The 57,419-nt window shown below is 54.2% G+C and carries 52 protein-coding genes (1 of these 52 running past the window's edge); 14 read left to right on the top strand and 38 right to left on the bottom strand.

Translation table 11 applies throughout. From position 1 onward, the window contains the following. Nucleotides 1-1,576, bottom strand: the 5' portion of a protein-coding gene (locus RTU96_RS09870) for a methyl-accepting chemotaxis protein (RefSeq protein WP_312636423.1). The gene continues 542 nt to the left of window position 1, outside the view; the window shows 1,576 of its 2,118 coding nt (coding positions 1-1,576); its start codon is at nt 1,574-1,576; its stop codon lies off the left edge, out of view. A 158-nt stretch (nt 1,577-1,734) separates the two neighbouring features. Beyond that, the gene (locus RTU96_RS09865) at nt 1,735-2,016 is read right to left on the bottom strand and encodes a YlmC/YmxH family sporulation protein (RefSeq protein WP_293008592.1); all 282 of its coding nucleotides are present in this window, start codon (nt 2,014-2,016) and stop codon (nt 1,735-1,737) included. 158 nt (nt 2,017-2,174) lie between these two features. Between RTU96_RS09865 and sigG the strand changes: the two genes are divergently transcribed. Then, the gene (gene sigG / locus RTU96_RS09860; protein ID WP_312636422.1) at nt 2,175-2,945 is read left to right on the top strand and encodes an RNA polymerase sporulation sigma factor SigG; all 771 of its coding nucleotides are present in this window, start codon (nt 2,175-2,177) and stop codon (nt 2,943-2,945) included. Nucleotides 2,946-3,004: 59 nt separating this feature from the next. Here the strand turns inward: sigG and RTU96_RS09855 are convergent, their stop codons facing one another. Genes RTU96_RS09855 through RTU96_RS09845 form a run of 3 tightly spaced genes read right to left on the bottom strand, consistent with a single transcriptional unit; the run spans nt 3,005 to nt 6,584 of the window. Beyond that, entirely contained in the window at nt 3,005-3,862 is an 858-nt protein-coding gene (locus RTU96_RS09855) for an FAD binding domain-containing protein (RefSeq protein ID WP_312636421.1), read from the bottom strand. Beyond that, the gene (locus tag RTU96_RS09850) at nt 3,850-4,332 is read right to left on the bottom strand and encodes a 2Fe-2S iron-sulfur cluster-binding protein (RefSeq protein WP_312636420.1); all 483 of its coding nucleotides are present in this window, start codon (nt 4,330-4,332) and stop codon (nt 3,850-3,852) included. Before RTU96_RS09850 ends, RTU96_RS09855 begins: the two co-directional genes overlap by 13 nt. Continuing rightward, complete coding sequence (locus tag RTU96_RS09845) at nt 4,329-6,584, bottom strand: xanthine dehydrogenase family protein molybdopterin-binding subunit (RefSeq protein ID WP_312636418.1); 2,256 nt, start codon at nt 6,582-6,584, stop codon at nt 4,329-4,331. The genes RTU96_RS09850 and RTU96_RS09845 overlap by 4 nt, the downstream gene beginning before the upstream one ends. 383 nt (nt 6,585-6,967) lie before the next feature. On the opposite strand from RTU96_RS09845, the gene RTU96_RS09840 reads away from it, so the two are divergent. Continuing rightward, nucleotides 6,968-10,012, top strand: a complete 3,045-nt coding sequence (locus tag RTU96_RS09840) for an AAA family ATPase (protein WP_312636417.1) — start codon at nt 6,968-6,970, stop codon at nt 10,010-10,012. A 123-nt stretch (nt 10,013-10,135) separates the two neighbouring features. Here the strand turns inward: RTU96_RS09840 and hutH are convergent, their stop codons facing one another. The 9 genes from hutH to RTU96_RS09795 form a co-directional block, all read right to left on the bottom strand. Continuing rightward, the gene (gene hutH, locus RTU96_RS09835) at nt 10,136-11,644 is read right to left on the bottom strand and encodes an aromatic amino acid lyase (protein ID WP_312636416.1); all 1,509 of its coding nucleotides are present in this window, start codon (nt 11,642-11,644) and stop codon (nt 10,136-10,138) included. A gap of 29 nt (nt 11,645-11,673) precedes the next feature. Beyond that, entirely contained in the window at nt 11,674-13,182 is a 1,509-nt protein-coding gene (locus RTU96_RS09830) for an aromatic amino acid ammonia-lyase (RefSeq protein WP_312636415.1), read from the bottom strand. Between the two features lie 35 nt (nt 13,183-13,217). Then, nucleotides 13,218-13,673, bottom strand: a complete 456-nt coding sequence (locus RTU96_RS09825) for an aconitase X swivel domain-containing protein (protein WP_312636414.1) — start codon at nt 13,671-13,673, stop codon at nt 13,218-13,220. Further along, nucleotides 13,673-14,875, bottom strand: a complete 1,203-nt coding sequence (locus tag RTU96_RS09820) for an aconitase X catalytic domain-containing protein (protein ID WP_312636413.1) — start codon at nt 14,873-14,875, stop codon at nt 13,673-13,675. Before RTU96_RS09820 ends, RTU96_RS09825 begins: the two co-directional genes overlap by 1 nt. Next, nucleotides 14,866-15,780 (bottom strand): 3-hydroxyacyl-CoA dehydrogenase NAD-binding domain-containing protein, encoded by a 915-nt coding sequence (locus RTU96_RS09815; RefSeq protein ID WP_312636412.1) that lies wholly within the window; start codon nt 15,778-15,780, stop codon nt 14,866-14,868. Before RTU96_RS09815 ends, RTU96_RS09820 begins: the two co-directional genes overlap by 10 nt. 162 nt (nt 15,781-15,942) lie before the next feature. Continuing rightward, nucleotides 15,943-16,950: a 4Fe-4S dicluster-binding protein gene (locus RTU96_RS09810; RefSeq protein WP_312636411.1), complete on the bottom strand. Its 1,008-nt coding sequence runs from the start codon at nt 16,948-16,950 to the stop codon at nt 15,943-15,945. A gap of 37 nt (nt 16,951-16,987) precedes the next feature. Then, nucleotides 16,988-18,508 carry an aromatic amino acid ammonia-lyase gene (locus RTU96_RS09805; RefSeq protein ID WP_312636409.1) on the bottom strand — a complete coding sequence of 507 codons (1,521 nt, stop codon included), beginning with the start codon at nt 18,506-18,508 and terminating at the stop codon, nt 16,988-16,990. A 17-nt stretch (nt 18,509-18,525) separates the two neighbouring features. Beyond that, nucleotides 18,526-19,071, bottom strand: a complete 546-nt coding sequence (locus RTU96_RS09800; protein ID WP_312636408.1) for a hypothetical protein — start codon at nt 19,069-19,071, stop codon at nt 18,526-18,528. A gap of 164 nt (nt 19,072-19,235) precedes the next feature. Continuing rightward, complete coding sequence (locus RTU96_RS09795) at nt 19,236-20,942, bottom strand: sodium:solute symporter family protein (RefSeq protein WP_312636407.1); 1,707 nt, start codon at nt 20,940-20,942, stop codon at nt 19,236-19,238. A gap of 388 nt (nt 20,943-21,330) precedes the next feature. On the opposite strand from RTU96_RS09795, the gene RTU96_RS09790 reads away from it, so the two are divergent. From RTU96_RS09790 to RTU96_RS09775, 4 genes are read left to right on the top strand one after another with little or no spacing between them, the layout of a single operon-like run. After that, nucleotides 21,331-22,848, top strand: a complete 1,518-nt coding sequence (locus RTU96_RS09790; protein WP_312636406.1) for an aromatic amino acid ammonia-lyase — start codon at nt 21,331-21,333, stop codon at nt 22,846-22,848. Between the two features lie 30 nt (nt 22,849-22,878). Beyond that, nucleotides 22,879-23,352, top strand: a complete 474-nt coding sequence (locus RTU96_RS09785; RefSeq protein WP_312636405.1) for a 2Fe-2S iron-sulfur cluster-binding protein — start codon at nt 22,879-22,881, stop codon at nt 23,350-23,352. Between the two features lies 1 nt (nt 23,353). Then, complete coding sequence (locus RTU96_RS09780; protein WP_312636404.1) at nt 23,354-25,615, top strand: xanthine dehydrogenase family protein molybdopterin-binding subunit; 2,262 nt, start codon at nt 23,354-23,356, stop codon at nt 25,613-25,615. Continuing rightward, the gene (locus RTU96_RS09775; protein ID WP_312636403.1) at nt 25,612-26,571 is read left to right on the top strand and encodes an FAD binding domain-containing protein; all 960 of its coding nucleotides are present in this window, start codon (nt 25,612-25,614) and stop codon (nt 26,569-26,571) included. Before RTU96_RS09780 ends, RTU96_RS09775 begins: the two co-directional genes overlap by 4 nt. Nucleotides 26,572-26,794: 223 nt before the next feature. Here the strand turns inward: RTU96_RS09775 and RTU96_RS09770 are convergent, their stop codons facing one another. The 8 genes from RTU96_RS09770 to RTU96_RS09735 all read right to left on the bottom strand — a co-directional run bounded on the left by RTU96_RS09770 (nt 26,795) and on the right by RTU96_RS09735 (nt 34,297). Next, nucleotides 26,795-28,489, bottom strand: coding sequence for a glutamine--tRNA ligase/YqeY domain fusion protein (locus tag RTU96_RS09770; RefSeq protein WP_312636402.1), 1,695 nt, complete (start codon nt 28,487-28,489; stop codon nt 26,795-26,797). Between the two features lie 159 nt (nt 28,490-28,648). Beyond that, nucleotides 28,649-28,885, bottom strand: a complete 237-nt coding sequence (locus tag RTU96_RS09765; RefSeq protein WP_293009749.1) for a DUF6514 family protein — start codon at nt 28,883-28,885, stop codon at nt 28,649-28,651. A gap of 242 nt (nt 28,886-29,127) precedes the next feature. Then, nucleotides 29,128-29,727 carry a DUF4093 domain-containing protein gene (locus tag RTU96_RS09760; protein WP_312636400.1) on the bottom strand — a complete coding sequence of 200 codons (600 nt, stop codon included), beginning with the start codon at nt 29,725-29,727 and terminating at the stop codon, nt 29,128-29,130. Beyond that, a complete protein-coding gene (holA, locus tag RTU96_RS09755) occupies nt 29,724-30,779 on the bottom strand; it encodes a DNA polymerase III subunit delta (protein WP_312636399.1) in 1,056 nt (351 codons plus the stop codon). Before holA ends, RTU96_RS09760 begins: the two co-directional genes overlap by 4 nt. 11 nt (nt 30,780-30,790) lie before the next feature. Then, complete coding sequence (locus RTU96_RS09750) at nt 30,791-31,132, bottom strand: hypothetical protein (protein ID WP_312636397.1); 342 nt, start codon at nt 31,130-31,132, stop codon at nt 30,791-30,793. Next, a complete protein-coding gene (locus RTU96_RS09745) occupies nt 31,071-32,957 on the bottom strand; it encodes a ComEC/Rec2 family competence protein (RefSeq protein WP_312636396.1) in 1,887 nt (628 codons plus the stop codon). The genes RTU96_RS09750 and RTU96_RS09745 overlap by 62 nt, the downstream gene beginning before the upstream one ends. Next, a complete protein-coding gene (locus tag RTU96_RS09740; RefSeq protein ID WP_312636394.1) occupies nt 32,954-33,175 on the bottom strand; it encodes a helix-turn-helix transcriptional regulator in 222 nt (73 codons plus the stop codon). The genes RTU96_RS09745 and RTU96_RS09740 overlap by 4 nt, the downstream gene beginning before the upstream one ends. Before the next feature lie 33 nt (nt 33,176-33,208). Next, nucleotides 33,209-34,297, bottom strand: a complete 1,089-nt coding sequence (locus tag RTU96_RS09735; RefSeq protein ID WP_312636393.1) for a DUF3048 domain-containing protein — start codon at nt 34,295-34,297, stop codon at nt 33,209-33,211. 154 nt (nt 34,298-34,451) lie between these two features. Between RTU96_RS09735 and RTU96_RS09730 the strand changes: the two genes are divergently transcribed. Next, the gene (locus RTU96_RS09730; RefSeq protein WP_312636392.1) at nt 34,452-35,000 is read left to right on the top strand and encodes a DUF4364 family protein; all 549 of its coding nucleotides are present in this window, start codon (nt 34,452-34,454) and stop codon (nt 34,998-35,000) included. 144 nt (nt 35,001-35,144) lie between these two features. On the opposite strand, the gene RTU96_RS09725 is transcribed toward RTU96_RS09730, so the two are convergent. The 3 genes from RTU96_RS09725 to RTU96_RS09715 form a co-directional block, all read right to left on the bottom strand. Continuing rightward, nucleotides 35,145-36,260 (bottom strand): DHHW family protein, encoded by a 1,116-nt coding sequence (locus tag RTU96_RS09725; RefSeq protein ID WP_312636391.1) that lies wholly within the window; start codon nt 36,258-36,260, stop codon nt 35,145-35,147. Between the two features lie 11 nt (nt 36,261-36,271). Continuing rightward, nucleotides 36,272-37,666, bottom strand: a complete 1,395-nt coding sequence (locus tag RTU96_RS09720) for an MBOAT family O-acyltransferase (RefSeq protein ID WP_312636389.1) — start codon at nt 37,664-37,666, stop codon at nt 36,272-36,274. A gap of 69 nt (nt 37,667-37,735) precedes the next feature. After that, nucleotides 37,736-38,215, bottom strand: a complete 480-nt coding sequence (locus tag RTU96_RS09715) for a DUF4358 domain-containing protein (RefSeq protein ID WP_312636387.1) — start codon at nt 38,213-38,215, stop codon at nt 37,736-37,738. A gap of 290 nt (nt 38,216-38,505) precedes the next feature. Between RTU96_RS09715 and RTU96_RS09710 the strand changes: the two genes are divergently transcribed. Further along, nucleotides 38,506-39,531, top strand: a complete 1,026-nt coding sequence (locus RTU96_RS09710) for an aminotransferase class I/II-fold pyridoxal phosphate-dependent enzyme (RefSeq protein WP_312636487.1) — start codon at nt 38,506-38,508, stop codon at nt 39,529-39,531. 48 nt (nt 39,532-39,579) lie between these two features. On the opposite strand, the gene RTU96_RS09705 is transcribed toward RTU96_RS09710, so the two are convergent. Next, nucleotides 39,580-40,152, bottom strand: coding sequence for an N-acetylmuramoyl-L-alanine amidase (locus RTU96_RS09705; protein WP_312636385.1), 573 nt, complete (start codon nt 40,150-40,152; stop codon nt 39,580-39,582). Between the two features lie 207 nt (nt 40,153-40,359). Further along, the gene (locus RTU96_RS09700) at nt 40,360-42,192 is read right to left on the bottom strand and encodes a methyl-accepting chemotaxis protein (RefSeq protein ID WP_312636384.1); all 1,833 of its coding nucleotides are present in this window, start codon (nt 42,190-42,192) and stop codon (nt 40,360-40,362) included. A 210-nt stretch (nt 42,193-42,402) separates the two neighbouring features. Here RTU96_RS09700 and RTU96_RS09695 point away from each other — a divergent pair, with 210 nt between their 5' ends. Then, nucleotides 42,403-42,651, top strand: coding sequence for a helix-turn-helix transcriptional regulator (locus RTU96_RS09695; protein ID WP_312280936.1), 249 nt, complete (start codon nt 42,403-42,405; stop codon nt 42,649-42,651). Nucleotides 42,652-42,901: 250 nt separating this feature from the next. Here the strand turns inward: RTU96_RS09695 and RTU96_RS09690 are convergent, their stop codons facing one another. The 6 genes from RTU96_RS09690 to RTU96_RS09665 form a co-directional block, all read right to left on the bottom strand. Beyond that, nucleotides 42,902-44,659: an ABC transporter ATP-binding protein gene (locus RTU96_RS09690; protein ID WP_312636383.1), complete on the bottom strand. Its 1,758-nt coding sequence runs from the start codon at nt 44,657-44,659 to the stop codon at nt 42,902-42,904. Next, nucleotides 44,659-46,416, bottom strand: a complete 1,758-nt coding sequence (locus RTU96_RS09685; protein ID WP_312636382.1) for an ABC transporter ATP-binding protein — start codon at nt 46,414-46,416, stop codon at nt 44,659-44,661. Before RTU96_RS09685 ends, RTU96_RS09690 begins: the two co-directional genes overlap by 1 nt. Then, on the bottom strand, nt 46,409-47,890 hold the full coding sequence (locus RTU96_RS09680) for an ABC transporter ATP-binding protein (protein WP_312636381.1): 1,482 nt from the start codon (nt 47,888-47,890) through the stop codon (nt 46,409-46,411). Before RTU96_RS09680 ends, RTU96_RS09685 begins: the two co-directional genes overlap by 8 nt. A gap of 10 nt (nt 47,891-47,900) precedes the next feature. Continuing rightward, nucleotides 47,901-48,638 (bottom strand): energy-coupling factor transporter transmembrane component T, encoded by a 738-nt coding sequence (locus RTU96_RS09675; protein ID WP_312636380.1) that lies wholly within the window; start codon nt 48,636-48,638, stop codon nt 47,901-47,903. Continuing rightward, nucleotides 48,638-49,240: an MptD family putative ECF transporter S component gene (locus RTU96_RS09670; RefSeq protein WP_312636379.1), complete on the bottom strand. Its 603-nt coding sequence runs from the start codon at nt 49,238-49,240 to the stop codon at nt 48,638-48,640. Before RTU96_RS09670 ends, RTU96_RS09675 begins: the two co-directional genes overlap by 1 nt. A gap of 72 nt (nt 49,241-49,312) precedes the next feature. Next, nucleotides 49,313-49,918, bottom strand: a complete 606-nt coding sequence (locus RTU96_RS09665) for a TetR/AcrR family transcriptional regulator (protein ID WP_312636378.1) — start codon at nt 49,916-49,918, stop codon at nt 49,313-49,315. Nucleotides 49,919-50,136: 218 nt separating this feature from the next. Between RTU96_RS09665 and RTU96_RS09660 the strand changes: the two genes are divergently transcribed. The 3 genes from RTU96_RS09660 (at nt 50,137) to RTU96_RS09650 (ending at nt 51,552) form a co-directional block, all read left to right on the top strand. Then, entirely contained in the window at nt 50,137-50,721 is a 585-nt protein-coding gene (locus tag RTU96_RS09660) for a TetR/AcrR family transcriptional regulator (protein ID WP_312636377.1), read from the top strand. Nucleotides 50,722-50,806: 85 nt separating this feature from the next. Beyond that, nucleotides 50,807-50,932 carry a hypothetical protein gene (locus tag RTU96_RS09655; protein ID WP_312636375.1) on the top strand — a complete coding sequence of 42 codons (126 nt, stop codon included), beginning with the start codon at nt 50,807-50,809 and terminating at the stop codon, nt 50,930-50,932. After that, the gene (locus RTU96_RS09650; protein ID WP_312636374.1) at nt 50,929-51,552 is read left to right on the top strand and encodes a methyltransferase domain-containing protein; all 624 of its coding nucleotides are present in this window, start codon (nt 50,929-50,931) and stop codon (nt 51,550-51,552) included. Before RTU96_RS09655 ends, RTU96_RS09650 begins: the two co-directional genes overlap by 4 nt. Before the next feature lie 340 nt (nt 51,553-51,892). Here RTU96_RS09650 and RTU96_RS09645 read toward each other — a convergent pair whose 3' ends face one another. From RTU96_RS09645 to RTU96_RS09625, 5 genes are all read right to left on the bottom strand, one after another. After that, nucleotides 51,893-52,177, bottom strand: a complete 285-nt coding sequence (locus tag RTU96_RS09645) for an SDR family NAD(P)-dependent oxidoreductase (protein WP_312636372.1) — start codon at nt 52,175-52,177, stop codon at nt 51,893-51,895. A 111-nt stretch (nt 52,178-52,288) separates the two neighbouring features. Next, nucleotides 52,289-52,591: a DUF6514 family protein gene (locus RTU96_RS09640; RefSeq protein ID WP_312636371.1), complete on the bottom strand. Its 303-nt coding sequence runs from the start codon at nt 52,589-52,591 to the stop codon at nt 52,289-52,291. Between the two features lie 1,009 nt (nt 52,592-53,600). After that, nucleotides 53,601-54,035, bottom strand: a complete 435-nt coding sequence (locus RTU96_RS09635; protein ID WP_312636370.1) for a hypothetical protein — start codon at nt 54,033-54,035, stop codon at nt 53,601-53,603. Between the two features lie 5 nt (nt 54,036-54,040). Next, nucleotides 54,041-54,937 (bottom strand): DUF4367 domain-containing protein, encoded by an 897-nt coding sequence (locus RTU96_RS09630; RefSeq protein WP_312636369.1) that lies wholly within the window; start codon nt 54,935-54,937, stop codon nt 54,041-54,043. A gap of 69 nt (nt 54,938-55,006) precedes the next feature. After that, nucleotides 55,007-55,519 (bottom strand): sigma-70 family RNA polymerase sigma factor, encoded by a 513-nt coding sequence (locus tag RTU96_RS09625; RefSeq protein ID WP_312636368.1) that lies wholly within the window; start codon nt 55,517-55,519, stop codon nt 55,007-55,009. A 1,118-nt stretch (nt 55,520-56,637) separates the two neighbouring features. Here RTU96_RS09625 and RTU96_RS09620 point away from each other — a divergent pair. Together RTU96_RS09620 and RTU96_RS09615 are read left to right on the top strand one after the other, a co-directional pair. After that, nucleotides 56,638-56,802, top strand: coding sequence for a YezD family protein (locus RTU96_RS09620; RefSeq protein ID WP_312636367.1), 165 nt, complete (start codon nt 56,638-56,640; stop codon nt 56,800-56,802). Nucleotides 56,803-56,995: 193 nt separating this feature from the next. Beyond that, the gene (locus RTU96_RS09615; RefSeq protein ID WP_312636366.1) at nt 56,996-57,277 is read left to right on the top strand and encodes a DUF1847 domain-containing protein; all 282 of its coding nucleotides are present in this window, start codon (nt 56,996-56,998) and stop codon (nt 57,275-57,277) included. Nucleotides 57,278-57,419: the final 142 nt, after the last annotated feature.

Below are 57,419 nucleotides of genomic sequence, written 5' to 3'. Positions count from 1 at the left end.
TCTGGAACGCGATATCCTCAATGGTCTTGATGATTTTGCCGATCTCTCTGGAATTTTGGTTGATTTCGCCCATGGAATCCTCCATGCCCCGCATCTGCGCGTCGCACTCCTTCATCAGGCTATAGGCCTGCTGCACCCGCTCACTGGCGGTGACAGTGTGGTTCGCAGTGTCCCGCACGTTGGCGGAGATCTCCTGAAGGGATGCGGCCAACTCCTCCACGGAGGAAGCCTGCTCCGTCGTCCCCTGAGAGAGGATTTGCGCTCCGGAGGAAATCTGGTCCGCGCCGTCGGAAACCTGATCCGCAGCCAGCACAATTCTTCCAAGGGTCTGTCCCTGCAAGCGGCGCAGGTCCTCCACCGCCGTCAGCAGCGGCGCATAATCCCCGGCGTACAGTTCGGATGCTTTGCTTTGGCCCGTGAAATCGCCGGAAGCAATCTTCTCCAGCACCGCCTCCAGATCGCGGATGATGCCGGAAACCGAGGCGGTGATGGTGGCGGTGGCCGCAGCGAGACGGCCTGTCTCATCCTGCCGGGCAACCTTTGGCACATCGCTGCTCAAATCGCCCTGCGCAAGCTGCTCCAGCCGCTGGGTGCAAATGGTAACGGCGCTGCCGATTCTTCTGGACGTCCGGTTGGATACCAGAACCACCGCCACGGCGGCCAGCGCCAGCAGTCCCACACACAGCAGCATATTGGCGTAGGTCGTGCTCATAAAGTCCTTTACCACGGCGCACACGCCAAGGCTCCAGCTGTCGGTCCCGCTCACCGGGGCATAGGCCAAATATTTGGTCACACCGCCATAAGTATACTGTCCAAAGCCGGTTTTGCCCTCGGTCATCTCCGTTTCCATGGCGGCCAAGGCACTCAGGCTGGAGTCCGTCTGCGCGTCCCGGATGGTACTCTCGGCATTTAAAACGGTCTCCATGTCCGGGTCGGCAATCGTAAATCCATCCTTGTTCAGCATATAGGTGGTGGCGCCTTCACTGATCTTGATTTCTGCCATAAGATCGTTAAGGAATGTCTGCTGCGTCTTAAGAAACCCCACGCCGGAAATTCCGCCGCCACTCCCACGAACGGGTGCGGCTGCATAAATCGTCACGCTGCCCGCAGCCTGATCCAGTTCCGGCTCGGAAATGTATGTCTCCCCGGCCATCGCCCGCTTGAAGAACTCCCGGTCGGCATAGCTGCCGCTTCCGGTGCGGCTCCGTCCGCTGGCGTCCAGCAGGTCGCCGCCCTCAAGGTCGTATGCGTCCACACACTGAGCGATAACGGCGGTGTAAACCGCGGGGTCCGCTGCCTCGTCGCTCAGCTCCGTCCGATATCCAAGGTCGGTGGCGACATTTTTCACAGCCGTCAGCTTCTGTCCCACCAGCTCCGCGCTGGTTTCCGACAGCTCCTTCATCATGCGCTCCACCGTCTGATTCACGCCAAAATAGCTCACATAACCCGGCACGGCTGCCATCAGCAGCAGAGGAATCAACGCCAGCAGCAGCATCTTTGAAAACAGATCCCTGCGAATCGAAGCGCTTCCTCTTTTCTCCTTTTTGCGAAGCTTGCGGTCTTTCTTTCCTATCATCCGTTTTCTGTCCTTTCTCTTTCGTAACCCGCAGTATGGCTTTCCAAGGTTTTCTTTTTGAACTTTTTGAAAACTTTTCTATTTTATTATCGGATAATCCGTCGAAAAATGCAAGAGGTGAATAGACTAAATATTTTCATGCCGAGCATTCCAATTTTTCAGCATCGCCGCCGTTTGCGCTCCAAAGCCGGATCCCGCCGCTGAAAGGGTTTGTCAATGAGAATGATGTCGTCCCCGATTCGCTGGATACACTCCCACGGAATGTAGTATTCCTCCCCCCTGCCGAACAGGCCAAAGAAGCGATACGGTCCGAATACAATAATGGCGCACACCTGTCCCTCCGGCAGTTTAATTTCCACATCCCCCACATAGCCCAGCCGACAGCCGTCGCAGATGTTAATGACTTCCTTTCGCCGTATATCCCTGATTCTGCATCCCATAGCGCACGCCTCCTCCCTGAAAAAAAGCATATGCACGACCGGGAATGTCCTATGCCGCGCGGCCTTCTCCCCCGTCTCGACAAAACCTTCCAGTATAGGAAAATCCGCTGCCGGAAATACTGATTCACGAAGAAAAATCAGGTAGCGAGGTGGCTTTCATGCAGGGAAAGGTCGAGATTTGCGGCGTAAACACATCCAAGCTGAAGGTCCTTAAGAATGAGGAAACCATGCAACTTCTGCGTCGGACGAAGGAGGGCGACCGGGAGGCGCGGCAGACTCTCATCGAGGGAAATCTCCGGTTGGTACTCTCCGTTATCCAAAAGTTCTCCAACCGGGGCGAAAACCCGGACGATCTGTTTCAGGTGGGCTGCGTGGGGCTGATCAAGGCCATTGATAACTTTGATATCTCCCAGCCGGTGCGCTTCTCCACATACGGGGTCCCCATGATCGTAGGTGAAATTCGCCGGTATTTGCGGGACAACAGCGCCATCCGCGTGTCCCGCAGTATGCGGGACACGGCCTACCGGGTCCTCCAGATGCGGGACAAGCTGGTGGGGGAAAACCAGCGGGAGCCCACAGTGGAGCAGCTTGCAAAGGCATTGGACATTCCCCGCGAAGAGGTGGTCTTTGCCATGGACGCCATCACGGACCCCGTCTCCCTTTACGACCCGGTATACTCTGACGGCGGCGACGCCCTGTGCGTGATGGATCAGGTACGGGACAAAAAAAACACTGATGAAAGCTGGGTGGACCACATTGCCTTAAAGGAGGCGCTCCACAGGTTGAACGACCGGGAACGGCGGATTCTGGCCCTGCGGTTTTACGAGGGCAAAACCCAAATGGAGGTTTCCGCCGAGGTTGGTATCTCACAGGCGCAGGTTTCCCGGCTCGAAAAAGGGGCCATTGATACCATTCGCAAAAATTTGTAACACTATTCAAAGCAGCCCGCAGTCTAATAGACTGCGGGCTGCTTTGAATGATCGACTTTTTACATACGTTCTTTTAGCAGCGTGAAAAGATCCGCGGTAAGGCCGCGGGCGGCTTCGGTCTTATACTGGCGGTTGGCTGGACGGCAGTTGTCGTGAATCGTCCTTTGAACCACTCCTGTAACGTGGGCCAGCAGCGCTTCATCTTCCAGACGCCGCCCCTCCATCATAGCCTCTGCCTCCGGAATCCGCAACGGCGTGGATGCCACGGCGCCCAACGCAAGGCAGGCCTGCGCAATTGCTCCGTCCTTTCCAACGCACACAGAGGCGGCAATCCCCTCCCGGGAAATGGAAACTCTTTCGCGGGAGCCGATTTTTTTAAAAGCGCTGATGCAGCGTTCTACCGGACTGCGGTCCATCACCACGGATATCACAGCTTGTCCCGGCTCCAAAGTGTTTTTCTGCGGCCCCAATATAAATTTGCTGATCGGGACAAGGAGGGTGCTCCCATCCGCGCAAAGCAACTCCATTCTGGCGTCATACAGCCAGCTCACCGGAAGCATATCTCCCGCGGGCGAGGCATTGCAGAGATTTCCCACCATAGTGGCCTTGTTCCTGATCTGCGGTGACCCCACGTCACAGGCCGCGTCTGCAAGGGCGCGGAATTCCGGAACCGCGTCCAGTTTCTCCGCAAGCTCTCGCATGGTAACCATAGCGCCCACTCGCAGCTCCCGCTCTCCCAGACATAGCTCATGAAGCAAAGGGAGCCTGCCCAGATATAGTAAAGCGTCCGGTTCAAGCCCATCGCGCCGGGTACGAATCACATAATCCGTACCTCCCGCAATAATTTCACTTTTTTCCGTCAACTGGGACAGTGCGTCCGCCAGCTCCGCAAGCGTACCGGGTATTAAACATCGCATCTGCGCTTCGCCTCCAGTTCCTCTGCCGCCCTTTCCACCGCTTTGACAATCTGCACGTAACCGGAGCAGCGGCAGATATTTCCGGATAGAGCCAGACGAATTTCCTCCTCCGAAGGATGCGGATTTCTCATCAGAAGGGCTTTTGCAGACATAATCATCCCGGTGGTGCAAAACCCGCACTGTATTGCAATTTCCTCCACAAAACAGGTCTGTAAAATATCCAGTTCCCCTAACTCAGCCAGTCCCTCAATGGTGGTGACGCGGCAACCCTCCAACTGGGCGGCAACGGTCAGGCACGCATGAACCGCACGATTGTCCAGCAGGACCGTGCACGCACCGCACTCCCCCTCGGCGCAGCCTTCCTTCACGCCGGTCAGGCACAGATCATTCCTTAAAATATCCAGCAGACGACGGTGGGGAGAGGTTTCAAGTGTGACCGCCTTTTCATTGATAAAAAAGTGAAGCGTCATTCTCTTCTCTCCTCGGCCATGTATTTTAAAATGGAATCCGGGTCAAACGGCAGCATGCCCAAGGAGCTTTCAAGCGCATTGTTTACCGCACCGCACACGGCGGGAGCCACGGGAACATAGCATACCTCCCCGATAGACTTGGCCCCAAAGGGGCCTTCACCCGAGCGCCCATTGGTCAAAAGAATGACCTGAATATCAGGCAGATCTGTGGCAAGAAACAAATGATATTTAGAAAGGCTTTCCGTGCAGCGGCCGTCTTTTGCAACGGTCATTTTTTCGCGCAGAGCGGCGCCGCAGCCCATCTGAACCGCGCCTTGAATCTGCGCCTCGCACATGGCGGGATTGATGGGCTGGCCAATATCCTGAACAGCCAGATAACCCAATAGCTTCGTGAAGCCAGTCCACGTATCTACCTCCACATGGGCAAAGTGCACCCCGGTGACACCCGGGTTTGTGGTGTTGGTGAACTGCGCCTGAGCGGTGACGTTGCGTCCAAGCTTCAGCATACTGGTGTACGCCAGCCTTCTGATGGTAATGTTTACGCCTTCGTCCTCCGCGCAGTGAATCGCGCCGCCTTCCAGCCGCAACCCGTCCCGTTTCAGAGAAAACAACTCTGCGGCCCGGTCAAGGATTTCCTCACGCAGCGCCACGGCCGCATCATAAATCGTGCGTCCCAGAACAAAGGTGGTTCTGCTGGCAAAGCAGCCGTAGTCCACAGGGGTGACCGCCGTGTCGGCTTCGGTCAAATAGATATCCGCATCAGGGATATCCAGCACCTCCGCAATAATCATCCGCATGGCCGTCACCGTTCCGCAGCCATGATCATGCAATGTCAGATTTGCCTGGACCGTACCATCTTCGTTCAGACTGAGCCGTCCCTCCCCGTAATCGTTGAGACGAGGATAATAGGTATTCCCGTGACCGCCGCAGCCCACGCCCACGCCCCGGCGGAAACGTGGATTTGCGCTGTTGAATGCCCTGTCTTCCCTGATCAGTTCGTCCCATTGGAACGCCGCGCGGCCCCGTTCAAGCGCATCCCAAACCCGGATATCCTCCAGAGCAACTCCGCTTTTTCGGTCAATTGCTCCCGGCAGCAGCACATTTTTGAGCCGCAGCTCAACCCGATCAATTCCCAATCGGCGGGCGGCTTCATCAATATTTCGCTCCACCATAATCGCCTCTTCCGCAGCGGACCAGCTTCTAAATGCACCGGAAACCGGCGTGTTGGAGCTGATTACCCGGCCTCGGTAGCAAAAATGCGGAATCCGATAGCAGCGGAAGGGTTTTCCGGAAAGGGCACGAATATAGTCGGGGGCGTTTCCGATATATGCGCCCGCATCCAGCAGCACGTCCATATCAAGGGATATCAGCGTCCCGTCAGGTCTGAACCTGCTGCGGACCACACCTCGCACCTCTCCGCGAACCACCGAGCAGGTCATGGTCTCTTCCCGGCTGTATACCAGCTTCACCGGACGGCCCAGCGTTTTGGCAATCAGTGCGGCGGCAGGCTCCAAAAACCATTCCTGCTTTGCGCCAAAAGATCCGCCCATCACGGATTTGACAACGCGTACATGATGGTAAGGCATCTCCAGAAAGTCCGCCAGAACCACCCGAATCCCGTGCACCGCCTGATTGGGACTGTATACCGTAAGCTGCCCCTGATAGGGGTCATAGTCCACCACGCAGGCGTGCGTCTCCATGGTAGCATGATGGAGACGGGGCATTTCACTAAAACTTTCAATCTCGATCAGATCGCCCTCTTCCGAAGCGGTCCCGATTTCAAAGGAAAACTCATCGCAAACCGGGGATTGGCCCGCAAGGCAATTCTTGCCGGAGAGCGTATCGTCAAACCCAATCGAATAGGGCAGTTCCTCGTATTCCACTTCGACACAGCGGGCCGCCCGCTCTGCCGTTTCCAGATCACAGGCTGCAACCGCGGCTACCCGGTCCCCCACAAACCGGACATAGTCTGTAAACACCCGCTCTTCATCCGAAAGCTCCTGTGCAAAATTGCAGCGATAGCGGTTATATGCCCGTTTTGTGGTATTGAAGCAATGAAACACTCCATACACACCGGGAATCTCCAGCGCTTTTTCCGTTTGAATTTTTTTGACATATCCATGGGGAATCGTGCTGTGAATTAGCGCAATATAAGCCATGTTCGGCAGCGTCACATCCCCGGCGTACTTCACATAGCCCGCGGCTTTTCCCCGGGCGTCGTGAATTGGTTTATTTGTACCGACCAATTTCAAGGTGATCCTCCTTATGCGGGCACTTGCCGTTTGTTCAAAATCATCCCTAAAATAATTTTTAATCACTATACCATTCTTCCGTTGAATCAGCGTTGACTGTGCGGCTTCAGGCCCGTTGTTCCTCTAATACGCTGCTGTTTTACCGGGTTAAATAAAATTTTGCCGAAATACAGCGTTTTAACAAAAATATCGTTGAAACGAGTTGCGTGTTTTTAACGTTTATGCTAAATTATAGTTAAATCCTCTGATGCAGCATGTTCGTATGTGGGAAAAGCCTCTATCTCCGTCACTTCTTACCACGCAAGCCAAAAGGCCATCTTTTCCCGCTGTCTCGAACGTTCCGAATGCAACGCTATATGATCCTGAAAAGGAGTGTACTTAAGATGGCAGAACTGACGGCAAAGCTTTTGGGGACTCCGTCCGTTCAAATCAGCGGGCGGGAAATTGCCCTGCCATACAAAAAAGCAGAGGCACTACTCTATTATCTTTTAATAAAGCGCAAGGTTTCCCGCAGTGAGCTGATCGGCCTTCTTTGGGCCGACACGGACTCCTCCACCGCGCAAAAAAATCTGCGGCACGCCATCTATTCCATTCGTAAAGAGCTGGACTATGACCCATTTACAGGCGGACAGCGAACTCTGCTGGAATTTAAACCAGAGCTTTCGATACACTGCGATGTTCTGGAGTTTTCAGAGCGGGGCGACCTGAGCGCCTACCACGGAGAACTTCTGAAGGATTTTATCATTCACCGTGCCAACGCGTTTGACGAGTGGCTGAGTGACGAACGGAATATGCTTCAGTGCCAATATTTGCAGCGCCTTCTTGCTGCGGAGAATGAGGCATATTTCAGCGGCGACCTTATCAAGGCGGAAAAATACGGAATGGATTATGTAAGCCTTGATCCGCTGGAGGAAACCGCAGTTTTTACGTTAATGCAGATATGCAGCGCGCAAAAGAAATTCCGTAAAGCGATTGGACTTTACCATGCGCTTTGCAACAGCCTTTCCGAGAGTTTCAGCATCTCTCCCCTGAAGGAAACCACCGCACTGTACTATAAAATTGTGGACGAGTGGAATTCATCCACTTATAAGATTGACAATCAGAGCGACCAGCATCTGTTCGGAAAAGACGTCGTCCTGCGCAAGCTTCTGAAGCTTTGCAACGGCTCCCGTGCAGAGCATAGAAAACCGGGGCTGCTGATTCAGGGCAAGGCCGGTGTCGGCAAAACATATCTGCTGGATTACATGCTGCGCCAATACGACTTTTCGGACCGGCTGGTGTGCCGTGTCTCCTGCTATCAGTCTGAAATGCGCACCTCTCTTGCTCCATGGACCTCAATCATGCTGGATCTGATGTCGGAAATCAAACCGCTGAATATGCAGATTCCGGACATCTACATGAAGCCTGCTACCTGCCTGTTTCCCTGCCTGTTCTTGGAGTACCGACAGGATTATATGGCTACAGTGGGAGATTTTCCGACAGAAACCGATTATCATATCGCTTTGGACTGCGCCCTGCTGATCTTTTCAACCATTGCGAAAAAGCTTCCGATTCTGCTGGTGTTTGAGGATATCCACTGGATGGACGCCGGCAGTGCGGAGATGCTGCTGCTTTTTTTGCGGCGGCTGCGCAATCAGGACGTTACGGTGGTGTGCACCTGCCGGGACAACTATCCGCCTCATATCGGGCAACTGTTGGAAACCGCCTGTTCAGACGGTCTGATGGAAGGCTGCACCATGTATGAATTCACTCGCGAGGAGACAACAAGTTTTGTCAACTATTATGCTCCGGAGCGCTCCACACCCCAACTGGTTGACGAGGTATACCACATCACGGAGGGGAACGCGCTTCTGTTGGTGCAGCTTCTTAATTCCATGCAGGAGATTTCTGATAACAGCCCTATTTCCAGCGACCCCAGCGACATTATTATCTCCCGGCTCTCCAGCTTGACGCCGGACGAATCCAGAGTTCTTGACGCCATCTCCGTTTTTCTGGACGGAGCTCCATTTGATATTCTGACCTCAATTCTGACGAAGGATCCACTGGAGTTGATGTACCTTTGCAATCAATTGAAGCAGAAAGCCCTGCTGACGGAATCCTCAAAAAACAATGTGCTTGGCTACGCCTTTTCCCACGAAAAGATTAAGGAAATTTTATTTCAGCAGCAGTCAGAGTCAGGCCGCCGCATTTTGCATTTGAGAGTGGCTCAGTATTTGGAAACTCAGATCAGCGGTGATCAGCGCGATCCCTATGAACTGCTGATCTATCATTATACGGCGGGCGGTGACCGCTATAAGGCGTTTAAATACAAGGTTTTATCTCTTGGCGCGTTTGCGGGCATGTGCTATGAGCTGCTGCCCATTTTAGCATCGGATACGACGTTTTCCCTGTTCGATGAGGACGGGATCATGGGCTACTTTCAGGTGCTGGAGTCTGAACATGCAAAGCTGCTGGCAACCCGATTTGGTGCGGATTCGACGGAATTGGACTGGCTGGAGCGCGAGCTGCTTTACACAGAGGGACGGTATTGCATCCATAACGGGACTTATGGTAAAGGACTTGAGGTGCTGGAGCGCCTGCTGGCCCGCAGCGAGGCAGCAGGAGACTGGGAAATGTCCGTCAAGACCCATCTGCAATTCATCTATTACGCCATCCAGACCTATAATTTTGATGTGATGAACCTACATCTGGAATCCGGCATGCTGTATCAGGAAAACATGAAGCACACGCCGGAGTGGGGAAGCTATCTGCGCCTGTCGGGCCTGCTGGAACTGATGCACGGGAATTACGAAGCGTGCCGGACGTGGATGGAAAAATCAATTGAAACGTTTCAGCTTCTGGATGAAGACCTATCCGGAAAATACGCCATCAACATTGCCGGCGCCTATAATTACATTGGAGAAAGCTATCGTCTTGAAGAAAATTACACCCGCTCATTTTACTATTATGATCAGGCAATTATCTTCAACCGCGGACGCGGCTACTATCCCGGCGCCGCCATTTTTTACACGGATTACGGCGTGGCGGCACATCAAAGCGGCAGAAAGTCGGAGGCCCGCTGCCTTTTTGAGTATGCGGAAACTCTTTATCAGTCCTTTCACGAATACAGCCAATTTCCCATTGCCCTGTCCTATTTGGCCGTCTATGACGTGGAGGACGGTCGCTATGCCGAAGCTGCGGCCAGAATGAAAAAGGCATTTGATTTCTGCGGGATGATTGGTTCTCCGTGGTGGATGGGCATTGCCGTCTACAACAGTTGGAAAATTCGCTGCCTGCTGGAGGAATCGGGGCTGAGCGTTCCGGAACTCCAGTCACTCTGGCCGCAATCCAAACAGGAGCATTGCACATGGGGGCTGCGCTATCTTTATCGTCTGGAACCACGAATCGAAACGGTAGAAATGGAACAGGCGCTTCAAGCGCTTTTATAAAAATTGAAACAAAGTGCCGGGATACGGAGTTTCCGTGTCCCGGCACTTTGTTTTCAAATCAGCCATCTCTTTTTAAATGAGTCTTTCCCATCCACAATGCCCGACGGCGTGCCCCGTCAATGCTCAGGCGTCTTGAATGTGCCGAAGCAGCTCCTCCGAGCAAATTAGCTCATAGGCCAGACGAATATCTTCAAAAACATTTCGGTTGTCCACAAGCTCCGGGATGGTCGCTCGAATGGTCTCGTAAGCAATGCGCGTATATTTTCCAAGGCGGATGTTGTCCCGCAGATCCACGGCCTGCGCGGCGTAGAGCGCTTCCATTCCCACAAGGTATTTCAAATTATCCACCAGTTGAAGACCCTTGGACACCACCAGCGGCAAATTGCTGGCATGATCCTCAATGCCGCCCTGCATATGATAAAAGTCCACAGAGGAAGGATTGATCAGGCTGCGGTTCTCTGCATCAATCGAAGAATAGGTATTCTGAATCTCATCGTAGCCGTGGGCGCTGCCGTCTCGGGGGGCCAGAAACCGAGTCAGCCCCGTGAACTCGGGAGCGCACATCTTAATCATACGGTAGTTAAGCGTGCGGGACAGATGTCCCAGCGCGATAGAAAGCATCTCCACCCCCACAGCCAAGGAGGTCGTTTCAAAGTTGGAGGTGACATACAAGCTCTCCTGATCCAGCATAATACACGGATTGTCGGAGGGCGAGTTAATCTGAATGTGCAGAATCTTTTTCACAAAATTCAGCGCATCGGTCACGCTTCCGGTAATGGTGAAGCCGCCCCGGAAGGAAAGTGGGTCCTGAAGGGCGCGGTCGGGATGAGATTCGTAAAGATAACTGCCCTCCAAATATTTGCGGCAGCGGGCCGCGCACGCAATCTGTCCCGGCAGACCTCTCAGCGCGTTGACGTCCTCCCGCAGAGACTCAATATTCCCGTTGAGTCCCTCGTAATCCAGACAAAAAATCAGATCGGAGACCTTCAGGAGCTTTTCCACTTCGCAAGCCATGATGGCCGCCATGGCTTCGCCCTGACAGTTGGAGAGAATAATGGTATGCGCATCCTTCAACTGCATGCAGCACGGCGCAATCCCCTCCCGCTCCATGGCCTGCCGCGCCTTGAGAATCCCGCCCTTATAGCTGACATCGCCCTCACCTACAAACGCAAGCCCCATATGGGAAATGGTGGTAATATCCGCCTCTCCCACCGCGCCGCGCTTGGGAATTCTCGGGGTAATGCCGTGGTTGAGAAAATCACGGTAAATGTTGGCCAGACTGTCTGACGCGCAGGATGCGCCGATCAGCATATTATTGAGCCGAATGACCATCATCGCCCGCACTTCCACGTCAGTGTTGTAGGGCGGAACCCCTAAAGAATGGCTGCGCAAAATCATGCGGTTTTGCGTTTCAAAAAAGTCCTCGTCAATATTCTGATCTTTATTCCAGCCCACACCGCGGTTAAATCCATATATTGCCTTTCCACCGCGGGCCAGCCCCTGCATAATCCGGCGGCCTTTTTCCAGCCGAGCATAGGCTTTGGGTGCAATTTCAACCGAGCGGCCTTGATAAGCCACCTCGTATACATCCTCCAGCGTCAGATTGCTTCCTGTTAAAATCAGTGAATCCATGTCGCCGTTTCCCCTTTATCCGATTAAATTTACGACCTTCCGACCCGATCCAGCAGCTTCCCGGAGCAAATCAGCTCATAGGAGCCGTTCATGTCATAGCAAACTCCGCGCAAACCGGCTGTTTTGGGAATGAACTCCCGGATTACCTCATAAGCCTCACGGGTAAAGCGACCCAGACGGATGCCCTCCCGAAGGTCCACCGCCTGCGCGGCATACATGGCCTCTAAACCGACCAGCCGCCGAATATTATCGGTCAGGCGCTGTGCCTTCGAGGCAACCAGCGGCAGGTTGCTGGCATGGGCCTCAATGCCGCCCTCCACCTGAAAGAAATCAACGGACGAGGGGTTTACCAGCATTCGATTCTCAGCCTCCAGCGAAGAAAACGCGTCCTGTACAATGGCAAATCCGTGAGAGCTCCCGTCCCTTGGCGCAAGATAGCGGGGCAGGTGGGTAAACTCCGAGGAGCTCATTTTAATCATACGGTAGTTGATTGCTCTGGACATGTGGCCCAGCGCAATTGTCAGCATTTCAACGCCAACCGCCAAGGTTGTCGTCTCAAAGTTGGAATTGACGTACAGCCCATCCGTCCCCGGCATGACGCAGGGATTGTCCGACGGAGAGTTTATCTGAATCCGCAGATATTCTTTCACATAGTTCGCAGCATCCACCACGGAGCCGGTGATGGTAAAGCCGCCCCGGAAGGTCAGCGGGTCCTGAAGGGCGCGGTCGGAGTGCGGCTCGTAAAGATAGCTGCCCTCCAGATATCTGCGGCAGCGGGCGGCGCACTCAATTTGCCCCGGAAGCCCCCGCAGTGCGTTGACGTCTTCCCGCAGGGACTCGATGTTGCCGTTGAGTCCCTCATAATCAAGGCAGAAAATCAGATCGGACATCTTTACCAGATCCTCTACCTCCCGCACCAGAATTGCCGTCATGGCCTCTCCCTGACAGTTGGAGAGCATAATCGTATGGGCATCCTTCAGCCTCATGCGGTAAGGTGCAATGCCTTCTTTTTCAATGGCTTCCTTTGCGGGGACGATTTTCCCCCGATAGCTCACCTCGCCCTGTCCGACAAACGCCATTCCCATGTGGGTGATGGTGACAATGTCCGCCTCCCCAACAGAGCCGCGCAGGGGCACGCGGGGCGTAATCCCATGATTGAGGAAGTCGCGGTATACGTTTACAAGTTCATCCGAAGCACAGGAAGCCCCAATCAACATGTTGTTGAGCCGAATCGCCATCATCGCCCGCACTTCCGTATCGGTATTGTAGGGAGGAAATCCCAGCGCGTGGGCGCAGATGATCTTCTGATTCTCAAGCTCCAGCTCTTCCTCTAAAACCGTCTGATCCTTATTCCAGCCAACGCCACGGTTCAGCCCGTAAATTGGCTTTCCCTCCCGCGAGAGGCCCATCATCACGCGGCGCCCATCCTCCATACGCTGATACGCCTCGGGTTCAATCTCCACGACGCGCCCGTGATAAGCGATTTCATAGAGAGCTTCCAGCGTAAGGTCGCGTCCGTTTAAGACGACAGATTCCATCAGTCCGCCTCCTTATAATTATCAGAGTCTTCGATTCAATCCGGTTTACCGCGGCGCCAGACGCAGGTTCTCCTCTGTGTGCCCCCATCCAGCAGCTCAATGGTCTGCCGCGGAGTATCGACACGGATGCGGGCGCCGGTTTGAATCGTCCCGTAAAAGGATTCCTCCACCCGGTCCACCATCGGAAGCTCCATAATGATGGCGCTGGAAACCAGCACGGTGTCCGGCGACCGGACGATGAACGCAAGCGGAGCGGAACCGTTCAGCTCCAGCTTGTAAAGTCCATCCATCTGGACGACGGAGCTCCCCTTCCCCCCGGGAAATACCAAAATCTTGTCCTTGACGCTGACGCCCTCCAGCGCATGTCCACGCTCAGTAATAACCCCAGAAGCCGGGTCTGCGTGATAAAAAAGAATCTGGTCCGTGGAAATAAGCACCTCTCCCTCGGCAATGCCGCCGGATATTTCACGGCAGGAAAACACTTGATTCATCAGCAGATTCTCCCCTTCTTGGCCCATCGAATGCAGGTGGACACGTCCCGCACAGTCAGGTTCACACCCGCAGTCTCCATGTAATACGCTCCCTTGGGAGAATCCGTCACACCGTATTTTCCCGCCAGATGACCCCAGCAGCAGGGCTCGTCCACGCAGGTATCGGCAATCAGTTCTCCTCCCAACGCCTGCACTTCCTCTTCCAGTCCGGATTCCTTCGCCTCTTGTTTCACCGTGGCGGAGGTGAGAATGTAAATGGGTGCATGGGAAGGCCCTCCGTCCAAAAGCTGAACCACCGTCTGAATTTGCCGATAGGTATAATGGGGACAGCCCAGAATACAGTATTCAATTTCTCCCATCCTCCCGGGTGAAAATTCTTCCAGCACCTGTTCTAAATCCGCCTGCGTGAGAACGACCTCTCTCCTTGGCGACCGTCCGCCGAAAATATCAGAAAGCACCTGCGACTCCGCCGTCACGCCGGGAATGTGGTAAAGGTCAAAATTCCCTGAAACGTTCAATTCGGCTCCCAGCGCAATCAACGCCTCCGTTCCGATTTTTCCCGGCAGCCCCATGAATGCGGGAATACCCTTTCCAATTCGCTTTCCGGCAAGACCCAGCACCGCATAGTCAAAATCGTCTTGAAGCGGTGCGTCCACACGAACCAAAATGTCAGCAAACCGGTTTTCCGCCAGCAGCATCCCATATTCTGGCACGAACCCCGTAACCGCGGCGCACAGCGCGCTGGCCGCGCTCTCTCGGTTAGTTCGTGCTCCCAGCACCGCGTTAACGTACACGGTGGCGTTGGTTTCCGAAAAAGCAACTACCTCGCCATACTCTGGGACATTGTCGGTCAGATAAGGTGTGCAGCTATACGTCAGGCGCGCACCCAGAGATTGATAGATGCGGTGCGTCTCCTGCATATTTTGGATTGCGGCGGGCGTCAGCCGATTCTGAAAATATTCCAAAGAATAGCCGGGATTGACCGTGGGCGCCACCGCGCAGCTAGCCCCCGCCGCCAAAAGCCTTCCGGCAAACCAAATGTCCGCCTCCTGTGCGCTGAGCGCCACATGGGCGCGGCGCACAGGGACCATGCGGGAAGCGTCAAAGCATTTGCCAACGCCCACCTGAATCCGCATGGCCATGGCCTTCCCGCCGCCCTGCGCACCATTCAGAATTTCCCGCTGTTCAACGGTCAGTTCCATGATTTCTCCACTTCCAGATTTCCGGCCTCCGTATCATAGCCGGAATAGAATCCCTGGCCGGATTTCATACCCAGATGCCCCGCGTCAATCATCTCCTTGAGCTTTGCGGGCGGCTTGTCGCGCTCCTCGCCGCTGGCGGCGTAATAGGAGTTTTCGATGTTATAGATTGTCTGCAAGCCAATTAAATCCATCAGTTTGAAGGGCCCAATATTGGTGTTCCATTCCATCATCCATCCCCGGTCGAATTCTGCCGGCTCGGTATATCCGTTGGCCCAGAGATACAGGCATTCCCGTTTCACCGCACGCCACACACGGTTGATGGAATACCCCTTGATTTCCCGCTCGGTCACTATGGGCTCAAAGCCCAGCGTGTGATAGTGGGCCAATGCGGCCTCCTTGGTTTCCTGAGAGGTAGAGGGATTCCACATCATTTCCAGATAGTTATTGCGAACGGGGTCGTCATGGTCAACGGAAAACGTCATGGCGCGGCGCCGGTCCGACACGTCCTTATAAATATCGCTCATCAGCAGCGAGGACGTGTTGGAGTTGAGAAAGCAGCCACTTGGGCAAAGCTCGTCAAGCCGGCGGAACACCTCCTGCTTTACTTCAATCTTCTCCGGCACATTTTCCACAACCAAATCGGCGTTTTTGCAAACGTCCTCCAGCGAAGTGGAAAATGCAACTCTCTCCCGCACCCCGTCGGCTTCAGCCTTATCCAGCCGTCCCTGCGCGACAAAATGTGACAGCCATTTGTCGATTTTGCCCCGGCAAACGGCAATCGCCTCCTCCGAACGGCCATAGCCGGTCACGTGCTTGCCGTAAAGCGCGTTGCGGAAGGCAATCATGGAGCCCTGCGTCCCAATTCCAACAATGGCCACGTTTTGAATGCGATCAACTTCAGACATGAATATACCTCTTCCTTCAATTGATGTTAAATCCAAACGTCGGATTTTAACAGCTTTTTGCCTTATGTATACCCATTATAAATACGAAGCGTTGAAAACACGTTGACCACATTTGTTTCTTTCAACGCAAAACGCGGTATCTCTCTGTTGCTGCGCTGCAAATCAGTGATGAATGGAGGTTGCCTGCGCCGCACAGCCCGCGCCTTCACGGGGAGAAAGTGTGATGGCGCTCTTGGGGCAATTAGCGCTGCATATGGTGCAGCCCCAGCAAAGCTCCGGGTGGAAAGAAACCTTTTTATCCTCACCCACAACAAACGCGCTAAAGTTGCAGATACGGGCGCAGTTGCCGCAATTGATACACTTTTTCTCCTCCCAATTGATAAAATAATTGGAACGGGGATATATTCCCTGCGCCCCCGCCTTCCGGGCCATTTGCAGCGGATAGCAGGACTGCCCGTCGCAATTGCAGATGGCAAAATCTTCGCCGTTTTGCATCAGCCCTCGGCGATTCCAGCCCCGCGTCAGCTCCTTTGCAAACTCCAGCGTAAGCTTTTCGCCGTGTCCGCGATCCGACGGGGTATTGTCCCCGCTGTCAAAATTGATGCATACGTTTCGGGGCTTTTCCGTCACGTCCATCATGCACTTACAGTTGCAAGGGACCCGGTAGATGTTGTCACGATGCTTTTCCATCAGTTCAAACGCCTCCGGCAGGGTTAAAAAGGTGCTGTTATGGACATACGTCTCTTCCCCCTGAATTTTTGCCTGTACATCCTTGCCAAACACATTGTAATAAAGCCCGAAATCCCATTCATTCAGACGATCCTTTTTCTCCCGGGAAAATCGTGCGTACTCCTCGTATTCAAACTGCGCAAAGTAGGGATACCGTCCGTAAAAATTGGAAATGCGGTAGCATGGTGCTCCGTTTTCATCCCGGGCCTTGTCCAAAACCGAACGGGAATAAGCGCTTTGAATCAGGCGGTCGGGATTGTCGGCAATTCCTGCTTCGGCAATCTTTTCTTTCAGCTCATCAAACGAGATCGTATCCTTTTTCATCAGCAAAATCAGCTGCATTTCCTGCTGCGACAGCATTTTCAGCGCTTCCGCGCCCAAGTCCCCCGGTACCTCAAACAGGGTCAGAAGTTCTTTCCTCTCTTCCGCTGTCAGTGCCATAGTTTTACCTTCCTTTCCTTTCGCGTCTGCGCCCCCCTCAAAAGCGCAGCTCGCCGGTTTTCCTCTCCACCACCTGAATATAACGACGGTCTATAATCTGCGCGGCAACAGCCTCTAAATAAGGGGACAGCGGGCTGTCCGCATCCATTTCCGGAACCTGCTCCCGCAGCAGGCGGCAGACGGCCCCAGTGGCCTCGCCGCATTCGGCGCCGTCCATGCAGTGCAGTGCCTGTCCGTCGCAGATAAGCTCGGCCGCCAGAATATACTTGGCCAGATGCATGGCGTCATACGCCTTTTTCGCGGCGTTATAGCCCATGCTGATATAGTCCTCCTGATTTGCGCAGGTGGTCAGATTATCCACTACCGCCGGATGGGCCAGAATGCGAAGCTCCCCCTGCAATCCTGCTGCGGCATACTGTATCATCATCAGACCGTTGTTGTAGTCGGCATTTTTATTCAAAAACGCCGGAAGCTCGCTCACCAAATGGTTCAGCATACGGTCAATCCGGCTATTGCTCATCTTGCACAAATCAGTGATTGCAATTGTCAGCGCATCGGACGCCAGCCCCACATAGCTTCCGTCCGCATTGCAGCCCATCAGGGCTATGGCATCCTCCTCCTCAAAAATGAGCGGGTTATCCACCGAGGAATTTAGCTCTATGTCCATTGTCTCCAGTCCGTCTTTCACGGCCTTTTTCACGGCCCCGTGAAGCTGGGGCATACAACGGATGGACAGTGCATCCTGCACACGATGGCCCTGAAAGCGGGCAAGAATGGGGCTGTCCTTTAAGATTGCGCGAATGTTGCAGGCAGTGTTGATCTGATCGGGATGAGGGCGGACGTTCATAATTCGCGCATCCATCGCCATCAAGGTTCCTTTAAGCACTTCCAGCGAAAAGGAGCCGGAGATATCGGCGGTCAGACATAGGGTCTTCGCGTCGTACATGGCCAGCGCGCCGAACGCCGTAACAGATGTGGTGCCGGACAGCAGCGTCAGCCCCTCCTTTGACGAAAGCGTCACAGGCTTGAGTCCCGCTCTTTGCAAGGCCTCCCCCCCGTCCAGCAGCTCCCCCTGATACCATGCCCAGCCCTGACCAATCATCACCATTCCGATGTGGCCTTCCAGCGTCAGATACCCTACGGAGCCATGCCCCGGAACCCGAGGCGTAACGCCGGCGTTGAGCATATCTCGGATCAGGCACAGTGTCTCAAGACGAATGCCCGTGTGACCGGAGCCAAAGTGCGCCAGCATGACCGCCATCATCGCCCGGACGCACTCCTCCGGAATCGGCTCTCCCACGGCGCAGGTATGGGCATAAATATGGTTGCGCTGGATGATTGTGCGGCCCTCCTCGGGTATAAACTTTTTCCAGTTGTCCCCCAGTCCGGTGGTCAAGCCGTAAATTGCCTTCTCCTCCCTGCCGAAGCGATCCACATGCGCGCGGCAGCGGTTCACCCGCGCTTCAAATTCTTCAGAAAACGCAGCCCGCGCACAGCCCCGGGCAATATTCACGATGTCGTCCACCGTGACAGTCTCGCCAAATACAACTGAATTCATCAATTTTTCCTTTCTGCTTACAGCACCCGGCTCACCTGATTTCCATCCGCCGCAATGGGGATATAGCGCACCCGCTCCCCCATTTTCATCTCTCCGAAAAAGGCGATATAATAAGGACGGTATATGGAACGCATGGAGTCCAACTCCGCAAAGGCCACCTTGCCAATCTGGCGGCGAATCATCCGCAGCGCGGGCCGCTTTGCGGCAGTAAAAATTTTTTCATCCGCATATTCTGTTTTCTGCACGGCATTTTCGCTCTCCACCTCAACCGCGCAGGTTTTCAGCGGGTCCTCTGCATAGCTGACCGTACAGCGCGTGCCCTCCACAATCATTCTGATTTTCTGCACAGTAGGGCCATGTGTTTTGTCCTTGCCAAGCCATCGCATCAGGGGCGCGGGCTGATAATGAAGGTTTAAAATAACCTCCCTGCTTTCCAGATACAGGAGCTTGAGCGTAATATCCTTGCCGCCGTACATAACCTTGCCAAACACATTACCGCCGCCGCGGGCGACCCGCAGTGCTTCGGCCTCGCTCATGGTTTTAGGCGTAGCTGTAATTTTCATAACCACAATTTCCTTTCACCCAGATCACGCAAAATATTCACAGAGCTGCGTCTGATTCACGAAGTTCTCCGCTATCATATCGCCCACACAATTGCTAGGAAAGGCAAATCCATACGGATTTGCCTTTCCGGGCAGTTCCGCCCATGATGAACTATAAGCCTCAATTACTTTTTCACGCTCTTATTGCTATTTTTGAGACTTTTGTGGAAAGAAAACACCTCAAACAGATACCGGCCAAAAATCAACGTGGTCATCGTTGCCGCAATCAGGGGCGCCATCCACCCGATAATCCAATCCACACGGTTCAGGATTCCGAAGGTATAGATGCTAGCCAGTCCGGCGTAAAGCAGGCACAGCGCACCGTCCACGCCAAACCACTCAACCTTAATTTCCCTTTTGTACTCCTCGGGGTCGATCACGCTGATGTCGACAGTTTCCCCAATCCCGGTTCCGCCTGCGGCCTGATAGCCGTGATTCAGCTCTTTGCCAAAGCAATTGCCGATCAGGAAGGCCACCAGGGACAGGGGCAGCGCCACAAGGCTCGCGTCAATATCCCCGCCCAGAGCCGCAATGCTGACAGGGTAGCGTGAGAATAATATCCACGCGCCGCCGCCGACAAACATGGAAGCCAGTCCCGCCGCGTTGGTCTTTTTGCCTTCGTACATAATGGCCATCAGCACAGGAACAAACAAAACAGACATACTGAGGCTGGTAACAAAAATCATTGCGTCATAAATCAGGGCAAACCGGAACGCAACGGAAAGTCCGATGATACCAAAAATCACGCAGGCAACACGACTGATGAAAATGGACTGACGGTCGCTCAGCGGTGTCTTGCGGAAAGGATTGATAATGTCATTCGCCACAATCTCTCCGCCAATCAGATAGTAGGTATCCACGGTTGAGATAATCGCGCCCATCATGCCGAAGATAAAAAGGCCCCGCAGTACGCCCGGCAGACCGCTGAGCACAAGGGTGATGTAAGCCACCTCGGGCTGTACGGTCAAGGCCGGATCCATGGCCCGGATCACAATGGCTGTAAACATCAGGCACACGTCCATACTCATCCAGATGGAGAAGCACGTCAGCATTGCGCGCTTTCCGGTCTTGGGTCCGTTGGAAGCCGTAAACCGCTGATAAAATGCGGGATCCTTATAAACGTTGATACAGATAAGGATCAGCATAATCGCTTTTCCCGTGGTGATTCCGCCAAGCGGCGTCATCAGGCTGGGATCCGTTGCGTTGAGGATGCTCTCCACACCCGCAAAGCCCCCCATATCAAAAAACACCTTGGGGAATACCATCGCTACCGACATAATCATGAAGAAGAAAAAAATCATATCAGTGATGGCAACACCCATCAGTCCGCCAACGCAGGTCAGCAGGATAGAGATGACAATGATGACGGCTGCCGCCACAAATTTGTTTGCCCCCCATGCCGCAACGCCGACATAACCGGTAGCGCCGATTTCAGAGATGGACAGGCAGCTGACAATCAGTACGATTGCGCCCAGAAGGGAAGCAATGCGGCCATAGAAACGATCCAGCAGCTCTGTCATTGTGGAGTTGACCTTCACCGAGATTCTCGGCGCCACCCACAGCGCCAGAGGGAAGCGAACAAGGTGCGCGCCGATGGACCAGATAAAAAACGCCGCAAGGCCCATTGTGGTGGCATAGCCGACGGTTCCGATGGTTCCGTTTCCTCCGTACCACGATGCCGCAATCGTGCCCACTGCTAGCGACCACGGCAGAGATTTGTTCGCGTGGTAGTAGCTCTCCATATCCTTGCTTTCCTTGCCCATGGCATTGCTGATCAAGAAAACGCCGATGACACAAATGATAATGGTAATGTTGTCAATTGTTGTTAACATAGTTCCCTCCTGCATTTTTCTAGTGTCATTTGATCGTACATTGCGGAGTTTACATCGCTTCTTCACACACAGCGGCACAGCGTCAATTCTCAGGCCACTCCTCCCGGCGGCTCCACAATCCGCGCGGCGGGAAAAAGAACGGGAGCACTGTACCGCGTTAGTTGATTGACATTGTAATAACAAACCGTGGAAAAATCGTTGAACTGATTCATCGCGCGCATTTTATTGGGGTTTACGGTTTGAGCCTTACAGCCATTGTTCTTGAGCGGATGGAAATTCAACGATTATTGGACTGATTTGTGTTAGACTGCATTTACATCTAACATATTTCGGCGTATCGCGCGCATATCCCTTGGGCGCGTCCAACGCCAATTTTGGAGGAATACGTATGAATCGAACCTTGCTGCTGAATGGAACAAACCTCACACTCGAAAGACTTTTCGACGTTGTATATCTAAGAAGGCGCGTTGAAATTGACCCCGCAATTCTTCCCGGGCTCCACGCGTGCCGTCAGGTTCTCTTCGATCTGGCCGCCAGCGGGACGCCAGTTTACGGGCTGAATCACGGCGTAGGCTGGAACAAGGACCGCGAATTCAGCCCGGAATTTTTTGAGCAGTACAACAGAAACCTGATTAACAGCCACTCTCTGGGAATTGCTCCCTATTGCAGTGTGGAAGAGGTTCGGGCCATGCTGTGCATCCGCCTGAATACGGCGCTGTGCTGCCGGACGGGGATTTCCCCTGAGATTTTGACGATGTATCAGGAATTTCTAAATCGTGGAATCCATCCCCGTGTCCTGCGCCGGGGCGCCGTGGGCGAGGGGGATGTAAGTACGCTTCCCCTGATCGGCCAGACAATTATCGGGCTGGGCGAGGCCGAATATTGCGGGAAAGTTGTCCCCTCCATCGAAGCGCTGCGCGCCGAGGGAATGAAGCCCGCCGTGCTTGGCCCGAAAGACGGTCTTTCCATTGCTTCCTCCAACGCACAGGGGGAATCTCTGGCGGCGCTGCTGGTGAAAGAAACACAGGATATTTTAAAGCTGGGAAATGCCATCTACTGCATGAGTCTGGAGGGACTGAACGGCGGTCTTCAGCCTCTGGGGAGCCTTGTAAACGAGCTTCGGGGGCTGGAGGGGCAAATTTGCTGTGCCGCCGACTGCCGGCGGTATCTTAAAGGAAGCTATCTTGCTCAGCCCGACCCAAATCGCGCCTTGCAGGACCCCCTGAGCTACCGATGCGGAGCGGCCGTTCACGGCGCGGTCTGGGACGCACTGGAGTTTGTAAAAAAGTATTTGGTAATTCAAATTAACCACACAGACGACAACCCCTGCATTCTTACAGAAGAGGGGACGACTTCCGTCAGCCCAAATTTTGAAACCACCACGTTGTCCTTAGGCGTGGATATGCTGGCGGCGGCTCTGTGCCATATGTCCCGCAACATTGTTAACCGTTTGCTGAAAATTGTGGACCCGTCGTTTACGGGTCTTCCCCGTTTCCTGACGCCCCACGAGGTCAAAACCATCGGCTACTCCACGATTCAAAAGAGCTTTGCCGCGCTGGACGCGGAAAACCGCTGGCTTTCAAATACCTGTTCTACCGATTTTACGCCTTTTGCGGGAGGAATCGAAGATCATGCCAGCAACCTGCCGCTGGCCGCCACGCGCACCCTTCAAATTGTGGACAACCTGCGCTATATGCTTGGTATCGAGGCCATGCACGCCGCTCAGGCCACAGATATGCGCGGCGGCGTGACGCTGGGCAAAGTCTCGGGTGCGGTGAAAGCCCGGCTCCGTGAAACAATTCCATACCTAAGCGAAGACCGCAATCTCAGTCTGGACCTCGCGGCCGCATACGAATGCATCCGCAGCGGAGATTTGCTGCGGGCGCTGGAGTCCGCCGACTCGTGATAATTCTGGCACGGAAAGGAAGAGAGCATCATGACCATCACGGTTCACCTCAACCATGAGCCACGCATGTTCGACGTTGATTCGCACGAAACTCTGCTGCACCTGCTTCGGGAAAAAGCCCGACTCACGGGTACCAAATGCGGCTGCGACCTGGGAGAATGCGGGGCCTGCACAGTCATTTTGGACGACAGAGCGGTCAACTCCTGCTGCGTGCTGGCGGAGCAGGTAAATGGCCGCAGGGTAGTAACAATTGAAGGCTTGGGAACAGCGGCCTCCCCTCACCCGCTTCAACAGGCGTTTGTGGATACCGGCGCCATCCAGTGCGGCTTCTGCACGCCCGGAATGATTCTTTCCGCAGCGGCTCTGCTGAACCGAAATCTCAGTCCAAGCAAAGCTGAAATTCAAAAAGCGCTGTCAGGCAACCTCTGCCGCTGCACCGGCTATACCAAAATAATCGAGGCAGTAGAGCTGGCAGCAGCGCGCATGAGGGAGGATGGAAATTGACATGGAGAACCGATTTCACGTGTTAAACCGCTCCATTCCACGTCTTGAATCCATGGAAAAGGCCACTGGGGCAATTACATATACGGCAGATCTCAGCATCCCGGGTGCAGCGGCAGCAGTGATCATCCGCAGCCCCTATTCCAGCGCGCAGGTGGTGGAGATCGACTGCTCGGAAGCAGAAAAAGTTCCCGGATTTCTGGGTTGCCTCCTCCCTCCCGAGATTCCGGACGTCCTGTATAACCCCTCCGGAAATCCTCCTTCAGCACTGCTGCTGGAGGACACCCGAATTTTAACAAAACATCCAAAATACATTGGGGACCGGATTATGTGCGTTGCCGGAGAAACCGCAGAATCCTGCCGGGCCGCCGCGCAAAAGGTCCGTATTAAATACGAGACGGAAAAGCCTCTCCTCACCTTGAAAACGGCTATGGAGGACGGAGCGCGGGCAATTCAGCCGCATCTGTCCAGCGACAATATTGTAAAGCACCGAAGCGTCTTTCAGGGAAGTTCCGATGAAAAAGGCCAAACCGTGCTCTCCGGCCATTTCTCAACACCCGCCATGCAGCATGTCCCCATTGAACCAACCTGCTGCATCTGCGATTACAGCGATGGAAAAAATCTGACCATATTCAGCAACTCTCAAACCGTCTTTCAGGAGCGCAGAATTCTCACCGAAATTTTGGGAGTGAATGAAAACGATGTCCGGTTTATCAAGCCCGCGGTAGGGGGCGGCTTTGGCGCGCGCCAGCAGCTCCACGCACAGCCGGTAATTGCCCTGATGTCAAAAAAGCTCCGCCGCCCGGTAAAGCTGGTCTACACCCGAGAGGAGGAGCTGACTGCCACAGCCGCGCGCCTTGGAACCGAAATCGACATTGAAATCGGAGCCGACCAAGACGGCACCTTGCGGTACTTCCGGGCATATTATCTTGCCAATATCGGCCCGTATACCGTCCACGGACCTACCATCGTGGCCGGGGCGAGCCGCAAAATTCAATACCGGATTCCCAATTACTTTTTTGACGGATACAGCGTCCTGACAAACGACATCTGCGGAGGCGCTTTTCGCGGTTACGGCAACACGCAGCTTACCTTCGGGCGGGAAATTATGATAGATCGAATGGCGAAGCGTCTGGGGATAGATCCGCTGGAATTTCGGCTGAAAAACCATGTCAGGGTGGGAGAGCATTTTCCGTGTGTTGATGCACCGGTCACAAGCTGCGCCATTGAAGAATGCGCCCACAGGGCTATGGAAATTCGTCTCCGCATTGATGCGCAGGAAGGGCTGACTGTGGACGGCGAGGTGCGTCAGGCGTGGGGCGTGGCGTTTGCCTGCCATGGCTCCGGTCCTTCGTCCAGAGAGGGTATGAGCTCTGCCATCGTAATGCTGAATGACGACGGAACCGCGCGGATTCTGGTAGGCTCTGCCGATATTGGTCAGGGAAGTGAGACAATGCTCAGCCAGATCGCGGCGGAAACGCTGGGACTTTCCCTGCGCGACATACGCATCAAAGCGGCAGACACGCTGCTCACGCCTTACGACACGGGAACCTTTGCCAGCAGCCAGACCTTTGTCTGTGGAAACGCCGTTGCAATGGCCTGCCGCGACGCCCGGGCAAAGCTTTTGGCCCAGCTCAGGGAAACGGACTCTGAAGCTGAAATCGTTGAAGAGGACACAGGCTTCCGCCTGAAATCCGGGGACACATCCAAGCATCTCAGCGTTCAGCAGGCTGTGCGCCAAATTTCCTTCAACCAACACGGCGGCGTAATCATAGGTACCGGTTCCTATAAAGCGCAGGCCAGCCCCAGCCCATTTGTCGTGTGCATGGCAAAGGTCGAATACCGTCCGAGGTTAAACTCAATCCGACTGCTTCACGTCATCGAGGCGGCAGATGTTGGTACGCCCATCAACCGCATGACGGTAGAAGGTCAGTTGGAGGGTGGAATTGCCCAGGGAATCGGTTACGCGCTTTTTGAACGCATTGAGCGGAATTCCCGTGCGCAAAAGACAATCTCCACCGACCTGACGCACTATCGCATACCGCAAGCCGGAGATATGCCCCGCACTCACGTTGTAATCGCCGACAGCTATGAGCCCACCGGCCCCCACGGGGCGAAAAGCGTGGGCGAGGTGTCAACCGTTCCGGTGGCGCCGGCCATTATGAATGCTGTCAACAATGCGGCACAGACGGAAATCGGCACTTTGCCGCTGTGCGACCGATTTGTCATTCTGCCTTGCGGCACGGAAGGAGGAGGCCTTTCATGAATTACTTTCCCACTTCCCTTTCGCAGGCTGTGGCCTATTCGGACGCCGCTTTTGCGGGCGGCTGCACCGACCTGATGCCACTATTTAAAAATCAGGTACGCGACGATGCAAACCTCATCTTTCTTTCACAGATTCCTTCCCTGCGCGACATACGCGAGGATGGAGACCGCATCAGCGTTGGGGCAGCGGCTATTCTGACGGACGTGGCTGAGTCCACCCTGATTCTAAGCCGGCTTCCCGCTCTCGCTCAGGCAGCGGCCTCCGTGGCCTCCTTGCAGATACGGAATATCGCAACCATGGGCGGCAATATCATGCAGGATCGCCGCTGCATTTACTTTAATCAAAGCGCCGGATGGCGCAGCGCGCTTCCGGCCTGCTTCAAAACCGGCGGCGGCGTATGTCACCAGATTCCAAATTCCCCTGTATGCAGGGCAATTTATTACTCCGATATTGCCACCGCATTATTGATTTACGACGCGCAGGCAGAATATTGGGAAAACGGTGCGCTTCAATGTGCACCCCTCCAAGAATTGCTTCACCGCCACTGTCAGGCCAACGGCCTGGCCTGCCGCAATCATCTGAAAATCCTGATAACCCGCTTTCTCATTGATAAGCCCCTCCGGGGAGAGCGCAGCGGATTTTACAAATATGCAATGCGCACCAGTATCGACTTTCCGCTGATTAACTTTGCGCTTCGCTGCGGCGGGCCCCGCCCGCCAAAGCTGGTAAGCGGCGCAGTCGCGCCGGAGCCGGTGGTTTTAGAGAAAACCGCCGCACTTCTGGAAAATTCGATGGCGGACGATGAGATTCTCGCCGCTTGTCAGGCGGAGTTAAAATCGCTGGCACTGCCCATCGTGGAGGCGTGTATTTCCCCGGCGCGTAAACGTGACTTATATACGCAGTTGTTTCCTTTGCTCTCCCTGCGCAAGGAATGTCCGGAAGCGCCGAAGCTGTGAATCACCCGCTCCCACAGCTTCCTGCGGAAAAGCGCCCCGCCGTCTATTAGTCGGCGGGGCACTTTTGCTCCCAGTTGTATTTTATAGTCCCTCGCAGTTGCTGGAAACTGACGTTAAATACACTTCGCCCGGCGGCCAAATGACCACCGGGCGAAAAATATTTTAGGAGTATACGGAACGATTCCCTGATATCTCAAGCCATTTCCCCTCAGGAGAAACGCGCTTACTTCTTGAAGCTGTCCTTCAAACTGACGCTGCGGTTAAACACCAGGCGTCCCGGCGCGGAATCCTTGTTGTCAAGGCAGAAATAGCCCAGCCGCATGAACTGGAAGTTGGCGGGCGCAGCGGCGCCTTCCAACTCCGCCTCCACCTTGCAGCCCCGCAAAATCTCCAGCGAGGCAGGATTCACATAGTCCATAAAATTCTTGTCCGCGCCGTCGGGGTCCGCGTCGGTAAACAGGTTGTCGTACAACCGCACCTCCGCGTCCACGGCGGTGGCGGCGTCCACCCAATGAATCGTCGCCCCCTTAACCTTCCGCCCGTCGGCGGGGTCGCCGCCTCGGCTGTCGGGGTCGTATTCGCACAGAACCTCAGTAACATTGCCGTTTTCATCCAAAACGCAGCCGGTACAGGTCACAAGATACGCGCCCTTTAAGCGCACCTCGTTGCCCGGATACAGGCGCTTGTACTTGGGGGCGGGCTCTTCCATGAAATCGTCCGCCTCAATATACACCGTCCTTGAAAAAGGCACCTCCCGGGTCCCGGCCTCCGGGTCCACGGGGTTGTTCTCTACCGTAAGGGTTTCCTGCTTGTCTTCCGGATAGTTGGTAACGGTTAGCTTCAAGGGCCGCAGTACCGCCATGGTCCGCCGGGCAGTTTCATTCAAATCCTCCCGCAGACAGTGCTCCAAAAAGCCGTATTCCACCACACTGGCGGCCTTTGCAACGCCAATGCGTTCGCAGAAGCTGCGGACGGCCCGGGGCGTATACCCCCTGCGGCGCAAGCCGCACAGGGTGGGCATCCGGGGATCGTCCCATCCGGAAACCACGCCCTCCTCCACAAGGGTGCGCAGCTTTCGCTTGCTCATCACCGTGTGGTCGATCCCCAGCCGGGCAAACTCGATCTGCCGGGGCTTTGCGGGCAGGTCGCAGTGTTCCACCACCCAGTTGTACAGCGGGCGGTGGGCCTCAAACTCCAAAGAGCACAGCGAGTGGGTAATCCCCTCCAGCGCATCCTGAATGGGGTGGGCAAAATCGTACATGGGATAGATGCACCATTTGTCCCCCTGCCGGTGGTGGCGCATGTGGTTGATGCGGTAAAGCGCCGGGTCCCGCATATTGAAGTTGCCGCTGGCAAGGTCAATTTTGGCCCGCAGGGTCATGCGTCCGTTTTCAAACTCACCGCGGCGCATTCTTTCAAACAAGTCCAGACTTTCCTCGATAGGCCTGTCCCGCCAGGGACTGCGGGCGGGCACACCAATTTCGCCCCGATATTTCCTGAATTCTTCGGGGCTCAGTTCGCAGACATAGGCCAGGCCCTTTCGGATCAAGCTCTGCGCCTGACGGTAATCCTCTTCAAAATAGTCGGACCCATAGTAAAAGCGGTCGCCCCAGTCAAAGCCAAGCCAATGGATGTCCTCCTTGATGGCGTCTACATACTCCTCATCCTCTTTGGTGGGATTGGTGTCGTCCATCCGCAGGTTGCACAGGCCGCCGTATTTTTCCGCCATTCCAAAGTCAATGGTCAGCGCCTTACAGTGGCCGATGTGCAGATATCCGTTGGGCTCGGGGGGAAAGCGGGTGTGAACCGTCATCCCGGCGTATTGTCCGCCGGGGGCGATGTCCTCCTCGATAAACGTCTGGATAAAATTGCGGCTCTCCGGCGTCTCAGACTCCGGAATCTTGCGTTCCTCTGCCATGTTGCGTTTCCTTCCTTCCTGTGGCGCTCTTTTGCTTTGATCGATAATCAGAAGTCCATTATACAAACTTCGCCCGGAAAAAGCAAGAGAAACGCTCACCAAAGGAATCGGCAGAAGGCGGCGCCGATTTTGCCGCGCACGGACACACCCGCTCTCCCATCAGCAAATCAACCAATCCTCTGTCACATCCTTCAGCGCCACCGGCGTCACGGCGCAGCGAAGCAGCAGCTCCGCCAGCCGCCATACCCTGTCGCCGGACACTGCCAGTCCATGTACGCGGCTCCGCTCGTCTCCCCGAATAATTTCCACTCCATAGCCGCCCAAAAGCTTGTCCGTACTCTCCAACAGGTAATAAAACGTTTTTTCTCCCAGCACCTCAGTCTCCCCGATAAACACTCTGCGCAACCGCGATCCCTCCCATTTTTGACAAACTGCCAGTGAAAACCCAGCCCTGCTCCCAAATTATGCCGGATGGAAGTCGATACACCAGCCATTCTACCACACCTTTGTGTCGAATTTTGTCGAATTATGGAATATAGTTGTTTGAATGCAAAAAATATCGAAATTTGAAAATTGTTTTTTGTGTAGATTGTACAAATTTGGAATGTACAGCATTCATTTTTTTCATTTTCCGATTTTCAAGGTCGTTGCTCTCCGCTCAGAAGGCTCAACAGCTCCTCCCTGCTGTACAGCAGGTTCAGCGCCTCCAGCATAGCGGAGACGGACAGGTGCTCCGGCAGCGCCAGTCGCCGCAGCAGTATCCGGCGCTTCTCTCCGCTGTCCTGCCCTCCGGTAAGACCCAGCCCATAGAGGTCGGCCTTTGTCAGGGGCTTTCCCGCAGACGCGGGGGCGTTTTCTCCCTCAAAGGTGGCTCCCGCCCGCTCCAGCACGTCCAAAAGCACCTCCGGGCGCATTCCCTCCACGCCCAGCTTCCCCTCTTTTCCGGCCTTGCGCTTGCGGCGCTCCTTGCCGTATAAATCCGGGATATACGCCTGCTTCACCAGATCCTTCGGCAAAGCGCCCTTGAGATAATTGCGGATGACAAAGCCCGCGCCGTCGCTGTCCGTCAGCACGATCAGCCCTCTCTCCTCTGCAAGACGGCGAAGGAGCGCAAGCTGCTCCTTGTCGTTGAAAACGGCAAAGCCTCCCACTGGGAACACGGCGGCGTCCACCGTCTGACGAAGGGTGTTTTTGTCGTAGCGGCCTTCCACCACAATCACTTCCCGCACCTTTCTCATCGCTTCTGCGCCCCCAGACGCACCAGTAACAGCTTCAGCTCTCCCGCGCTGTCCACGCCCTTTTCGCTCTTCATCCGCCTGTCCAGCACCTGACACTCCTTTACCGCCCGCGCGCACCAAGCCGTCGTGGTCTTTTTCGCGGCGGACAGCAAAAGCCGCACGGGATAGTCCGACTTGTAGCCCCACAGGCTCATCAGCCAGTATTTGTCCTTCCCACTGTCTAAGGATAGTCTGGCGGTGTAAATCCGCCTAAGCTGCGCGCCCAGCATTCCAAGAATCAAAATCGGCTCGGTCTGCATTTTCAAAAGATCCCCCAGAATCCGGGCCGCCTCATCGTAATTCCCCGCCAGCACCGCGTCGGACAGCTTAAATACCTCCGCCGACAGCACCGGGTCCGCCACTGCGTCGATGTCCTTCTCCGTGACGTTCTTTCCCCTCGCATAAGCGCCGATTTTGGCAATCTCCGGGACAAGACCGGTCATCAGTGGACCGCAGAGGAAGATGAGATACTCCGCTGTCTGCCGGTCGATTTCCTTGCCCAGCGCCCGAAACCGCCGGGCAATCCATGCCGTTAAATCACTGCTCTCCGCCTGACGGAACTCTACCGCCCGGGCATGCTCCGCAAGCGCAGCGCACAGCTTTTTCATGGTTTTGTTGGGCTTATAATCCAAGGTGTCATAGGAAAAAACCACGCAGCAATAGGATGGAACGTCCTCCAAAAACGAAATCAGCCGTTCCCGCTGGTCTTCGCCCAGCTTGAAAATATCGAAATCGCTCACCTGAAGCAGCGTCCGCTCCGTCATCATGGGCATCGCCTCCGCCATTTCGGAAAGGGCCTGCACTGTCAGCTCTTTCCCCTCCAGCCGGTGGTAGTTGAACTCCTCAAAGCCTTGCGGAATCAGCTTCTTGCGCAGCTCCCCCAGATAGTATTCCCGGAGGTACGCCTCCTCTCCGTAGAAGATGTAAACGCTGCCCGCCGTTCCGGCGGACAAATCCTCCTTCAGCTTTTGAAACGCCTTGTTTTCTCTGGGCTTCGCCGTTTGATAAGCCATGTTCATCTCTCTCACTTTACAGAAATATGGATGTTTCCCTGCCGGTCCGTCCGATAGACTGCCGCGCCCGCCTTGGCAAGCCGCCGCAACGCCTCGTCCGACGGGTGTCCGTAGCTGTTTCGACCTGCGCTGACCACGCCGATTTCCGGGCTAAGCGCCGCCAGCAGTTCCTCTCCCGTGGAATATTTGGAGCCGTGGTGGCCCACAATCAGCGCCTCAATATCCGGCAGAGGGTAGGCGGCAAGAAGCTTTTTCTCCGTCCGGGTGTCCATGTCGCCGGTGATGAGCAAATCAAACTCCCCGGCGGTGCACAGCAGGGCAAGCCCGCTGTCGTTGTCGCTGCCGGTGCCCACCGGCGGATAAACCGTTAAAACGCTGTTTCCGATGTCCAGCGTCCGTTCCTCCGTCACCAGTTCCACCGCCGCGCCGTGACTTTCCGCCGCTTCTGGAAACATGATCATAATCGTAATGGCTCAGCACCAGATAGTCAAGCCTTTGGCAGCCCATGCTGAGAAGTTGGTCGGCGGCGTCTCCGCCCGCGCCCTTCCAACTGGCTGAAGAACCGCAGTCCATCAGCGCGAACTGGCCCCCGGAGGCCATGGCGGTGCAGCTTCCCTGCCCCACATCCACCGCCACAATATCCAGCGTGCCCCATGTATAGAAAACCCTGCCCAGTTTCACCGTCACCGTCAGAGACAGCGCCGCCAGCACCGCCGCCACCGCGTATTTGCGGCGGGACTTGGGCTTTCCAAGGTACGCCGCGCCAAACAGGAGGTAGAAGTATACCAGCCAGTATTTCAAAAACGGGTTTGTGTAATACAGCGCGTGGTACGGAATTTTTGCCAGAACCTCCACCACCGCCAGCACATAAATAATTAGTCCCCTTGGAATCAGCGCCAGAAGCACGGCGGGCGCCATCCATGCAAACGACAACAGGACGCAAATCAGCCCCGCCCCGAAAATCACGCTCACCGCCCACAGGCACAGAAGATTGGAAAGGGGCGAAACCAGCACCAGAAAATTGAAATAATACGCCGATAGGGGCAGCGTAAACACCAGCGATCCCAAGGTAGCGGAAATGCTGGCGGAGATGGTCCGAACCACCCGGCCCCGCTCCCTGTCGCCCAGCAAGAAATGATTCAGCCTCGGCGTCATCCACAGCATGCCCGCCACCGCACCAAAGGAGAGCTGAAGTCCGACGGACGCGGCAGCAAAGGGATTTTGGAGTAAAATCAGCAGCAGGGCAAAGCTCAGGGCCGTGGGAGAGTCCCCCTCCCGCCCACATGCGGGCGCAATCAGCAGCAGTGACAGCATCACGCAGGAGCGCACCACCGAAGGGCGCGCCCCGGTGAGAAGCGCATAGAATATCAGAATCGGAATGGCCACGCACGCCGCCGTCCGGCGGTGCTTCTTTCCGATCAGTGCCAGCGTCATCGCCGCCAAAAAAGAACAGTGCAAACCGGACACCGCCATGATGTGGTAGATGCCCGCCTCGCTTAAATCCGTCCCCGCCGCTTCGCTCAGCAGCGTGGCGTCGCCGGTGAGGATGGCGGTCATAAAGCCCGCCGCTTCGCCGGGATACAGCTTTGCAATCTTCTCCCGCATGGCCTGTCCCATCCGGGCGGGCCACCATCGGGGCGAGGCCGCGCTTCCGTCTCCATACGCCGCTTCTCCCCTGCCGTAGGCCAGAAGAAACACGCCCCGGGAGGTAAAGGTCGTCACCTCATCATCCTGTATCTTTGACGCACTTTTCAGCCGCAGGTCGTCCGTCACCGTTTGGCCTGGAACCAGCTCCAGCAGCGACGCGTCCCCGTAATACACGGCCCGCACACCCCACAGGCCCGGAATGTCCGGGCGCACCGTGACCTTTGCGCCGTAAGCCGTCGTCTGCGGATAGTCCGTCAAAACCATGGTCACAGCCGTCAGCTCCTGCTCCGCCAGTGCCTCCGCCGGAGCCTGCACCAAAAGCGCAAATGCCCAATTGTACCCCAGTGCAAAGGACAGGGCCGTGCAGATCAGAACCGCCCGATACCGCGCCGGTTCCCGCAGAAAAAGCGTCAGAACCCCAAAACCCAAGGCCGCAGCCGAACAAAGCAGCAGCAAGCGGTTTGGCAAAAGAACCTGCGCCAGAAAAATCCCCGCGGCAAAGGAGGCCGCCCACGTCGCCAGCTTCCTCATTTCTTTCCGGGCAGCGAGGGCCGGTCGGTCCTGCCCAGAAGATAGTCCGTACTGACGCGATACAGCTCCGCCAGCGCAATTGCCGCCCAAACGGGGATTTCCCGCTCTCCGCTCTCATAGCGGCGGTAGACACTGCGGTGCATATTCAGGTACGCCGCTGCGGCGGCTTGGGTAAGGTCGCGGTCTTCTCTCAGCTCCCGGATACGCCTGAAATACATGGCCTCACCTCATAATGTGGATTATTCTGCGAGTTACGAAGCCTCCACGGCCCCGGTTTTCGGACTGATGATGCACACATAGCTGTTCCCCCGCTCCAGATTCAGCGGCGTTCCGCCCTGCGTGGTATAGACAAAGGGACTGTTTCGATTGGCCCTGCTCCAATGGATGGGAATGGTCTTCCCTCCACAGAAATATGCGCCGTCTCCCTCGCCGGTGGTCCTCACCTTCATCCGCCCGTAGGAATCCCCGGAAATCACGGAGATATTTGTCTCCAGCACCAGCAGGTTTGTCACCGCCACCTGCTCCCCCGTGTCTTTGTCCACATACGGCGCATCATACTGCCCTACAAGGTATTTACGGCTCTGCGCGTCATACTCAAAGGTCCCGGTTTTGTAAACCGAGAACTTTACCCGGACATGCTCTGCCGGTTCGCCGTTGAGGGGCGTTGCGTCGTCCACAAACTTTTGGCTGTAGGTATAATTGGATTTGTGCTCCGTGGAAAAGCGGCCCTTGGCCAGATACGCAAGGATGTTTTCTCCGGAGGTAATCATGCTGTGCTCATAGCCCATGGTCTTTCTCCGTTCCTTGTCCCGCCAGAAAATCTTCGCGTCGGACCCGCCGTTGACTCCGTCCATGTTGTCCACCTTCCATGCAGACAGGTCGGAATACGCCTCGGGGCTGCCCCCGGCGTGGACATACAGCGCGTCGTGACCCAAGGCCAGTTCGATGTAATAGGGGCGGCTGGAGCGGACACTGCCAAGCTCTCCCACCTGCGCCCCCTCCAGCGTCTGGTAAAGGGCCAGCATCCGGGTAATGCCGCCCTCGGCGGTAACCTCGTAAATAATATCCGCCAGAGAGGGGCCAAGCTGCGGCTGGGCCTCCTTGAGATTGTTCAGCATCACCGCCACGGGCCGCAGGGTTTCATACTCCGGTTCCATGGGAAGCCCCGTCAGAGGGTTTGTGCCGGAGGGGACATAGGGCGCCGGCTCTTCAAGCACCTCCGGCGCCTGGGCGGAGACGGCTGGGGACGACTCTGCCGGAGCGGGAGGTTCTTTTCCGCCGCAGGCGGAAAGGCTGATTACGGTCAGAGCCGCGCACAGGAGCGAAAAAAATCGTTTCAATAAACGTGCCGCCTTTCGTCAGCTTTTTCCTTATCATCCCACCACGGGGCCGCTCCGTCAAGTCATTTTGCAGGTTTGCTCTGTACAAACCGGTCTAAAGCAGCTATAATAGGTCGTAAGAGACAGCGCCTTAGCGGCGCAGGGAGGTGGTTTCATGGCCGGACACGGCTTTATTCACGATCATCTGGAGATTAAATTTCTGATTTTGTACATCGCCGCTCGGGTCATCGAGCCGGTGCCTTTCGACGCGGTGCTGGAGCTGACGCTATGCGATGACGCCATTGATTATTTTGACTTTTCCGACTGTCTTGCAGACCTTGTAAAGACACAACACTTGACGCTTTCCGACGACGGTCTATACGCCATAACCGAAAAGGGGCAGAGAAACAGCGAAATCTGCGAGTCCAACCTGCCCTATTCCGTCCGCCTGCGGTGCGACAGGAATCTGTCCGACTACAACCGCCGCCTACGGCGCAAAAGTCAGGTACAGGCCTCCTCCGTGCAGCGGCCCAACGGAACCTGGACGGTGGCCCTGTCCCTGTCCGACGATATGGGCAGCGTGATGGATATGGAGCTGATGATGGTGCGGGAAGACATGGCCAAGGCAGTTGAAAAGCGTTTTCGCCAAAGCCCTGAACGGCTGTACGGCCAGATTGTGGACTTACTTCTTTCCGATGGGCAGGATGAAAAAAGCGAAAAATAATTAAATAATCATAAAAGTGCTTGAGGGAGTTAATTCCTCAAGCGCTTTCTTTTTCCCGGCTGTTGATGATCTTTTTCCAAAAAACGCGTAGATTGGGAAAATAAACAAGGGCAGGCGCGGTTATTCCGCGTCTGCCCTCTTTTATCAGCGGCTCAAAAATGCGAGATTCTTGTCCGTTACGAAATTCTGTACGCTGTAACTCACAACGATGCCGTCCACCCCGTTTTCCCGGGCATACTCCGCCGAGGACAGATGGTAATACCGGAGGTCCAGCAGGTGGACCTCCGCAAAGGTCTGCGACAAAAATGGGGCCATGGCGTCGGCATAGGAGTCCCGTATCAGCAAAATTTTGCGATCCGTGGCGGCGTTTGGATTTTTGACGATGCACACTGGACGATTGCCCCCCAGAAACGAGGAATATTTATCCTTCTTCGCAAGATACGAGCGGTCATACAGCGGCAGGCTTTCCATTCCGCTCTCCTGCGGGTCGGCCACTGTCACGCCCTCCTCCGGGACGTAATACTCCATGGTGTCCGGCGTCAGCCAGTGGATGCCGGAGGTGGAATACAGGGTTCCGTTAAAGTCTGTACTGACTGTTTCTGGTGTAAAGCAATCTACACTTACAGCCTCTTCATTCAAAGCCTCACACAGGGCAGTGTAGCCGTAATACGCACCCAGACTGGTCCAGTGGTGATCCGTGCGGTAAAAAAGCTTCTCTCCCGCCCGGCCTTGAAGCACGGAGAGATAATCCACCCCGGAAACGCCCGTTTCTTCCAGCGCACTTTGGATAAACGCGCTCTGATTCGGAACCCGCGCACCGGCGGGCAGTCTGTTCCCCCAGATTTCCGACGCGGTGGGAATCAGCCCCAGATACACAGGGACCTCCGCCGTTTCCGCCAATACGGAAACATATCCAAGATTTTTTTCCGCCTGTTCCCCCGGCTCGTCCCCCCGGTTAATCAAAGTATCCCCGCACAGGTATACGCCCCGGAACTCAGACTTTCCCAGAAGCTGCTCCGTCCGGGCCTTCAGGCCCGTCCAGCCGTCCCGCCCCGGAAACTGGTCTGCGATATAGTCCTCCGCGTCCGTCATAAACGTTCCGTCCGCAACGCTTGCCGCGGTGAGGTCAGGGCGCTTTGCCAGCGTCCGGTTCTCATCCTCGGACCACGCCCGGTCCGGCAGCGCCAGATGCAGCACCCCAATGCCAACCGAAAATGCGCAGAAGAGGGCGGAGAGGAACATCCCGTATTTTTTCGTCATTCCCTCACCCCCTAAAAACGGAAATACAAAAATGGATTATAACTGTTGTCCACGAGATACGCCGTGCACACCGTCAAACCCGCCAGCATCAGCAAAGGCGCAGCAATTTGCCGTCCCCGCTCCGGCAGACGCGCCCACAGGCGCAGGCCCAGCGTGGTGGATGCAAGGGCCAGAATCACAAGGGTCAGGCCGTAGCTTCTCAAAAGATACCCATCTCCCGCACTCCACAGTGTCCCGCCGCCGAAGCAAATTTTCAAATACGCGGCGCACCGACCCAAATCCTCAATGGCAAACAGACCCCAGCCCACGGCGGCAATCATCAAAGTATAAATTCGCTGCACCGCTGCGGGCGCACGACTGAGCGCGCCGCCCAGTACGTATTTCTCCAGAATCAGCCAAGCGGCAAAATACTCACCCCAGAGGAGGAAATTCCAGCTTGCCCCGTGCCAGACGCCCGTCAGCGTCCAGACAATCAGGATGTTTCTAAGGGTCTTCCACTCCCCGCCTCGGTTGCCGCCCAAGGGGATGTAGACATACTCCCGGAACCACCCAGTCAAAGACATGTGCCACCGCCGCCAAAACTCCGTGACGGATTTCGCAAGATATGGGTGGTCAAAGTTTTCGGGGAAATTAAAACCGAAGATATACCCAAGGCCGATGGCCATATCGGAATAGCCGGAAAAATCGAAATAAATCTGGAGAGAGAACGCTGCCAGCCCCAGCCAGCCCCCCGCTGCCGTCAGCGTCCCGGCGGACTGGGCCGCCATCTGCGTCTCCCACAGCACGCCCACAGAGTTTGCCAACAGCACCTTTTTCGCAAGACCCACAGTGAACCGCAGCGCGCCCCGGGCAAACCCCTCCGCCGTGGTGCGGCGGGAATTTAGCTCCAGCGCCACCTGCTTATACTTTACAATAGGCCCGGCGATCAGTTGGGGAAACATGGTGACAAAGGTTCCGAAGGCCACAACGTTTTTCTGCACCGGCGCGTCTTTGCGGTATACGTCGATGGTATAGCTCATGGTCTGGAACGTGTAGAAGGAGACGCCGATGGGCAGATGCACGTTCAAATCCGGCAGGGCAAAGCCCGGAATCAGCGAGAGATTCGCGGCAATAAAATTATAATACTTAAAAAAGCCCAGAATCAGCAGATTAAAAATTACGGACTGGGCCACAAACCACCGTGCCTTTTTATCCTCGTTCCGGTATTTTTCCACCAGAAGCCCGTGAGTATAGTCGATGGCGGTGGACAGGAGCATAATGAGGACGTAAATTCCCTCTCCCCAGCCGTAAAACAGCAGACTCACCGAAAGCAGCACCAGATTCCGCCACTTCAATGGGACGGCAAAGTACAGCGCCAACGAAACAGGAAGATAAAAAAACAAAAACACAGGACTGCTGAATACCAACGCGGCGCCTCCTTTCTATATGCAGGGAAATGGCCGCGGCTTGAAACCGCGGCCGGACAGCGCCGCCGTTCAGGACGCGAACAGCGCGTTATAAGCTTCGGTCAGTTCTTTCTGGTTTTCCCCGGAGACGATGAGGGCGGCGTAGCTTCCGTTGACGGACACCTGCGCGTTTTTCCACGTCTCAATGGTGCTGGGATACCACGCCCCGCCGTCCACCTGATCGTCCATCCGCTGCTGAAGGATGTCCTTGGCGGCCTCCGCGTCCTCCGGGGAATTGAACTCCATCAGCACCAGCTCCTCCGCCGTGGCGCTGATCATGACCGAGCGGGCAATAAACTGCTTTGTCTCAATGTCTTTCAGTCCCGGATAGTAGATGTCCAGCACGTCTTCAGGCGTTTCCATCATGTTCTCGTCGCTCCAGTTCAGCTTTTCGGCCATAGAGTCGTAATAGGCGGTCAGGTCCGGGTGCTTGTCCCCGGTTTCTCCGCAGGCAGTCAGTCCCATCATCAGCACAAGCGCCGCCGAAATTAAAAATAACAGCTTTTTCATAGCAATGTAATGTTCCTTTCATTTTCCCGGTCGCAGCCGGAAGTCTCACTTTGTAAACGGATCAAATGGGAAAAATGTTCCCGTCATAATGCTGGATTTTCTTAGGCACACCTCTTATGGCGGATGGCGTTCATCCTTGATTTTTTTGCTTTCCAGAGGTATGATAGCAGAAACGGCAGGCGATTTCAATGGATATTGCTGCAAAGGACGCATCTGCCCGCAATCACGAAAACCAAGACCCCACCAACCGCCTGCGCACCGATTTTTTAATCATAGAAAAGAGGAACTTTATGTACAGCTTCCGCAACGATTACAGCGAGGGCGCACACCCCGCAGTGCTGAAAGCCCTGACCGAGACAAACGAAGAACAGACCCGGGGCTACGGCCTGGACCCCCGCTGCACGGCGGCAGCGGAAACGATTCGCAGTTTGTGCGCCGCGCCGGAGGCTGACGTGCATTTCCTTGTGGGAGGCACGCAGGCAAATATGCTGGTGATTCACGCGCTGCTCCGCTCCTTCGAGGCAGTAATTGCGGCGGACAGCGGCCATGTCTCCACCCACGAGACGGGGGCGGTGGAGGTCACCGGCCACAAGGTCTGCACCGTTCCCTCCCCCGACGGGAAGCTGACCCCGGCACTTGTGCGGCAGGTGCTGGACGGACACGATGGCTCGGAGCACATGGTTCACCCCAAGCTGGTCTACATCTCCGATACGACGGAGGTTGGCACCGTCTATACCAGGGCGGAGCTTTCCGCCTTGCGGGATGTTTGCCGGGAGCGGGGACTGTACCTGTTTTTAGACGGTGCTCGTCTTGGCTCTGCCCTGACGGCAGAGGGCAGCGACCTTGCGCTTTCCGATCTGGCGGCGCTTACCGACGTGTTTACCATCGGCGGAACGAAAAACGGCGCGCTGTTTGGCGAAGCCGTTGTTATCTCAGGAGGCTGCAAGGCGGCAGACTTCCGTGCCTACATGAAGCAGCGGGGCGCCATGCTGGCAAAGGGCCGCCTGCTGGGCCTTCAGTTCTCAGCCCTGCTGGAGGACGGACTGTATTTCAATCTGGCCCGCCATGCCAACGAGATGGCTCAGCTTCTGCGCCGGGGTATCGAGGCGCTTGGTTACGGCTTTGCTTCCGACTCCCCCAGCAATCAGATTTTTCCCATTTTCCCCAATACGGTGGTGAACGGTCTGGAGCGGGGCTATGCGTTTGAGTACAACGGCCCCGCAGGGGACGGCCTGACCGGCATCCGTCTTGTGACCAGCTGGGCCACCCCCCGGGAAGCTGTAGATCGGTTTTTGCAGGATTTGGCCGCTCTATGAGTATATAAAACTCCCCCTGCCGATTTGTGGCAGGGGGAGTTTCTTTCTTTAGGAGGCAAATCCGAAATACCGCATAATGCCGTTATAAATGCCCTGCGCGAACTGATACTGGTTATCCCGCAGCTTCTCCATGTCGGAGGGATTGGACACGTACGCCATCTCCACCAGAATAGAGGGCATAGTGGTCCTGCGCAGAACATACAGAGACGGCCTTGCAATCACGCCGTTGCGTTTTGTGCCGACGGCTTCCACGATCCCGTCCAACACAGCCTCTCCCAACCAGTTGGACTGGGTGTAAAGCTGATAGATGTAGACCTCGGAGCCGTTAATTGCGGGGTTGGGGTTTGCGTTGACGTGGATACTGATAAAATAATTGGCGGGCCACTCGTTGGCCATGCGCACCCGCTCCGCAAGACTGGTTGAGTTGTTGGTGCCAAGAACCGTGTCGGGCGTGGGCCGTGACAGGCGCGCTTCAAAGCGGGGATCACTGTTCAGCATCTCCGCCAGATAAACGCCCACCTGATACGTAACGTCCTGCTCGTCAAGCCCGTACCAGGACGCGCCGGTATTGTGATAGCCCGTCGGGTTGTGCCCCTGGTCAATAAAGATCTTGATTGCCATGCTAACACTTCCTGTTCCATGATGAGGTAATATCCCTGTATCAGCATCATATTCACCGCCGGGGTCGGAAGTGCAAAGCAGCGGGACCGGGCCTTGCGCCCCCCCGCATTGTTAAACCGGCGGAAAAGCGGAGGGAGGCAAATCCTGCGGATTCGCCTCCCGATCATACATATATACCGCCCGTTTCTCAAACGTGCTTTTGCGCCGTCAATATTTTCCCGCGGTCATTTCAGTGCGGGCGCCGGGAATTTCCCGAACCTTGCTTTGGTGAACTTCGCCGGGCTCGTCCCCATCGTCTTTGCCGAGGGGCTGCTGCGCCGCACCCTCCCACAGTCTGAATTTTTGGACCTCCTGACGCAGACTGACCGCTTGTGCGGACATCTCCTCACTGGTGGCGGAGTTTTCCTCCGCCGTGGCAGCGTTGGTCTGCACCACGGAGGAAATTTGGGAGAGTCCTTCCCTGATCTGCTCAATGGCTCCGGTCTGCTCCGAGATAGACCGCTCGATTCTTCCAAAGCTCTCCGTTGCCTCCCGGGCCGCCGCGTCCACATCCTTGAGAATCTGTGCGGTCTGATTTGTCAGCTCCGTTCCCCGTGCAACCGTGGACACAGAATTTTCAATCAGCTCCGCCGTTTGCTTGGCGGCCTCGGCGGATTTTCCCGCAAGGGTCCGCACCTCGTCCGCCACCACCGCAAAGCCCTTGCCCGCATTACCAGCCCGGGCGGCCTCAATGGCGGCGTTCAGCGCCAGAATGTTGGTCTGGAACGCGATATCCTCGATGACCTTGGTAATGCTGGCAATCTGGCTGGACGCGGAGGCGACACCTGCCATGGCCTCTGTTAGCTGCTCCATGTGCCGGTTTCCGGCGGTGACGCCTTCGTCGGACTTGCGGATGGACTTTGCCGCAGAATCCACCATGTCCAGATTCCCCCGGGCTTGATCCGAGATGTGCTCCACCGTGGCGCCCAGCTCCTCCACGGCGGCGGCCTGCTCTGTGGAACCGCTGGCAAGCTCCTGCGCCCCGGCGGAAACCTGCTCGGAGCCGGTGGACACCTGCTCCGCCGCAAGGCCTATGTTGCTGAGCGTATTGCTGAGCTTGTCCCGCATCTTCCGGATGTTATCCAGCATGGGACGGTAGTCACCCACGTAGCTGTCCTCCGCCTGAGAGTCCATGGCAAAATTGCCGTCGGCAAATGCCTCCAGCTCCCGGGAAAGATCGCTGATAATCGCCTTCAGCGTGTCGGACATTTTGCGGGAGGATTCGGCCAGCACGCCGATTTCATCTCTGGAATCCACGGCGATATGAACGTCAAGATTTCCCTCGGACAGCTTTTCCGTGGCCTCCACCACCCCTCGGATGCGCCGGGACAAATTTCGAGCAATCAAAATCCCGATGAGCACCGCCAGCACCACGCCGATTGCGATGGCCACACTCATGACAGCCTCGGTCACCTTCACCTGCCGGTCCATTGTCTCAACCTGCTGGACGATATACGCGTTATTATAGTCGATGGCAGCGTCGATGCTCTCGTCAACCGCGGTGCGGTATGGAGCGACCTCATCGGTCAAAACGGCATAGCCCTCCATCCAGTTTTCGACATCCATTCCGGATCCGTTCACAAATTCATTCCGTATTTTCTGAAACGCCTGAAGCCTTGACTCCATTTCGGCAATCAGCGCCAGCTCTTCTTCAACCTCTGAGGCATCATATTTAACCAGCATCGCCTTGTAATTCGCAAGCGCCTCTTCAATTATACTGTCGATATCAGAAAGCTCGGCTCGGACTTCCTGTTTTTCCTGCTGCGTTTCCACCAGCAAAAGCTTATAAAGGTCGCCTCGGATTTTTTGGTTGGCAGAGCTGATTTTCTCAAGACATTCCAGCGCGGCAGTCGAATCCTGATAAGCGGTTTTATAAGACGCGTCCACACCCTCCAAACTAAAAATCCCAATCGCACCGATGATGCCCGCAATCAGTGCCACAATTAAAAACCCACCCGTGACCTTTGTTACAATTTTTAAATTTTTATACCATTTACCCATATATTTTTCCCCTTTATCTTTTTAAAGTTGTTCCCGTTCATTCATTGCGCCGCAAGGGTGCGTTGTCTTTTGTTAACTCGCCTCTTTTCTTTTTAGATGTGTGCTTTCCTTAATTTTGGAATGCATGCATTCCAATTTTATCATATACAATACGATAAAATCAACAAAAGTATTTAAAGGATTTTTAAATACTTTCGGAAGGGGGCTTATATGTCGGAGAAACTCAAACAGGACATTTCCATGGGAACCAATTTAAAGCGGCTTCGAAAACACGCACGGCTCTCTCAGGAGCAGGTCGCCGCAAGCCTTGAGCTGATGGGCTTATCCATCAGCCGGGAGGTTCTTTCGCAAATGGAGCGGGGCCGCTACAATATCAGAGTGAGTGTCCTGCTTGCCCTGAAAGAGCTTTATCATGTGGAAAGCTTTGATGAATTTTTTCAGGATCTGCACCTGAAATAGCCCCGCTTTGCCGCCGTTCCTCACCGGCATCCTTGCGGGCGCCGGGATATAAGCAAGACCGTCCGCTGTATGCATGCATACAGCGGACGGTCTTATTTTTCAGCAGCACGTCTGTCAGGGCGTTTGAAAGCGCCTTAGCCCTCGTGGCAGCGGGTTCCCGGCGTAAATCGGGGCTTTGTTAATCTTCGATGTTAAATGCATGTCGCTCTCCGGCTTCTTACTGCAAGTCTGCGGCAAATACATGCTTGTTTTACGTAACGGACTGTGCTGCCGTTCGGCCCAGCTTCCAGCCGATGGACTGCTGTCGCATGCCGATGAAGTCGGCATAGCGCCCGCCCTGTTCCATCAGCTCACTGTGGGTTCCCTTCTGGGCGATGTGCCCGTTTTCTATCACCACAATTTGGTCTGCGTTGCGAACGGTTTTCAGCCGGTGGGCAATCATGATAACGGTTTTGGACTTTGTAAGCTCCGCAATCGCCTGCTGAAGCAGCCACTCGTTTTCTGGGTCTACGTTGGCAGTGGCTTCATCCAGAATAATGATAGGACTGTCCTTGATGATCGCACGGGCAATGGAAATGCGCTGCTTTTCCCCGCCGGAAATGCTGGCTCCTCCCTCTCCGATCACCGTGTCATAGCCGTGGGGCAGCGCCATAATAAAGTCGTCGCAGCAGGCACGGCGCGCCGCGGCGCGCACCTCTCCCAGCGTAGCGTTGGGCTTGCCGAAGCGGATGTTGTTGGCAATGGTGTCGTTAAACAGGTACACATTCTGGAACACCATGCCGTAGTTTCGCAGCAGGCTGTCCAGCGTGTATTCCCGCACATCGCGGCCCCCCAGCGTGATTCTGCCCTCATTTACATCCCAGAAGCGGATGATGAGGTTGCACAGGGTCGTCTTTCCTCCACCGGAGCCGCCCACAATGGCCAGCGTGGAGCCCTGCGGAATATCGATGCTCACACCGTCGATAATTTTCCGCTTGTCATAGGAAAAGCCCACGCCTTCCACCGTAATATCGGTATTTTCCGGAGAAATGTCCGCCCCGTCTTCATCCATCACTGGCATATCCAGCGTGGCGTTGATGTTGTCGATGGCCAGCGCCGCCGTGCGCATGAGGGCGGACATATTTCCGCCGGTTGCCAGCTCGTTATAAACCATGGCCGATGCAATACACATCATCAGCGCATTTTGCAAAGACATGGAGCCGTCCAGATAAAACGCGATGGAGCATCCGACGATGGCAAGCCCCGCAAGCTTTGCGACAATACCCTGCAACGACATCAGAGGAATAAAGGCCCGCTCCATTCGATAGGAGACGGTGTTTTCCTCGTCGATGGCATCGGCCACCTTTTTATTGGCGTTGCCGCTCAGATTATAGGACTTGATCACCGCAATGCCCTGCACATACTCCAAAATGGCCTCCACCGCGCCCTCCACGGATTTCAGCTTGCGTCCGCTCATCACCTCGCCTGCCTTGTGCATCCGGCTGTTCACAAGAAGGAACAGCAAAAAGCCCGCCAGTGTCACAAGCCCGATGCGCCAGTCGAAGGCAAACAGCATGAGCGTGATCGCCGTCGTGGTCATCAATCCCTGCACGGACAAAACCATACATCGGGTCAAGGTTTCCTGAAGGCTTTCGCAGGTATTGGTGGCGACGTTTGTAATCTGCCCCAAATTGCGCTGATTAAAAAAGCCCATGGGCGCGTAGCGCAGCCGTTCGGCAAGCCGGATGCGCGCGCCCGCCGCCGTGGTATAGCCCGCCCGGGTCTCCAGTTGGATGGAAAAGCAGTTGCAAAAATACGCGCCCAGCATCCCAGCCAGCACGATGCCCATGGAAACCCATGCGGTTTTTTTGCTTGCGCTGCCGTCCAAAATTGCACCCAGCGCATAGGATGCCGCCAGCAGTGAAAACGCATTGAAAAAGCTCTGGAAAAAGCCAAACACTAGTGCTGCCATCATTTTTTTGCGCTGATCTCCCGCAAAATCAATGAATTTTTTGATATAGCCAAACATTACCGCACCTCCAAGGCGTCTTTTGCGCCGATATGAGTCTCCCACAGCCGACGGTACAGGCCACAGTCCTCCAGCAGCATCTCATGGGTGCCCGCCGCTTCAATTTTGCCTCCGTTCACCACGATAATCTGGTCGGAATCCGTGATGGTGGACAGTCGGTGAGCCACCACGATCAGGGTCTTGCCCTCCACCAGCTTTGCCACCGCACTTTGAATCACAGCCTCGTTTTCAGGATCGGTATAGGCGGTGGCCTCGTCCAGAATCACGATGGGCGCGTCCTTCAGCATGGCCCGTGCAATGGCCAATCGCTGCCGCTCTCCGCCCGAGAGATGTCCGCCCGCGCTGCCCGCCACGGTGTCATACCCGTTTTCAAGCTGCATGATAAAGTCGTGGCAGCCCGCGGCGCGGGCGCAGTTCTCTATCTCGGCGTCCGTGGCTCCGGGGCGGCCCTTGCGGATATTCTCGCGCACCGTCTCGTTAAACAGGAAATTGTCCTGCGAGACGTAGGCAATCATGGCATTGAGCTGCTTCAGGGGAATTTCCCGGATGTCCTTGCCACCGATGGAAATACTGCCGTAGGTGACGTCCCACATGGAGGCTATCAGACGGGCAATGGTGCTTTTCCCGCTGCCGGAGGGGCCAACCAGCGCGTTCACCGTGCCCTCCTGGAAGGTGAAATCCGTCCCGTGGAGTACCTCCACATCCCGATAAGCAAAGCGCACGCCCTTCCCCTCGATATCAAACCGGCTGAGCGCCGCCGCCTTTTCCGGGCGCATCAGCTCCTCTTCCTCCAAAATCTCGTTAATCTCCCCCACAATGGTGCTGATTTTCCCAAGGTCGTCCGAATAACTCATGGCGCCGATGAGGGGCGTCATCATGCCGAAGCTGAGCACCACAATCATCACAATGTCATTCACAGCCAGCGTTCCCTGCAAATAATACAGCACACAGGCGGGCAGAACGCTCACCAACACCGAGGGGATAATCACCATGGCGGCGGAGAAAAAGACCTGAGTATCCTTCATCCAGTCAATGGCGGAGTGGGCGGAATCATGAACCGCGTCGGTAAACTTCTGATAGGTTTTAGCGGTCTGACTGAAGGTTTTAATGACCTCAATTCCGTTGATGTACTCCACGGCAACGGCGTTGAGATGCTTTCCGGAGTTGACATACCGACTGAATTTCCCCTGATAGCCCGCCATCATCCCCGTCATGGCCAGAAGACCCACCGGCAGCGTGGCAAGGGACCACAGGCCCACCCGCCAGTCCAGAATGAGAATGTAAACGAGAATGACCACCGGGGCCAGAAGCTTACTGGTCATCTCGGGCACCAGATGAGCAAGCGTCGGCTCGATGCTGTCCACCCGCTCGACAATCAGGTTCTTCGTCTCACCGCTGGGGCGGTCCATCACCCGGCCCATGGACATCCGCGCAAGCTTTTCGCACATCCGCTTGCGCACGTCCGCAATGACGGTAAAGGTGGCCTTGTGGGAAACAGTGGTGGACACGGCATGCAGCAGATAGCTTACAATCCAGAACACAGCCGCCACTCCCAGCCACTTGGCGTAAGCCCCCGCCGCCTGCTCCTTTGCAATCAGAAGCGTGACAATCCGGCTGACTGCGTAATACGGCACAATGGCGCACAGCACCTCCAGCACCGCCGTAAGCACCGAGGCGACGTATCGCCCCCTGTATGGCGCAGCCCACTCAAAGAGATAGGAAAACGGCCCCCGTTTTTCTTGATCCTGCTTATTCATTTGAAATCTCCGTCCTTTCATCCCGGTCAAAATAGCGTCGCAGCCTTTGCTGCTCCGCTTCGTCCAGCGCATACTGCTCCGCCGCCCGGCCCCGCTCTAAACGCAGCACATAATCGCAGCAGCGGACAATCAGCTCCGGGTCGTGGGTAACGATCAACACGGTGGTTTTTCCACCCAAAGCCGCCAAAAGTGCGGCGGTCTTCTCCATATGGTAAAAGTCCAGCCCGCTGGTGGGCTCGTCAAACACCAGAAACTCCTTCCCCGCCAGAAGTGCGGAGGCAATGGCAACCCGCTGCTTCTGTCCGCCGGACAGGGACATTGGGTGCCTTTCCCGCAGGGCTGTCAGCGCCAGCGCGTCCATGACCTGCCTAAGCTCCGTCTCGTCGGTCCCGGACATGCCGAGGCGCAGCTCCTCCTCCACGCTTTCACAGAAAAGCTGATGGTTTACATCCTGCATAACAAGGTAGCTTTTTTTCAGCATCTGCCTGGGGGAATAGGTTTTTTCCCCGAAAACACACGCGCCGCCAAAGCCCCGCTTCAAACCGCACAGGCACTGTGACAGCGTGGATTTCCCCGCGCCGTTGCCTCCCACCACCGCAATCACGCCGCCTTTCGGCAGCTTTGTTCCGGCAATGTCCAGCGCCGGAGGCCCCCCGCCCCGATAGCAATAGCGAAAGTTCTTCAGGGCAACCGTTTCCTCCGGGCAGGGCCGCGTCCGCACATTGCGAATATCCGCAAGTGAAAGGGCGCGCAGGCCAAGGCTTTGCAGTTTTTCCAGCGAAAAGCGGCGAAACTCCGCCATGGGCAGGTCGTATTCCACCTGCCCGTCCCTTAGATACACCACCCGGTCGCATAGGTCCGTCAGCCAATGAAGACGATGCTCGGCAATCACAATCGTTTTGCCCTGGGCCTTCCACAGCCGAAGAGTGTTTTTCAAATCTCCGATGGCCTGCATATCCAGGTTCGAGGTCGGTTCGTCCAGCACAAGGACCTCAGGCCCCATGGCGGACACGGACGCGCAGGCAATTTTCTGCTTTTCTCCGCCGGATAATTGAAAAATGCTCCGTCCCAGCAAGTCCTCCGCGCCCATCTCCCGGGCGGAACGCACTGTCCGCCGCTCAATCTCCTCGGGTGGCAAGCCCATATTTTCACATCCGAAGGCCAACTCGCCCGTGGTATCCACACAGAAAAACTGGCTGCGCGGGTTTTGAAACACGCTGCCCACCAATTGCGCCGTGTCATACAGCTCGGACTCCGCCACATCAAGGTTTCCAATCCGGACGCTGCCGGAAAGCGTTCCCTCGTAATAGTGAGGAATCAGACCGTTCACCAGCCGGGTGAGCGTAGTTTTTCCGCAGCCGGACCTGCCGCACAGCAGCACGCACGCTCCCCGCTCAATGTGTAGGCTGACCCCGCAAAGGGAACCGGAGCCGGCATTTTCATATTGAAAGTCGACATTTTTTAGTTCAATCATGGTCCGCTCCTCAAATTACACCCAGATGGGAAAGCGCCACGGCGGCAAAGCAACACCCGCACAGGGCAATGACTGCAAAATCCTGCATTTCAAATCCAATGCGACAGATGTTGGTTCGCCGGATTTCACCGCCCAGCCCGCGGGTCAGCGCCGCAGCCGACAGCTCCTCTCCAATTTTGGCCGAGCAGGTCAGAAGCGGCACAATACGGTATTCCAGCATTTTTCCGGGACTTCCCCCGCCAAGGCTGATGCCCCGCATCCGCATGGCGGCGTTGATGGCGGAAAACTCCTCGCCCACCGTGGGGAAAAAGCGGAACATCACGGACATTGGAATCGTAATTTTTTCACTGACATGCATGCGCTGCATGGCGGCGGTAAACTCGCTGACCGTGGTGGTGGAAACGACATACGCCCCCAGCGCCACGCCCGGCATCACTCTGCTGAAAATACCCACGCTGCCCAGCACCAGAAAATGGGGAAATCCCGACAGGCGCGGCAGCAGCAGAATGGCCGCCAAATTGGCGGCTGCATAGACCGCAAGATAGATTGCCGCCGCCCGGTACTTTCCCGCCGTCAAAAACAGCACCAGCACCACAAGGCAAAGGATCGGCACCAGAAACGGCAGTCTGTCGCCCCCCAGTCCCCCCAGAACGAAGGTGGATACCGTAAGGAGCAGCAAAAGCTTCGTGCGGGGGTCCAATATCAGTCCCCGCCGCTGTCTGCTTGCCTGAAGAATACCCTCGCCCATCAGGCAATCCCCGCCTTGATAAAGTGCTTTTTCAGCATGGCCCGGCCCAGCAGCCCGCCCAGAACACCGAATACGAAGCAGCAAACCAGCAGCGCCGGATTCATCACGGGAGGCAGCAGCGCCGTCAGCGCCGCCTCATAGTCTGGCCCAAACTCCGCGCGGGTGGCAAAATAGCCATCGGGATTCGTAAACAGAGGGATAAAGTTGCCCCAGATCCAAACGTGGAAAAACCCACAGACAAACACGGAGCTGCGTGCCCGGCTGTAATTCGCCCGCTTCCACAAAAGCTCCGCAATCAGACCGGAGACAAGCGCCACTGGCAACGCATAAAAGCCCATGCCGGTCAGCGCCATCATCATGCCCATGATGGCGCTCATAATGAGAATCATGCCAAATTTTTTGACCTTGGTCAGAAACAGCATGAAGGGTATGCCGCCTATAATCGGCCCGATGACGCACAAAAGAGGCATCATCACCGGTATGTAGCCCGTCATGGCAAGCGCCATAATCATCACAAAATAGATTGCCGAGTAAATACCTGTGTTAATCAAATCTTTTCCGGTCAGGCGGCCGGAGCTTGCGCGAGAATGAAGAGTGGACATCACAAAAAACCTCCTGTTAATTTTAGCAGCGCGGTTAGTATATGCTAACTTTTATCCAAAAAATTAAGACGCCTACCTTAATAACTCCTCCCATCCGGCCATGCTGAAGCGCTTGGCACTGTCCAACACGGCGACAGCCTGTTCATACGGCAGGTCATGGGATACGCACTCCACCAGATACTGAAATCCGGAGGTGGCATTGATATGAAGAAACATATCCTCAATTCGCCGCCCGCTTTTTCCGAAAGCGTCGCAGTAAATACGGTAGGCATGCTCCTCCACGGCAATCAGCTCCTCCAGATACGAGGCCCAGCGCGTTCCCTCTGAACGGCAAAAAATCAACCGAAACGCTTCAAAATGCGCGTATACATACTCCAGCATCCAATCCGTTCCCGAATACGCCGTTTCCTTCATATGGACAAAAGTAAGCTTGGGCAGGGCCGCCTTGACATCGGTGTGAATTTTGCGAAACCGGTCCAGCATCTCCGCCCCCGGAGCCTGCACCAACGCGTCAAACAAAACCGCCTTGTTGGAAAAATGATTGTACATCGCCCCGGTGGTCACGTCCGCGGCCTGCGCAATACGGCGAATATTGGCGCTCTGATAGCCGCACTCCATAAATTCCTGCTTGGCGCATTCCAGAATGCGCGTTCGGGTCATCTGTGAATTCACACTCATCTTATCGGCACACCCTTACCAAAACTGATAACAATGTTATCACTTTACTCCGAAAAGTCAAGACTGATTTAGTCTTTATTTTACCCGTCAATAGGAGATGGCGGGTAAAACGCACCGCCATTCCCTTCCCGCCGTACTTTGGTACAAAGGCTTGACAGCAAAATCAAACAGGCGTATCCTGTGACTGTAATATCAAATTTGGTCATACGGTGATTATAATGGCAGTGGCTTTTACACAACAGGAAGAAGCGATTATCCTCCGTCAACTCCGCCACGCAGCGCGGGAAAGTGCCGTGTCCCTTGGCGTACGTCGCACCACGGTGGATGCACTGGCGGCGGCGGCCGGAATCTCCAAAGGTGGGTTTTACAAATTTTACGCCTCCAAGGAACTGCTCTTTTGGGATGTTTTGGAGGATATGCACGCCGAAATTTACGGGGAAGCCGCGTCGGTTCTCTTCAAAAACACCGATCTCTCCCCTGCTGACCGCGCCTCAGAGGCGGTTTTGTCCGCCTGCCGGGCCATGGAGCGCTCCGGGATGATGGCCTTTGTGGAGCGGGACGTCGCGTATCTTCTGCGCAAAGTGCCGGAGGACTATCAGAAAAACCACTATCACAGCGACGAGGTCCACGTCCGGGAGCTGCTGGAATCGGCAGACCTTGCGCCCGTAGGCGGCATGGCGCTGGCCTCCGCTGTCGTGCGGGGTCTGATGCTCACCATCTCCCATCAGAATGAAATCGGGACGCTGTATCCGGACGTTCTGGAAACATTGGTGCGGGGCGCTTGCGGCCGGTTGTTTTCATAAAGCCGTTTTCTGCAAATGGCTTTTGGGTTTCCGAGGCTAGCCGCTTATAACTTTGTCTTGCGTATTTTAAAAGGAGGCCTGTGTCATGTATCTGCCCGACGTTTCTTTTTCCCGGGGAAGCTATGCCCTGGGCGGCAACTCCAGGCTGGTGCTGGACACCGCGTTCGACCGGCTGATCGGGCTGAACAGAAGGGACGGTGAGGAACTATGAACACGCCGGATACAAACGGGCTTCGTTTCTGGCAGCGGGTGGCAAAGCTATACGCGCCGTTTATGAAAAGCTCCGGGCCGCTGTACGACAGAATTACCAGACGCTGTCTCCCCTATCTGTCTGCCGACATGGCCGTGCTGGAGCTGGCCTGCGGCAGCGGGCAATTGACCTTCCGGTTGGCAAACAGGGTTGAGCGCTGGGAAGCCACGGATTTTTCCGACAAAATGGTTGCCGAAGCGCAAAAGCGCGCTTCCCTGCCAAACCTCACCTTTACGGTGCAGGATGCCACGGCTCTGTCCTATCCCGACAGTTCCTTCGACGCGGTTCTCATTGCCAACGCTCTGCACATCATGCCGGAGCCGGATAAGGCACTTTCGGAAATCTGCCGCGTGCTGAAACCCGAGGGCCTTCTGCTGGCCCCCACCTTTGTCTGGGCCGGGAACAGCGGGCATCGGTTTCGGGCAAAGCTCATGGATTTGGCAGGGTTCAAGGTGCTGCACCGTTGGAACGCTGCGGCTTTTTCAAAGTTTTTGGAGCAGCGGGGCTTTTCTACGCTGGAGCGGGATGTTTTGCCCGGCGGAGTCAGCCCCCTTTGCTGTCTGATTGCAAGAAAATCATGAGGTGGAATGCTTCATGGCACACCAATCGGTCCGTCAGGCCTATCAGGCGCTTGGGAAAGATTCAAATGCCTACGATGAAATGATCACCTGATCCACGGTGTTTGGAAGGGCCGTCTGCCGTCTGGTCTGGGATATGGGAATAGTATCCAAAAGACGGACAGGGGGTTCCCTGTCCGTCTTTTGGCTATGAACTTGCATCGACTAAACGAACATCTGATCCGAAAAGGTCCTTACCGGTCATATTATCGCGCTGTGTCTTAACCTCCGACGTATTACCAATTATAGCGATTATTTCAGAGGCTACCCGCTTATTTCAAATATGCCAATCAGTAAGAGGTGGTCATCGCGCCATCGCAGATGAACGCCTGCCCGCTGACACTGCCACATCATCAATCAGCTTCTTGATGCTGGCGGCGTCCCTTACATCATAAAAAACTGTATAGGGACGGTTTCCTGTTTCCTTTTCAATCTCCGCCTGCGCGGTTAACAGGTCTTCTTTATAAGCCTCCGCATTGCAGATCACCGCCTGCGCGCCCTCACGCGCCGCTTCCGCGGCGATTCCTTTGCCGATACCGGCAGCGGAGGATAGGCAAACAACCACTTTGTCTTTCAGTCCCAGCTCCATGAAAAAACCGCCTTCACAAAACATGAAATATTGCAAAAATTCGAGCAAACTTTATCTAAACACATAAATATCCCTGCTATTTGACTGGGGTTGCAACATGAATTTTCGGCCTTAAGGCCAGTCGGCGATGACGTCTGCTAAGCCGGTTGGCGTAACAGTTCCGTTTGCCAGCATGTCAATCAGGTCTAAAATGCGCTGGGGGTCTTTCGTCAGGCCGGGAGACATGGAATATGTATTCCTTCCCATTTCACTGATTCTTAGGCCATAGTTACTTATATTCTCCGACCGCTTCTCTACCAAAATAAAATAATGAAGCGTTAAGGGTTGTCCATCCTCCGTATGAGTCTGCCGTGTCGTAATCAGGAACTCCTTCATAGCACTTACCTCCTCCAATATTCGGTAAAAATTCATCATAACGGATAGCCATGAATTTGTGTGAGGTAGTCCATCTGTTATTATCGACTGACCTTTATCAACAACCGTTGAGAAGTGTTGGGACATTGTGTTTACTGGTGCTTTTATGTTTGCGAGAAAATAAGCGCTATTCAAAAATAGCAGCCAAACATTAAGAAGATGGTAAAGCTTTTGGAGAGAAGCATTTTTTGATGCTTCCCTCCAAATGAATGATCAGTCTTTCATTTTCGCAGGATCACCCATGAAGGCAATTCTGTTAGTACACAGCAATGCTAAGCTGCCTTCGGAGAATCGTATCTAGTATCTCTTCCTTTTTTGTATGGGCCTCATAGAAATCAATGGGATCTATTCTCCAGAACTGTTTGACCCGCCGCATAAAAAAACCATTGAAAATACAAGTCGACAAAAAAGATAATTGTCAATATTTCGCGACTGAAGCTGCATGGGATCAGAAAAAAGGAATTGGTATTAGTGAGCGTATCCATCAATGATAAACCAATCCATGAGGATATATAGTTTAGGCCATTCCCTTTCCAGAATTGTTTTTTCATTTTGTTCCTGCCGCAAATATACGCTGATAAACAAACTGGAACACCAACAATGCATATCTGAACAGGGAAAAGCCAACCGGGGCGATTAACCTGGTGAAGAATCTCTAACCAAATTGAAACAAATATTCCAGGAAAGCAGTAAAGTAAAAATACTATCCATTTGCGATCTAACATAATATTACCAGTTTACGCTGTGTGCTGCTGTTGCGCGATTGTACGCTTTATATGTGTCGTCCGTTCCATACAAATTGATACTACGAAGACTATCTATCATGTTTTTTCAGCACCATTCATTAAATCATTAAACAGCTACTTCCATAAGAGGCGGCAACCATTGCCTTCTGATAAACAATAGGATTGGATGTTTTCTCTGTCCCCCGTAAAATGTGGAATAAATTTTATACTTCGTGGAGGGAAGCATCAAAAGTGCTTCCCTCCAACTGAATCATTGCATATTATCAGGCTTTGAAAACACTTGTACTGCCGTACAGCGTCTCGCTTCCGCTGCTGTCCTTTGCATAAAGCGCATAAGATACATAATAATTTCTGCCGGAGATTCCTTTATATGTCACGCTTACAAAAGCTTCAATACTATTTTTTTTGATAAAGCCGGTAGTATTGTCGCTGGTATAGGTTTTTACATTGCTATAACTGCCGTTAGGTTGCTGTTCGTAAATAGCAAAGCTTTTGACCCCAACTTCCTGCATGATTCGCTTCGCATTGACGTCGGATTCCACGGTGATATTGCCACCTCCTGCGGAAATAGGCACCACATCAGTATATGCAAAAAAATCACTGGCAAGCACCGCCGCATTGACCGTAGGAACCATCAGAACCAAAAGGAAAACGCAAGAAATCGTGATATTAAAGATACGGCGAATTGTCTTTTTCATAGTGGTTACTCCCCATAAATAGAATCCACCATCTTTTCCATTTCTTCAACAGTAAAGCTTCCCTGAATAAAACACTCAGTGTCTTCGTTTATCCACGCCGCGCCGCAGGTGCTATTATTGCTCATGATGTAGTGGACAATTCCGCTGGATTCGTATTCTAAGACCTCTTGTGCGTCTTTTTGATAGACACCGGTGTATTCCGACGGAATATTGTCATAGGTCTGAATACGAATGCTAAACAAACCATCCTCAGAATCATAAGTCCCCAAAATTCTAGTTCCATTTGCACGTTCTACGATGCTGATATCACCGTTTACTTCCGTGTTCTCCGGCGCCCATTTAGGAACCGATGGAATATCCGTTACGGCCAAAACCGCCGCACGAAGCTCCTCAAACGGGTCATCGTTGGAAATAACAGACATATGGCTATCGTCCTCAGGAGTTCCTACGGATATGAAGCCAAATGTTTCCACCGTCCAGTTTGCCAGCGCTTGAAAAAAATTAGCGCCAAAGGCTGATTCGGTACCGCATAAAATAACAATCAGTGCCGCCGCAATCGCGGCAACTCGAAATACACGGAGTCTTTTGGGAGGTCTTCCCTTGTACTGGATCTGGTTAAGATGGTCAGATGAGTGCGGTTCACAAAAATTGTCAGACACGAAAGAATTGGATTTTCCTTGATAATTTTCCTTAAAATCATTCCATGCCTCGTCCACATCCACACACTCTGCGGCGGATGTTTCGGCTTCTCTTTTTTGAATCACCTCCATAATTTCCATAATATAATCTACATCCGGTTCGCTGCCGGATGGTGCAACGAAATCTTGTAAAAGCAGCTTTTCCAATTCTTCTGTTGATAGTTGCTCCAAAGGCGGATATAGTGCTCTTTTATCATCTGGCATTCTCGCGAACCTCCTCTGTCATGTAATGTGGTCCAAAAGGCAAAAGTTCACATAAAGGTAAAAAATTTTTTATAATTTATATTCTCTTTGAATTCGCTCCTTGATTCGCTTAAGACGCATAGCCAACGCTGATTTTTTTAAATTGGTTTCCTCGCAAAGTTCAGCATAAGTAAAGCCATCCATATAAAATCGCTTCAACAACAGATATTCGTCTGCAGAAACAATCCCCAACAACTCCATTTTTAAGGAGAGTGTTCCGTCAGGAGCAAACGGATCTTGCTCCGATATCTGTATCATCCGTTTTACCCAAAGTCTATCTTCGTTCAATGCTTCCAGCACCTTGTAATAAAGCGCTCGATAAAGCCAGCCGGTCGGAGATTTACTGGAAAACAAGTCTTCCCGCGCCTCCCATGCAAATGTGAACATCTCCTGCACAACTTCCTCCGCTCGTCCGCTGACGGAACAATGCCAAAGGCCGTGACTTTGCAGAGTTGATTGCGCATAACGGAGCAAGCCGGCATATTCGATTTTATAAAGCGATTCGAACCGAGTTTCTTCCTCATCCGTCCATGTCATTTTCAAAGTTACGTCCCCTCTCCCATCCAATTTTGAAAGCTATCTTTGCCTTCCCGATCCGGCACTTCATAGCCGCAGGCAATCAAGAAGCTCCAAAAAATTTCTTCAGCAGCATTTTCTTAACCTTCATTCAAAACGGCAAGCAGCCCTTTCAGATACTGCCGCTCTATTGGAGACATTGCGCCAGTTAAGACATAGTCCGTGTTAATATGAAGCACCGTGCAAATTTTGATAATGCTGTCAACGCCCATACCCTAGGCGGCACGTTCAATACAGACATAAAACGGGATCGACAGCCCGGCGGCTTCAGCCGCTTTTTCCTGTGTCGGCCCATTTCCTTTTGTCTTTTGCTAATATACCTTCCTATCGTCACTTTCAAATCACAGCTTCTGTTGGACACAATACCGCTCCTTCAATACCTATGGATATATTTTAGTTAGGTGGTTTTTTATTGTTACATTTAGAATACATTTTATCAAATTTTCAATCTAAAAGAAACCGTCTTGGTAAAATTTACTTTTTCATTATTCTTATCAAAACTCAAAAAATGCGTTTTAATTTAAGCTGTTGACAAAGACCAAATTTTTCAGCGCGCCACCAGTTTCAGGGCATAAAAAGGTACATACCTTTTAATACCCCTTCAATTCTGTTTTTCTGCATTTTCTGCCGACGAAACTACAATACCAAATCGGAATTTACACCGATGTTGGTAAAGCCATGCCGAGGTAATGCTACTATTACAATCGCCTTTTAATTAATAGCCCACCTTGTTTAAGTTCGCAAAAAGGCTGTAACAATTTTAATTTCAATGGTGCAAACAGAAATAATAAATATGCATAGTTAGTATGTTATTTAAGAGGGTGTAAATGTTATGAATGCAATTTTTGATCGTATGCTGCGCGGCAATTTCCGCTGTGGACAAATGCTGAATTCTCGGACCATCGGTATGAACAAATGTTTCGGCATTTCAGCCGGCCACTTGTTTTAGGCAGGATGATTGCCTTTTCGTGCCATGAGTCCGGGAGTTTGTTAACCCCCGGCTTTTTTATATAAAAAAGCACCTGCGACCGCTGTGTGAAAGCAGCGCATCGTAGGAAACTCGAAAGGAATGAGAAGTGAAATTTATGATGGAGGAGAAACGGGTTTCCAAGAAGCAGGCAATTTCAAACGAACAGCTTCGCCAAATTCAGCGGGTAGCTGAAAACATCGGTTATGGGTCAATTCATCTTGTGTTTCAGGATGGGGTTATGGTGCATATTGACCGAAGTGAAAAAATTAGAGTTTTATAAATAAGCTGATTAAATCGACTGGACATACCAGAGGTTTTACATAGCGGGAGTATCCCGCTATGTATGCCTCTGTTTTTTTGACTCAAAACTTCGTCAATTACATGAGGTATTTGCATACATGGGGAAACTCCGGTGTCGTGCACCGGAGGAGATAGGAGAAGAATATGGCAAAGTGCAAACTTAGCTGTTCAAATTGCGCCGTGCTGGCGTACCGGCTAAAAGTGAGGAGAAATATCCAAAGTTTTGCCTGACAGCCGGTGCAAATCCCACGCGGGTGAAAGAGGTGCTGGAAATTTATCAAAATGATGAGGAATCCGGCGAGATATCTCGGGTTTCAGCTTGTATTGAGGGTGAATTTTATGGCCGCTTGACCCGCGAGGAAGAGACGGTTGAGTTCATCAAGCGAATGCACTACAAAAAGATTGGGATAGCATCCTGTGTGATATGCTCCCTTCAAAGTAGACAGCGGAAATAAAAAACCACTGAACGTGGAGAAGAGAGCATTTTCATACCTCACAAAGGAAAACTACCACCAGAAGAAAAAGTTGAAATCGTTCAAGAGTACATCGCCTTTTACAATAACCGCAGATTTCAAGAGCGCCTGGGAGGATTAGCTC

The sequence above is a fragment of the Oscillibacter sp. genome (assembly GCF_032018205.1).
GTDB lineage: Bacteria > Bacillota > Clostridia > Oscillospirales > Oscillospiraceae > Oscillibacter.
This window is presented reverse-complemented; position numbering and strand designations above follow the sequence as displayed.

What these genes read in the sequence shown, in the direction of transcription:
- sigG (WP_312636422.1), top strand. Translation starts at nt 2,175, where the DNA reads ATGCAGGGAAAGGTCGAGATTTGCGGCGTAAACACATCCAAGCTGAAG.
- RTU96_RS09815 (WP_312636412.1), bottom strand. Translation starts at nt 15,780, where the DNA reads ATGTCTGAAGTTGATCGCATTCAAAACGTGGCCATTGTTGGAATTGGG.
- RTU96_RS09635 (WP_312636370.1), bottom strand. Translation starts at nt 54,035, where the DNA reads ATGAAAAAGACAATTCGCCGTATCTTTAATATCACGATTTCTTGCGTT.
- RTU96_RS09790 (WP_312636406.1), top strand. Translation starts at nt 21,331, where the DNA reads ATGAATCGAACCTTGCTGCTGAATGGAACAAACCTCACACTCGAAAGA.
- RTU96_RS09865 (WP_293008592.1), bottom strand. Translation starts at nt 2,016, where the DNA reads ATGGGATGCAGAATCAGGGATATACGGCGAAAGGAAGTCATTAACATC.
- RTU96_RS09645 (WP_312636372.1), bottom strand. Translation starts at nt 52,177, where the DNA reads ATGGAGCTGGGACTGAAAGACAAAGTGGTTGTTTGCCTATCCTCCGCT.
- RTU96_RS09705 (WP_312636385.1), bottom strand. Translation starts at nt 40,152, where the DNA reads ATGGCAATCAAGATCTTTATTGACCAGGGGCACAACCCGACGGGCTAT.
- RTU96_RS09820 (WP_312636413.1), bottom strand. Translation starts at nt 14,875, where the DNA reads ATGGAACTGACCGTTGAACAGCGGGAAATTCTGAATGGTGCGCAGGGC.
- RTU96_RS09770 (WP_312636402.1), bottom strand. Translation starts at nt 28,489, where the DNA reads ATGGCAGAGGAACGCAAGATTCCGGAGTCTGAGACGCCGGAGAGCCGC.
- RTU96_RS09825 (WP_312636414.1), bottom strand. Translation starts at nt 13,673, where the DNA reads ATGAATCAAGTGTTTTCCTGCCGTGAAATATCCGGCGGCATTGCCGAG.
- RTU96_RS09855 (WP_312636421.1), bottom strand. Translation starts at nt 3,862, where the DNA reads ATGCGATGTTTAATACCCGGTACGCTTGCGGAGCTGGCGGACGCACTG.
- RTU96_RS09715 (WP_312636387.1), bottom strand. Translation starts at nt 38,215, where the DNA reads ATGAAAAAGCTGTTATTTTTAATTTCGGCGGCGCTTGTGCTGATGATG.
- RTU96_RS09640 (WP_312636371.1), bottom strand. Translation starts at nt 52,591, where the DNA reads ATGATGAATTTTTACCGAATATTGGAGGAGGTAAGTGCTATGAAGGAG.
- RTU96_RS09690 (WP_312636383.1), bottom strand. Translation starts at nt 44,659, where the DNA reads ATGTTTGGCTATATCAAAAAATTCATTGATTTTGCGGGAGATCAGCGC.
- RTU96_RS09740 (WP_312636394.1), bottom strand. Translation starts at nt 33,175, where the DNA reads ATGTATTTCAGGCGTATCCGGGAGCTGAGAGAAGACCGCGACCTTACC.
- RTU96_RS09660 (WP_312636377.1), top strand. Translation starts at nt 50,137, where the DNA reads ATGGCAGTGGCTTTTACACAACAGGAAGAAGCGATTATCCTCCGTCAA.
- RTU96_RS09805 (WP_312636409.1), bottom strand. Translation starts at nt 18,508, where the DNA reads ATGAATTCAGTTGTATTTGGCGAGACTGTCACGGTGGACGACATCGTG.
- RTU96_RS09700 (WP_312636384.1), bottom strand. Translation starts at nt 42,192, where the DNA reads ATGGGTAAATGGTATAAAAATTTAAAAATTGTAACAAAGGTCACGGGT.
- RTU96_RS09780 (WP_312636404.1), top strand. Translation starts at nt 23,354, where the DNA reads ATGGAGAACCGATTTCACGTGTTAAACCGCTCCATTCCACGTCTTGAA.
- RTU96_RS09650 (WP_312636374.1), top strand. Translation starts at nt 50,929, where the DNA reads ATGAACACGCCGGATACAAACGGGCTTCGTTTCTGGCAGCGGGTGGCA.
- RTU96_RS09710 (WP_312636487.1), top strand. Translation starts at nt 38,506, where the DNA reads ATGTACAGCTTCCGCAACGATTACAGCGAGGGCGCACACCCCGCAGTG.
- RTU96_RS09850 (WP_312636420.1), bottom strand. Translation starts at nt 4,332, where the DNA reads ATGACGCTTCACTTTTTTATCAATGAAAAGGCGGTCACACTTGAAACC.
- RTU96_RS09685 (WP_312636382.1), bottom strand. Translation starts at nt 46,416, where the DNA reads ATGAATAAGCAGGATCAAGAAAAACGGGGGCCGTTTTCCTATCTCTTT.
- RTU96_RS09675 (WP_312636380.1), bottom strand. Translation starts at nt 48,638, where the DNA reads ATGGGCGAGGGTATTCTTCAGGCAAGCAGACAGCGGCGGGGACTGATA.
- RTU96_RS09810 (WP_312636411.1), bottom strand. Translation starts at nt 16,950, where the DNA reads ATGGCACTGACAGCGGAAGAGAGGAAAGAACTTCTGACCCTGTTTGAG.
- RTU96_RS09670 (WP_312636379.1), bottom strand. Translation starts at nt 49,240, where the DNA reads ATGTCCACTCTTCATTCTCGCGCAAGCTCCGGCCGCCTGACCGGAAAA.
- RTU96_RS09830 (WP_312636415.1), bottom strand. Translation starts at nt 13,182, where the DNA reads ATGGAATCTGTCGTCTTAAACGGACGCGACCTTACGCTGGAAGCTCTC.
- holA (WP_312636399.1), bottom strand. Translation starts at nt 30,779, where the DNA reads ATGGCTTATCAAACGGCGAAGCCCAGAGAAAACAAGGCGTTTCAAAAG.
- RTU96_RS09620 (WP_312636367.1), top strand. Translation starts at nt 56,638, where the DNA reads ATGATGGAGGAGAAACGGGTTTCCAAGAAGCAGGCAATTTCAAACGAA.
- RTU96_RS09760 (WP_312636400.1), bottom strand. Translation starts at nt 29,727, where the DNA reads ATGAGAAAGGTGCGGGAAGTGATTGTGGTGGAAGGCCGCTACGACAAA.
- RTU96_RS09730 (WP_312636392.1), top strand. Translation starts at nt 34,452, where the DNA reads ATGGCCGGACACGGCTTTATTCACGATCATCTGGAGATTAAATTTCTG.
- RTU96_RS09695 (WP_312280936.1), top strand. Translation starts at nt 42,403, where the DNA reads ATGTCGGAGAAACTCAAACAGGACATTTCCATGGGAACCAATTTAAAG.
- RTU96_RS09785 (WP_312636405.1), top strand. Translation starts at nt 22,879, where the DNA reads ATGACCATCACGGTTCACCTCAACCATGAGCCACGCATGTTCGACGTT.
- RTU96_RS09745 (WP_312636396.1), bottom strand. Translation starts at nt 32,957, where the DNA reads ATGAGGAAGCTGGCGACGTGGGCGGCCTCCTTTGCCGCGGGGATTTTT.
- RTU96_RS09680 (WP_312636381.1), bottom strand. Translation starts at nt 47,890, where the DNA reads ATGATTGAACTAAAAAATGTCGACTTTCAATATGAAAATGCCGGCTCC.
- RTU96_RS09795 (WP_312636407.1), bottom strand. Translation starts at nt 20,942, where the DNA reads ATGTTAACAACAATTGACAACATTACCATTATCATTTGTGTCATCGGC.
- hutH (WP_312636416.1), bottom strand. Translation starts at nt 11,644, where the DNA reads ATGGATTCACTGATTTTAACAGGAAGCAATCTGACGCTGGAGGATGTA.
- RTU96_RS09775 (WP_312636403.1), top strand. Translation starts at nt 25,612, where the DNA reads ATGAATTACTTTCCCACTTCCCTTTCGCAGGCTGTGGCCTATTCGGAC.
- RTU96_RS09725 (WP_312636391.1), bottom strand. Translation starts at nt 36,260, where the DNA reads ATGACGAAAAAATACGGGATGTTCCTCTCCGCCCTCTTCTGCGCATTT.
- RTU96_RS09630 (WP_312636369.1), bottom strand. Translation starts at nt 54,937, where the DNA reads ATGCCAGATGATAAAAGAGCACTATATCCGCCTTTGGAGCAACTATCA.
- RTU96_RS09840 (WP_312636417.1), top strand. Translation starts at nt 6,968, where the DNA reads ATGGCAGAACTGACGGCAAAGCTTTTGGGGACTCCGTCCGTTCAAATC.
- RTU96_RS09655 (WP_312636375.1), top strand. Translation starts at nt 50,807, where the DNA reads ATGTATCTGCCCGACGTTTCTTTTTCCCGGGGAAGCTATGCCCTGGGC.
- RTU96_RS09800 (WP_312636408.1), bottom strand. Translation starts at nt 19,071, where the DNA reads ATGAAAATTACAGCTACGCCTAAAACCATGAGCGAGGCCGAAGCACTG.
- RTU96_RS09665 (WP_312636378.1), bottom strand. Translation starts at nt 49,918, where the DNA reads ATGAGTGTGAATTCACAGATGACCCGAACGCGCATTCTGGAATGCGCC.